The following is a 57,671-nucleotide window of genomic DNA, read 5'->3' as shown; positions in this document are numbered from 1 at the left end:
TGCAAACATATTCCTTATGAAAATCAAAATGTTGTACGAAATATCTCTTTTGTTGTAAAATGTATAACTCCACATTTTAAATGTTGATTAATCAATACAAAACAGAGGTCAGGAAACAGATAAGTGTAAATTTATCCGTTTAAAAAACTATTTTTGAATATGAATAACAGAAACCGCGGAAAAAATACCGGAGATGATGGGCTGTTCGGTTCACAAAAACAGGTTGATAAGCTAAAAATGGCAGCTCAGGACATGCGGTATTTATTAAGCCGCGATTATCCCGAAAAAGCCTCTTCCGAACTCGTTGGAAACAGATACAGACTGAAAACAAGACAGATTCAGGCATTACGGGGTGCGGCCGCTTCAGCTCAGCAGATCGGGAATAGAAAGCTCAAACAGGCAGAGGTTTCTGAGCTAAAAGACAAAGTTGTTTATCTGGACGGCTTTAATGTATTAATATTGCTGGAAAGCCTGCTCTCAGGAGCATATATTTTTGAGGGAGCAGACGGATGTTTCCGCGATCTTTCAGGTGTTCATGGAACGTATAAAAGAGTCAATCAAACCCAAAGGGTAATAGAACTGGCAGCTTTGTTTTTTCAGAAAGCAGAAATCCGTAAGCTGGTCTGGATCTTTGATCAACCGGTTTCCAATAGCGGGCGGATCAAGCAGATGGTTCTGGATTATGCAGAAGAAAACCAACTCAACTGGGAAGCTGAGCTGGCGTACAATCCCGATAAATTTTTAGCGGAAAGCTCAGAAATTGCAGTGTCTTCAGATGCATGGATTTTAGATCACTGCCAACAATGGTTTAATCTCATTGAGTATCTGATTACAGAAGAAAAACTGGATGTTCATCTCATTAAAATGGTTTAAAAAATGAATTGGTTTACCCCTTATATTCCATTAATTTCAATGTCCTGGAAAGAAAGATACCAGGCTGTTCTTGCCGGAGAGCACCTGCAGACTATGGAAAGCAACATCCGGAAATATCAGCAAGACAGAGTGGAGTGGGATCTTCCCTATTTTAATGAAGAAATCAAAACCGACAGAAAAGAAAGTTTTGAAATGTTTATCAATATATTTCAAAGCAATATTCCGGATGAGGTTAAAGCATCACAGTTGGAAATAATTCCATTTGAACACTGGCTGAATATTCTCGGACAGCGCCTTACTTCTGCCAGCATCCGGGATGAAAATGCTGTTCCGCCTTTGAATGCTGTACTGCTCGAAGCGTGCCGGAAACCTTTTAACAGCGAAATGACTATTGCACAGAGGGCCTGCGAAAAGCATATCGGAAGAATGGATGATCAGTTCTGGGGTGAGATCAAAGGAAATAATCAGCAGAAGCAGGAAAAAGTCATGGAAAAGATCACTTATATTCTGGACAACAGAACCTGGTGGAATGTTTTCTTTCATTATAAACACGGACTTGTTTTTGAAGTCAGGGAAAAAGAAGGTCACGGAATCCGTTGGAGCCATGGAGGCAAGAAACTGATTGGCTTTCTGGAAAAATTTATCAACGAATAAAATATAATTTCGTCACTGCGTAAAAAGATTGCGCACTGTACAAATAATTTTGCAGATATAAACTGAAGCTATGGAGCTCTCTGATCAAAAATTTTCGCAAAACGAATGGGAAATATGTCTCAAGGTTCTACATGCCTTGAAAGATGAACCATTTCTCAACCCCGACAATCAGACATTTTCAGGATTGATCACGAAAATTCATAAAAATGCTAAAAAACAGATCCGTCATGAAAACTATTCCATGATGAAATCTCATGATCTTACAGTGAGTTCTGATTCTGTATTGATGCAAAAGGCATTAACAGGGAACTCTGCTTTTTATGACGACGAAAAAGATGAGACGAAACTTACTCCGCTTCAGATTCCAAAAAACTGCTACTGCTGTAACCAGAGCTATCAATATGCCCATTCTTTCTACACAAGACTGTGCCCGAAATGTGCCGCAGAAAACTATGAAAAACGGTTTGAAACGGCAGACCTCACAGGAAGAAACGTTATCTTGACAGGAGGAAGAGTAAAAGTAGGGTGGGCAACAGCATTAAAACTGCTAAGAAATGGGGCCAATTTGGTTTTGACAACCCGTTTTCCGGCATTGGCGCTGGAAATGATGCAGCAGGAAGCAGATTACGAAGACTGGAAAGAAAGACTTTGGGTATATGGATTGGATCTGAGAAATCTGAAGGCCATACAGGATTTTATAGATTTTTATAAAACCCGTTTTGATACGCTGGATATACTGATCAATAATGCTGCTCAAACTATAAAATATCCCGATGAATACTATCTTCCGATCATCAGTCGTGAAAGAGAAATGCTGGTTGAATTTAAAAATATTCAGAATCTTTTTCCCAACCAGACTGAAATTTCGAGTGAAATCGCAAAACTTGAATATGCGCAAAATGATGAAACTCCGGTGGCACTTACCCGTTTTGGACAGCCTGTTGACAACAGAGAGAAGACAAGCTGGAATTCTACACTGGAAGAAGTTTCCATGTATGAACTGGTAGAGGTGAATCTGATCAATCACATTGCTCCTTATTTTCTGATCAAAGAATTAAAACCTTTAATGAAGAACTCAGCATTTCAGGCGAAATTTATCATCAATGTGACGTCTTCGGAAGGTATTTTCAGCTATAGTAATAAAACGGTATTTCATCCGCATACGAATATGACAAAAGCCGCACTGAATATGATGACACTTACCTCAGCAAGAGCATTCGAAAACGATCAGATTTATATGAGTGCTGTAGACGTGGGGTGGATCTCCACAGGAGCTAAAGAGAGTCTGAGAAAGAAACAGTTTGAGCAGGGATATATTCCACCGCTGGATTCTGTGGATGGAGCAGCGAGAATTCTGCATCCGATCGCTGAGGGCATAAAAGGAAATTATTACAGCGGAGTTCTGCTGAAAAATTATAAAATAAACACCTGGTAAAAACAAGAGGAATGTTAGCTCAATGGAAGAGCTTCGGCGAGATAGCCGGATGTTGCAGGTTTGAATCCTGTACGTTTCTTTTAAATGGAATGAAAGAAATAGTTTAACCCGGAAAAAACCAGCTTCTGAGAAGCGAATTATCGGTTCGAATCCGATTTTCTTTCTGTTTTTTTACCATCAAAAAATAAAAGCCATGTTGAAAAAGATATTTGATTTTTTTAGAGAAAACGGTCCCACTGAAGAAATAACAGGTGTTCCTGTCACACAGGAAAGTACACTTCATTTTGTAGGAAACATGAATATTCCCGAATCATCTGACATTAAGCCGTACCTAAGAAAAAGTTCAGAGGCAAGAGAAAAAATCAACAACTTAGAAGAACACACCAAAACCTATAAAGAATACTGTCTGGAAAAGACAAGCAACCAGCATACCCTGAAAGCCCCCGGATATAAGATCATTGAAAAAGATGGAAGTACAGAAACTTTCAGAATCTATGGCGATGGTTTTATTTTTCACGGTGAACATAAAATCCTTCGCATAGAAAGTGACTATTTTGTGAAATACATCCAGCAGGAATACAATCCCATAACCCAACTGACAGAAAATGCATACGACTGATCCCATAACAAGATATAAAGTATTCTCCGCGGAAGACCTTCCGGAGACGGCTTTTGATGACCATGTGACCGTAGAAATATATGGCAGAAACATCACATGGGATATAGAAGAACTGAACGGAACGCTGCTTCTGCGTGGGCAAGGATGTCACTTTCCAAACCTGAAAACAGTCAAAGGATCTTTGTCTGTAGATGCGGCAGACTGTTCTCTTCCCAATCTTAAGACGGTAGAAGAAAACTTCACCCTTCATTGTTTTGCCCAAATCTGGGAGCTGGAAACAGTAAAAGGTCATTTCAAATGCATCATTGATTTTGATTTTAAAAATCTGGCAACGATAGGAGGAAATATTTCCCTTAAAAAAGCCAATGTCATCGCAAGAGGTAAAAAACTGGTGCAGTCCAGAATTGTTATCCCGATCAATCATCAGTATGAAGTGGAATTTCTTCCTAAAGAAGGTATTTTCAATATTGATATTTTCGGTAACGATATTATTATTCCACACTATGAAATCCGTGGAAAAATCACTGTTTATGGTAAAAATGTATCCTTTCCCTACCTTGAATTTCTTCAGGGACAGATCAATATGGAATGCCGTGACAACACCGGGCATTATTTTACGCACGATTTTCCGGAACTTAAAAAAATAGTCGGGCACCTTAGATTTCAAAAGACAAAAGCTTCTTTTCCGGTACTTCAGGAAATCACGGGAAATATTCTATTGGAACAGGGTTGCTATGCAGATTTTCCATTGCTGGAGACTTCAGGCAGTATTTCTGTTAACCGTAATTCAAGCGTAAGATTTCCATTATTGAAGAATGTGAATGGAAATATTCAGAATCAGGGGGAAACCTGTCATTTTATATCTTTGGAAAAAGTAAAAGGAACGTATAAAACCCACCAGACGATTGCACCTAAAATTCAGGAAGTCGGGGATCTGGAGATGCATACTTCTTTGGAATTTGACCATCTTAAGAGAATCAACGGAACGCTGATCAATGCATTTAAAGTTAATTTTAAATCCCTGGAGTACATTAATTTTTTCGGTGATGAAAGACAGAACGGTTCCCGTCTTCCTGCCTTGAAGCAGATCAATTTCTATTTGTACCAGAAAGACGATCATTTTGAGTATCTGGCTAAAAATATTTATTTTAAGATCAATGACAGAATGTATCTTTCCAAGGATAAGCTGATCCTTTCCGGAGCGTCTTTCAAATATGCGGTGCATCAGCAGAATTACACCATCCGGAAACTGGTTTCCATCCTGAAGTTGCGTCACAGCAGTTTTCAGAACTTTATGACGAGAGAATATGAACGCCAGTGGGCGAGATTTGAAACTCCTTTTTTTACCAAAATTCTGGAAAAAATAGAAAAACTCTGGAATAGGGTGGAAACCATACAGTTTGAAGAATTCTTCGAATCCACGGACAGAAATCTGCGTCTCTTCTGTTTTAATTATATTGGAGTAGGAAATCTGATGAATCGTCTGGAAGCAGAAAAGATCAATGAAGAAGAAGTGGAACTGAATTACAATGAATACGATCAAAACGGAAATAAAACCCAGATCAGGAGAATCAACCGTTATGAAGTGTATAAAATTGAAAATAGAAAATTAGGAATTTATACTTGGCGTGAAACAGACCAGTATTCCTACGCTGTAAAATGCTGGTGCCCTTCCACAGAAAAGGAACACTGGCTTTGGATAGAGCAGGAGTATAAAGGAAATGCACTCACCGCCGTTGCATCTACGTTCAGAATACATGAAAACATTATTCCATATATCAAATGTCTGAAAAGACAGGGCGATCTTCTGATCTGTGAACTGGAAAGGGAAGTTACACCACGAGGTTTCCCCAGAGCACTGACCGCATCAGAATATTTCAGATTGCTGGAAGTGGAAGCATAAATAAAGAAACAGTAGTTTAACTGGAAAAACATTCCCTTCACCGGAAGGTTGCAGGTTCGGGCCCTGTCTGTTTCTATTTTAAAAAATAAAACAATGAAAAACAGAGTAAACTCTTAAATTTCAAATAAACGGAGGCAATAGTTTAATGGAAAAACGCACATTGCCAATATGATACGCGGGTTCGAATCCTGCTTGCCTCCCTTTTTTAACAAATAAAAACAAATAAAAACAAATGAATACATACATTGATATTGGCATTAACCTGACCAATAAACAGTTCTATAATGAACACGAAGAAATTATCAACCGCGCCCTGGATAATGGGGTAGAACAAATGATCCTCACCGGAACAAGCGTACGCGGAAGTAAAGAATCCGCTGATATTGCAGAAGAATATCCCGATATTCTATTTTCTACAGCAGGAATTCACCCGCATGACGCGAAATCTTTTAATACGGAAAGTATCAGGGAACTTCGGAATCTTTTAAAATCAGATCATGTGATTTCTGTAGGAGAATGCGGATTGGATTTTGACCGGGATTTTTCTCCCAGACCTATGCAGGAAAAATGCTACAGAGCCCAGCTCGAGCTTGCCGCTGAGGTTAATAAGCCCCTTTTCCTTCATGAAAGATCGGCTTTTAAAAGGTTTAACGAGATTACAGACGAATATCTTTCAGGATTGCCGGAGGCAGTAGTTCATTGTTTTACAGGAACACTGGCTGAAGCGAAAATCTATCTTGATAAAGGTTTTTATTTAGGATTTACAGGCGCGATAAGTGATGAGAAAAGATTTAAACAGCTGGAAGACGTGATTAAATATACCCCGCTGGACCGGATGATGATTGAAACAGATGCGCCGTTTATGCTTCCGAAAAATATGCCGAGAATGCAAAACCGCCGCAACGAACCTTCTTTCCTTCCTTATGTGGCGCAGACTGTTGCCCACTTGAAAAAAATCAGCATTTCTGAAGTCGCAGATGAAACCACCGAAACTGCAAGGAATTTTTTCAAACTATAAAAAAGAGCTCTACTGATGAAGTAAAGCTCTTTTTTTATGGTGAAATTGCCAAGCTGCAACTTAGCTTTTTTTCTTCTAAAGACTTTTCAACGCAGATTCCAAAGCCAGTTCCATCATTGGTTTAAGGGCTTTTTCTCTTTCGTCAGCAGAAATTTTTTCGTGGGTAGGAATAATATCAGTTACTGTAAGGATCGTCGCTGCATTTTTTCCTAAATGCTGAGCATTAGCGAATAATCCAAAAGCTTCCATCTCTACAGCCGGACAGTTATATTTAGTGGCAATAGCAGGAATATTCTGGTCTTTTCTATAGAAAATATCACTGCTGTGTACATTGATAGATTTGGCAGCTAAAGAAAGTTCCTGAGCTGTTTCATTGATCGTTCCAAAGATATTTCCCTGGTGAGGAAGAATATCATTTTCAATTTCCCATGCATATTTTGCATACGTACTTTCGCTGGCTGCATTTTCAATATTTAAAATATCAAAAAGCTTAAGATCTGTCGTATAAGCTCCGCATGTTCCGATTCTGATGATCGTATCTACTTCATACTCTGTAAATAATTCAAAAGAATAGATCCCGATGCTCGGAAATCCCATTCCGCTGGCTCCTACAGTGATCTCTTTACCTTTGTAAAGACCTGTATAATAAAAGATTCCTCTTGTTTTGCTTACCAGTTTAGCATTTTCCAAATAATTTTCAGCAATATATTGTGCACGAAGCGGATCCCCCGGCTGCAATACTACTTTAGCAATTTCTCCTTTTTTTGCACTGATGTGAATACTCATAATGTTATTTTGAAGGGACAAAGATAGCAACTTTTAGATTGAAATATCTAAATATTTGTCCCTCAATAGACTAACTTTTCTAAGCACAGATTCCCCTCCGCCGGAGAGGTGGCAGATCAAAGATCTGACGCGGTAGTCAAAAAAGAAATTTTAATCACGCACTCAATTCACGATAAACTAAAAGGAGGCATTACAGGTCGCTTTACCATTAATTGAACCAACATATTTGTGAATTATTTATCCCAAATATTATTTAACTGTCAATCGTTTATATAAAAATTGTATTCTCTGCGAAATAGTTTTATTTTTGTTAGATGACGGAAAATAGATTCCCATTTCTAGACACTATCTTTCTACTGCGAAACAGCGGATCCATGACGGTGTTTTCAAATATTCAGGAGATTTCTAAAAAAGAAGAGCAGGAAGCCGGAGATTATTTCGAAACGGAATTCGAAAAAGAAAGGCTGGAATTTTTATCTGCCGACATCAAATGCAGTAAAGAAGCAGCTGTCTGGGGAGCAAAAGTTCTGTACCACAGTGCCCAGCTCTATCTTATCCGCGAAAATACAGCCAAAGATCTGGATAAGCTGATCCCGAAACTGAAAGGACCATCTGATGTTTCCACCATCTTATCTGCGGATTTATCCCTGAGGTTTCTGCCACAGATTACCTCTGTTTTACAGACTGCAGATCCTTATGATCCCTTAGTGAAAACTCTGGAAGATATTCTCACACAGTTTCATTATTCAGGAATAGGATATCCTCTTAATCTGGAGAAAGTCGACTGGGAAAAAGAACTTCAGGACAAAACGTACCGGAAATTATATCTGGAAAGAATCGTTGAAAAGAAAGCCTATACGCTGGCAGAAATTCCCTATATTAATAAATTGCTGATAGCAGATTTTGGACTTCATAAAGATCGTTACTGGCAGGATTTGAAAACAGTTGCTCATGGAGATTAATACTGCAGTCGTATTAGGAGGAATCGTTGCTTCCTACTTTTTTGTTTTCTGTATTTTGGCATATTATGCCAATACTTTGATGTTTAAAACGAAAGTGAATGAGATTTGGATGTTCATGTCCTTTTCAAAACCCTTGTATGCCTATACCATAAAAAATGATCTCAGAATTAAGTTTGGCTATATTCCCCTTTCCAGCCTTGTGAAAACAGATTCAGGAGGGGATGTGGGGCTTAATGATGATGAACTGAAGAAATATGATAGACGGACTATGAAAAATGCCTTTATTTTTCATGGAATGATGGGAACTATGCTCACCGTTTTAATTGTTGCTGTCAGTTGGATTTCAGGGTATGATCCTCTTGTGATTTTTAAAGATTTCGGAACCCATATCTGGCAGCTGTTTTCGGGAAAGAATGACTTTTCTGGGTTTGTTAATTTTATTCACAGCCAATACACCGCATACGGGAAGCATTTTTTTATTTTTTTAAGTGTGGGAATATATTTTATTTTTATCTCACTGGTTATGATGATTTCCTCACTGTATTCCTTCCTTTCAGCGCTTATGGGCCTTGTGATAATAGTTGGATACTTTGTTGTAGGCTTTAAATTTCTGGAACTTCCATTTACTTTTTATATTGATCTTATTCTTTCACTGGTTGTAATTGGATTTATATACTTTTTACTGTTAAGATTTTTCATTAAATAAATACTAATGACTCAAAATATCATAAAACTCAATACTGTTCTCAACTACGTAAAAGATACTTTCGTAGGGAAAAACGATGTCGTCGATCTGCTGGGAATATGCCTTCTGGCTAAAGAAAATGCCTTTTTGTACGGACCTCCGGGAACCGCAAAATCTGCGATTGTAAGAACGCTTTCAAAAACAGTGAAAGACGGCAAAAATTTTGAATATCTGCTGACCCGTTTCACAGAACCCAATGAGATTTTCGGACCGTTCGATATTAGAAAATTAAAAGAAGGTGAACTTCTGACCAATACAGACGGGATGATGCCGGAAGCATCACTTGTTTTTCTGGATGAGATTTTCAATGCGAATTCAGCCATTCTGAATTCACTGCTGACGGCACTTAATGAGAAAATCTTTAAAAGAGGAAAAGAAACAAAACATTTACCGGCTCTGATGTTTGTAGGAGCAAGTAATGTTCTTCCTGAAGATGAATCGCTGAATGCATTATTTGACCGTTTTCTGGTGAGAATTAATGTGGATTACGTAAATCCTGAGCTGCTTCAGCAGGTACTTATTGCCGGAAGAAAACTCGAGAATGAAACAGAAACAGATATTCCCGAAATCCTTGCGGACGAAATAAGAGAACTTCAGAACCTGTGTAAAGCAGTAGACCTTAGACCTATTTATGAAGTCTATTTAAATACCATCATCAGCTTACGAAATACAGGAATTGCTATTTCTGACCGTAGAGCGGTAAAACTTCAGAATCTGATCGCAGCCAGCGCTTTGATCTGCGGTAGAAATGAAGCGGTTCTTTCCGACCTTTGGGTATTGAAACATATCTGGGACACTGAAGAACAGATCGAAATTCTGGAAGGGATTATCAACAGAACCATTGAAAAAGATGATAACCCGAAGTCCCATCCACAGGCGATGCAGAACAAAACTCCCAATCCGGAGGAAGTTATGAAAGATGTAAAAATCCTTATCGAAAAATGGAACAGCGGAATGCTGAGTTTTGAGGAACAGAATGTGATCAAAGATAAATTAAGATACCTGCAAACCCGTTGCGACTGGATTAGAAACCCGGAACAAAAGCAGTATATCCAGCAAGAAATAGAAAGTCTATGGCAGAAGATCCTTCAAACTGTATAAAAGAATTCTGGGCAGAACTTCCCCGGGCCGATGAAGATTTTCTGGGGGCTGTCAGGGACTGGAAAAATGTACAGATTGCAATAGACGACGAGACGGTTTGGCTGAAAGGCTTCACCGAAGAGCAGGCTGTCTCCGCAGAGATCCAGCAGCTTCCTAATTTTATGCTGTACGAATTGCGTGAAGGACTTCTATTCAAAAAGGAAGCACTGGTACCGAGCAAAAAAATGAGAACAGCTTTGCTGTGGTCGCCGATAGATAAAGCATTGCGTCTTACTTTCCCTGCTTCCAACAATAATTATTTTGGGATCACCGAAAAAGTGGAAGTCAGATTAAAACAGGGAGATGAAGAACATCCAGCTGTAGCATTATTAAGCTCAATAACAGAAATTAAAGACAGTATTCCTGCCCAGCCGAATTTCAAACTGGATAAGATAGAATGGACGGTGATAGGTGATAAAGCATTGTTTCTGGGAACACCGCTGCTGAGTCTGCCAGGGAAAACATACTGGACCAGAGACGGTCACCTTTTGCCCGCAGGGTTTGATTTTGAATTTAAAAATTTGAGTTCCCTCTTGCAGCAGCAATATAATAAAGACCTCGAAAAATGGATGTTATGGAATGAAAACGGAACATATCTTTCCATTAAGAAAGAAGATTTCCGAAAAATGTCTGTAAGCTCATTCCGTCTTACTGAAAAAACAAAAGAATGGATTTAAACGAATATTTCCAGTCATACGAAAACTACTTTTGGGAGTGGGAAACCGACGAGGATATCGCCGGGGATTCCGGTTACCATGACAACAATCTGATCTCTATACCTGGGGTTGGGGCAATAGCTTACAGACCTTATGTGATGGAGATTCTGAAAGAACTTCAGCCGCAGGGATGGCCTCCTTTTGGTGCATTGCTGATGGTGTTGTATGCAATGCAGGAAGGATACACCGATTTTGTAACCCCTCTGAAGCATACCGCCGGTTTTCACAGTATTGGAAATTTTGATTTTACGGCAGACAGGAGTATTGAATTTCTCGAAAAACTGAAATCACTCAACAAGGTATATAAACAGGGACAAAACAGAATCGTATTATTGCAGACACTTTTTCAGGATGGACACAACAGAATGGCTCCCGGTAAGGCAGAAATGATTCTGACCATCTATTATAAAAGGCCGCAAATGCTTGCAGCCAGTGCTGAAAAAAAATATGCAGGTCCATCCGCAATCAACCGAGACCTGAGTGCACTCGATCTGCTCAACGACAAATTTCCTACCATACAGTCTATAGTTGATGCCATGCGCGATCACATCGATGAGCCTGAACTGGATGATGAAGTTGTAGCAGAAGAAACAAATATAGAAACGGATAAAGACTTTATCCAGCAGCTGATCGAAGAGCCAAAAACCTTTCAGGTAGGAAGCCTGATCAAAAGAATATGGAGCGGACTGAGAATTCCCATGAAGCATTTGTCTCCCGGCGAACAGCCCATAGGCGGAATTTCAGATATGGCCAATAAAGGGGACCTTCACAGAATGCTGCTTTCAGAATTTGCCAACGAAGATGATGTTTTCATGAACCGTGTGGCCAATAATGAGGTGCTGTATATCCAAAGAGAGATTCCGCCTGAAGAAAATATTTTTGAAAGGATCATTTTAATAGATACTTCCCTCAGAAACTGGGGAACTCCTAAAGTGATGGCTTTTGCCTCAGCCATTGCTATCATCAGGCACCCGAAGGCGCATTCGAAATGTAAAGTTTTTGCCTTGGGGCAGGCCGGTTTGCCAATTTCACTTGATACCCCTGAAAAGGTTATTGAAAATCTTAATCAGGTGAGTCCTGTTCTGGAAGTTTCGGAGGCTTTAGGAAAATTTTTTAATCAGGAACATCCTGAAAAAGACCTTGAAGTTTTCTTCATTACCCATCAGGAAAACCTTGTGGATGAAAAAATCAGAAAAGTGATTCACGAAAACCGGGACAGACTGAAATTTCTGATCACTACGACATCAGATGGTGAACTGAATTTCTATAAACATCATAAAGGTGCCCGGAAACATATCCAGAAAATAAAACTTCCGCTTCAGGAATTGTGGGCCAATCCACCACAGCGAAAACTGAAAGCAAATACAGTTAATGGTAAGAAAACGGACCTTCCACAGAATTATCCGATTCTTTTTCCTACGCCTTCCAATACAATTGCCCAATTTTTATATGAAGGTGAATTTTATATTTTAAGCTCAAAAAAACAATTGCTCAAAACCTATCTTTCGGATAATTACTACGACCGTAATTCCTATGATTACTATAAAACGTATCACGGGTGTGAAGTATTAATGGAAGATATATCTGTAAAACCGCGAGGACAGTTTGCGCTGGCCAAAAATAAAAAGCAGGAGTTCATTTTATGTCAATATCAGCCCGATAAAAAACTGATCTCAAAACTGAATCTGAATACAAAAGAATATTCCGAGCTGAATGTTACCGGACTGAATATTCCCAACGCCTTTCACTTAGCTTATTTCGGAAGGAGTTTCTACTTGCATCAACCATTGAATTCCTCTCTCTATAAGATCAATTTAGAAGGGAATGTATCTGTAGAATCCGTTTTCAATGATGACCGTGAAATAGACAAAAATATTGCAAAAGCTGAAACCGAAGTTGCCAAGCTCAACCGCAGTGGAATGAAAATCATCAGCAACTTCAACAGGATTGGGATCAATGAAAATAATAATCTGGTTATTTCCGGAAATGAATTGTCCAGAGTATATGAAAACTCACTGAACCTCTATAAAAACAGATTTACAGTTAAAATCCTTGCGGAGCAAAACAAAAATAAATTTACATTTCAGGACGGAAGTGAGGTCATCACAGATCCCCGGGGAATGCTTACTTTTAAAAGCAGTAATACAGGCATTCCTACCTTTTATATTCCTTCCACAGAATATGGTTTTCTTGCTTTATCCAGTAGTACGGAGTATGGAGGTTCAGAATATTATCTTCCGAAACAGACCTTACTCAAAGTGAAGACCCTGGACGAAATGTATTCCCAGTATTTAACAGCGTTTATTGATCAGATCTTGGATTATGGAGCTTAGAATAAAACCCTTTCCGAAAAACAGTTACCCTAAAAAAGGACTTTTGATTAAAGGCCCTTCGCCCCGCGTATGGCTTCAGGAAATGGAACTCCTGAGAATAGATCTTCATAAAGTAAAATCTTATGCTGTTCCGGCAGATCATCCCAATGTTCTGTATGGATGTCTTCTTGTATTTTATGATGAGGCTCCTCAGGAAATTGGAAAGAATGCCTATTTCCAGTGCGTAGATGATCAGCTTTTTATTCCTGAGAACACGGTATTTTATCCCAGAGTCAATCCTGAAGACTGGCATTCTGCAGGGGCCCGTTTTTTAATAATGCATCCGGAATTCGGATTGGTAAAACTGTCAGAAGAAATAGACTGGCTTTCTCTGATTCAGGAACCGGACCTGGCAACAGGAATTATCAGAAAACCATCCAATGGTGTAAAAACGCTTCAGTATATAGAAAGCTTTACCGTTGAGATGGATGATGAAAAAGTTCTTGCCAACCTTCAGCAGCCCAAAAATGAAGAGGAATGGATGAAAAACCTGCCTTTTGATCTTAAAAAAGTCATGGCCGGGAATAAAAAAGAGATTGAGAAGTATTTACAATATATAGAAAAATATCCTGACAGAGCAGTAGAACTGGGCGTACCATTGGATATTATGGGAACTTCCCGTGGTGACGGTTTTGGAAACTTTACGTTTGGAAACAGCTGGCTGGATACCCTGTTCGGAGGCTCCGGAGATAAAAAAGAAACCGCAGGAACCCGAAATTTTCGTAGAATATTCTGGGCTGTTGTTGTGATTGCGATATTGTTCAGAATTTTTATGCCTTCAGATAAAGACAGAACGCAGAAAGAAGATTTTCTTATTTCCTCCGGCAAAATTATGAACGGTGCTCAAAAATCCACGGCAGATATGATCGCCTATCAATCCGGAGTGACCGATATTGATATGAAAATCGATTCTATTTACGGGAAGACCAGAAAAAAGCTCTCCAGTGAATATACGGCAGCAGGTGCCGCCATGTCAAAAGATCAAAACGAAAGGGAACAGTATAAAAAATCGGGGGGCAGAAATCTTGGAGAGGTCGGAAATGACATCGAAAAACTCAATACCCGTGAACAGGCCAGCAGAGATTCCCTTAAAGTTGTCTATTCAAAAAAGATAACGAAGCACCTTGTTCAGCAGGAAGCCGTCATGAAGCGCAGGATTTCAGATTCCCTGAAACAATACAGCAAAGGGGAGCCGGTTAATGGCGAAGTGGTAAAATTTGTTTTAAAGAAAAAACAGGTACTCATGGCAGATTCTCTCGGAAGATTATATGGAACACTTGATATGATGGAACTTCCACCGTCTCCCAATAAAGATTCAAAAATTGGTAAAATTGAGGCGGGCGACAACAGCTCACAGGAAAAGACATCCGTCTCAGATATTCTGTATCTCGTCATTTTTATGTTCGGAGCTGTAGGAATATACTCCTTCATATTCAAAAGAAAATCATTAAATCTTGGCGGAGACAGCGTGCCATTTTGGGTGAAAATCATCCTGTCTGCCGTTCTTGTGTCTATGCTGGTCTATTTATTTTATCCGTTGATAAAAATGTTTGGCTACAACTGGTTTGTATGGGGACTTGTGATCTGTGTCATTCTTCTCCTTTACCGCCTTTTCAGTGAAGATAAAACCATTTTAAACCCTGAAGACGATGAATAAACAGAAATTTACAGACAAATTCCTGATTGCATTTATGATCCTGGCGGTGTTTAAGATCATTGGAATTGCAGCACAGCTCTTTCACGAAAGTTTTTGGAGTGTCGTAGGAACACTTGCCATCTTTCTGGTCGTTGCCTTTATTATCATGATGGTAATTACAGCCTTAAAAGATAAAGAACAGAACAGGAAAAATTCAGGAAAAAGAGGTTCCGGAGGGGGCAATTTCTATCTGGAAGCATCACTGTTTGACCGGATAAGAAGTAAATATGAAGAACTTGCCGAAAAGTATATAGCTGAAAAAGATTATAAAAAAGCAGCGAAAGTCTATATGAACCTTCTTCAGGATAATTTCCGTGGTGCCAAAACACTGGAACAGGGAGGCTTCTACAATGAAGCAGCAGCAGTTTATCTTAAAAAACTAAACAATAAGTCAGAGGCAGCTTCCTGCTATGAAAAGGCAAAACAGTATAAAAAAGCAATTGATCTTTACAAAGAAATGCAGCACAAAGAAAAAGTAGGGGACCTTTACCGGGAACTTAACGATATCAAAAATGCCCACACCTATTATCAAATGGTTGCTGATGATTACACAGTCAATAACCAGATGGTAAAAGCTTCTCTGATCTACAGCAAAAAAATGGAACAGCCTGAGGAAGCTCAGAAAATTCTTTTGAAAGGCTGGGAAGAGGATAAAGATGCCTTCAACTGTCTGAATAATTATTTCGCCAATGTTTTTGATGTTAGAAAACTGGAAACGGAAATTCAGAAGCTTTATCAGAAAACACCATCCTACAAGAAAGTGATCTACCTTGAAGCCATGAAGCATGAATTTAAAAAAGATCAGCAATTACAAACTGTAACCCGTAGTATTGCCTATGAAATTATTGCAGAAAAAGTAGGTACCCGTTCTGAAATTATTAATGAACTTAAATATTTTAATCCTGATGACAGTGTGATCTTGAAGGATATTTCGAGGTTTAAGACGGGGAGAAATAAGATGTTGAGGAATTGAGAAATTTAAAGATTTAAAAATTCAAGTATTAATACATTAGAAGAAAATTCTTAGACAGGCAAATACAAGGTGGCTGGTGAACTCGAAGCCACCGCCTTTTTTACCATCCGGTTTCCTTATAATTCTTTAATAGCTTTCCATAAAGATTTAAATCTCCGTTGTTGATCTGCACAATAGGGTGAAAGATCCTCATGGCACCATCCACAGGATCAAGCGGTGGTATCCTGGTCTTTTCAAACAGTTTCTCTCTTTTACTTTCTGTCGCTCCCGTAGAAATCCAGCCGACATCTACTGCATTCATGAATATATTATCCTTGACAAAATCCGGTGCTGAGGTTTTGGTAAGCATATTGAGAGCCGCCTTTGTCATATTCGTGTGCGGATGAAATTCATTTTTACTCTTGTAGCTGAACTGTCCCTCGGTAGAGGTGACATTGATAATATGTCTTCTTTCTGTCTGACTTTTTTTCATCAGAGGTTTTAACGCCGAAATCAGCAGATAGGGAGAAATATGATTAATAAGATTCACTTCCAGAAGCTCTTCGGTCCCGATTTCATCCATCACAGAATTCCAGCTGTTTTTATCCCTGAGGTCTTTTGGCTGCCCGAATCTGTTGGCAGGAATTATATCAAAATTTTCATGAGATAATGTTAAAAGCTCACTATTATCGTTATTTATTGGTGTTTCATTACCTATTAAATTTCTGTTTTCAGAATAGGATAATAATAGAAGCTGTTCTTTGACCAGTAGAGGCTGATAATAATCAGAAGGATACTTAATGGTTTGAGCTGCATTATTCACCAGAATTTCAATACTTTCAAAGTTCTGATAACAGTATTCTGTAAATTCATGCACCGATCTGATGTTTCTGAGATCAAGACCATACAGAAAAAGCCGGTCTTTCCACTGTTCATAGTCTTTTTCTTTCCGAAACTGCTCAAATCCAAGAGCAGGAAACCTTGACGTGGCAATGACTTTCGCACCACTTCTCAAAAACTGTAAAGCCGAAGCATAGCCTATTTTCACTCTTCCGCCGGTAATGATAACTGTTTGTCCGTTGAGATCATGGGCAAGACTTCTGTTTTTATAATTCTCATCCGCGCAAGTTGGACAAAGTTTATGATAGAAAAAATGAATGTCGTGATAAGGCTGGTGACAGCAATAACAAAGCTGAGGTTTTTGAATGGTTGAAAATGATGTTTCCTCTTCTGTATGAGAATATAGAGTCCGGTTTTCTAAAGCCTGTTGTACGACAGCCGACTTTTTAAGAATTTCAAGATCTGAATCCTCATCATTTTTAGACGAAGTGAGATACTCATCCAGATTCTTTTGGATATTCTTCCTGGCCTTTTTCCGGATAGATGAAATCAGTGTTTTGAAACGCTGGTTGTCTGGATTATTCAGAGGGTCAGCCTGAAGAGCTTCCAGAACTTTTAAGCAAGCTTCCCATTCTTCGGTACTGAATGGATATGGGTTCATAATACAGTTTTGTGGGGGAGAAGGGTTCGAACCTCCATTTTCACGTTATCAGTGTAGTGTTTTTCCAGTTAAACTATCCCCCTGCTCAGTGAACAAAAGTATTATTTTCATTAATGAAAAACAATTTTTCCTATCTTTGCGCCATAAAATTATGACACTACAAAGAGCACATATCAATGTAAATCTATGCGATAGCCCTTCAATAAAAGGATTATTCGGATACGAATGGATGATATGGAATGAGGCGAAATGTGCTTGCTTTGAAAATTATTTACAATAAACCCGTAAGAATTTAAACAAAATACCACAGAAACGCCTCGATAACTCGAGGCGTTTCTTGTGTTTTAGGCCATAAATTATTTAGAATGAAAAAAAATAACCATAAAAACAAAAAATTTATAATTAACAATGTCAATTTAATACGATAAATAAGAGTGATAAGTAACCCGATGAGAGACAGTCATTTAGGTATTTAGGAGATCTGCAGGATATTGCGGACGGTTATTCTTTATGCTAAAAATATCATATAACTTATTGATTGTCAAGTGTTTAATTGAAAAATAAATTTGCAGATTAAAAAATTTCATACTTACTTTGCAACCGAAAATTGAAAGCAACAGGTTTTCAGGATTCAAAAACTTTTTAAATAACAAGAATATAATGAAACAATTACATAACATATCTAATCAGTATTCAGGAATAGACGGACAGGATCCGAAAGGATATGCATGTATTCTGGATAATGAATTTATACATAAAAGGTGCTTATATACGTAGGTCTCAGTGATCTGACACGTCAAAATATATACAGCACCTCCCGAAAAGAGGTGCTTTTTTTATGGTTTCTTTAGCTTATTTGGTAAAGCGTCGGTCTGTGGAACCGGAGAACAGGGTTCGATCCCCGGAGATACCCCAAATAAATGTAAATAGTCAATGTTGAATTGTGAATTTAAAATTGATCAGCAAAACAAATTGGCAATTCACCGTAAAAAACAATCTCATAGCTCAACAGGTTAGAGCACCGGTCTTTTAAACCGGGGGTTGAAGGTTCAATTCCTTCTGGGATTACAAAACAGTTCTGTGGCTCAATGGGATAGAGCATTGGTTTTCTAAACCGAAGGTTAGGGGTTCGATCCCTCTCAGAATTACAAAAAGGTCTATTGAGGTAAAGGCTAACCTGCCCGACTGTCTCTTGGGCACTGCGGGTTCGATTCCCGCATAGACCGCAAGGTTCACGGAAAATTTTAATCCCGGCTGTCTCCCGGTAAAGAAATTGGAAAGCGAACCTGAAAAACTGGAAAGATAACGGTGGTTGTTTACCCGTCTTGGACGCGGGAGGTCGCAAGTTCGAATCTTGCTTTCCAGACCATTTGCTCTATTCGTCTAACGGTTAGGACGCCTGCCTTTCGAGCAGAAAACAAGGGTTCGATTCCCTTATGGAGTACAAAAGTGAACAGTCAATTTTGCTTTGCAAGCGAATGATGGATTGTAAAAAAAATGATAGCAAAGCGATGGGCAATTCACTAAATAAAAAAATGATTTCGTAGCTCAATTGGTTAGAGTGTCGGTCTGATACACCGAAGGTTGAAGGTTCAAGTCCTTCCGGAATTACAATAGATGGTAGAGATTAGAAGTTAGAAGTTAGAAGTTAGAAGTTAGAAGTTAGAAGTTAGAAGAGATCGTACAACAGATAACTATAATCAAACATCATTAATCAATTATTGATTTTGTAGCTCAATGGCAGAGCGCCGGTCTGTTAAACCGGAAGTTGAAAGTTCGAGTCTTTCCAAAATCGCAGATAACTAAATGTTAATTGTTTCAAAAGAGAAGAAAAAAGGTGTGTCAAGAGCAGAAGATCTTTACGCCAAATATAAACAAATACCGACAGCCTTTTTCTTTTCAAATTAGAAATTAGAAGTGTGTGTAAATTCACTATTCACTTATCATTTAGAATCACACCTGATGGTTCGCCGAAGTGGAAGAGTCGGGGCGGTCTGCAAAACCGTTGCGTAAGCTGAGTGGGTTTGAATCCCATAGCCATCTCAAATAACTAAAATGAGATTAGTTCCGGAGAAAAAGTAAAAGTTTGTCGAGCGCAGAAGTTCTTATATCAAACAAAAAATTAAGACAGGCTTTGTTTTTCTTCAAATAGAGGTTAGAAGTTTAGAGATTAGAAATTAGAAGTGAGTGGTCGTTACAGGATTACGGATCAATTATCACTCATCACTTATCATTTATAAAATTTAGTTAGTTCAGAAGAAAAAATAAAAGTTTGTCGAGCGCAGAAGTTCTTATATCAAACAAAAAATTAAGACAGGCTTTGTTTTTCTTCAAATAGAGGTTAGAAATTAGAGATTAGAAGCTGGAAATTAGAGGTGGCACAGAGTTGTAATCTCGGATCACGGATTACCTCAATCCTCATTAGTTTCTTATTATTAATCATTAAATCGGAAGCACGCCGGAGTTGGAGAGCCGGGGCAGACTGTAAATCTGTTGCTTTATTGCTGAGTAGGTTCGAATCCTACTGCTTCCACAAAAACCACTGATAATGTAATGGCAGCATGCAGGAAAAGTACTCTTGTTGTTCAGGTTCGATTCCTGGTCAGTCGGTTTAAAAAGCTCCATTCGTCTAACGGTTAGGACGCCTGCCTTTCGAGCAGAAAACAAGGGTTCGATTCCCTTATGGAGTACAAATGTGAATGGTCAAAAAATCAATGATGAATACATAATACCATGAAAGTTCAGATTGAGAAATTAAAATTGATCCGATCATTCACAATAAAACAGGAAAGAGAAAGGTTTGTCCAGCGCAGAAGATCTTAAAAACACAAACTGGCAGGCATAGTTTTATATAAGGATAAGCCTTCTCCAACCTTTAATAATAAGTAATGAACAGTTGACATACAGATCCATTGTATTCGATTATAAATTACTTATGAAATGCAGCGGGAGTGGCGGAACTGGCAGACGCACTTGATTTAGGCTCAAGATATTGGGGGTTCGAATCCCTTTTCCCGTACACTTGCCTCTCTATTCCAATTGGCAGAGAAAACGGCTTTAAACCCCGTAAAGTCCCAGTTCAAATCTGGGGAGAGGTACCAGGAATCAGTGGTGCAGAAGGTCTGCACATTTGTCTGAAAAGCAAAAGGGAACCGTTCAATTCGGTTTTGATCCACAAAAAAAAATGATTCATAGTGTAATCGGTCAGCACACAAGACTTTGACTCTTGTTGTTCAGGTTCAAGTCCTGATGAATCAACAAAAAATACTCTGATATTGTAATGGTAGCAGCTCAGTCTCCAAAACTGATGGTATCGGTTCGAGTCCGGTTCGGAGTGCAAAATAGAAATTAGAGGTTAGAAGCTGGAAATTAGAAACCAGACTGATCATAAAATCATTAATCAATTATCATTGATCAACTATAAATAAACATATGTAGAACTTAAAACAGGTAAAAAAATGGAAACGCAACAAGAAGTATGGCAGAATATGAAAGGAAATTTTTTCCAGAAACCTATCACACAGCTGGTAGAAGAAGCCATCATCCGCGAACAGGCTAACGGTCACCGCCTGAAAGTATGTGTGGGTTCAGATTCCCACGTGTATGGTGAAGCGATCAGTTATGCTACAGCAGTAGTATTTGTCCGCGAAGGAAAAGGAGCGTTTACCTTTATCAGAAAAGAAAGAGAAATACAGAAGATCAGTATCAAAGAACGAATGCTGAACGAGGTCAACAGATCCGTAGAAATTGCTTATGCTATCTGTGCCGTTCTGGATGCCTATGGTGTGGAAATGGAGGTACACGCAGACATTAATACCGACCCGGATTTCAAGTCAAACACAGCATTGAAAGATGCCATGGGATATATTCTAGGAATGGGCTATGTGTTTAAAGCAAAACCTTATGCATTCGCAAGTTCCAACTGTGCTGATATGATGGTTTAATGAATAAAAAATGTATTCACAGGCTTTCGGGCTTAAAAAAATAACAGGATGGAAATCACCAAAAGATTATTGTTTCTGGATGATATAAGATACCCGGTTGAAGCGTATCATTATACCAAACAGGATATTTTCCTCAGAAAAGACTGGCATATTGTTCGCAATTACGAGCAGTTTGTCAACCGAATTGTGGAAAAAGGACTTCCGGAAATGATTTCTTTTGATCATGACCTGGCAGATATACATTATCTGAAACCGAATTCTGACGAGTACAAGGAAAAAACAGGCTATGACTGTGCCAAATGGCTTATAGAATATTGTATGGATAACTTTTTGGACGTACCAAAATTCTACTGTCATTCAATGAATCCGGTAGGAAAGAAGAATATTCTAAGCCTTTTGGAAAACTATAAAAATCTGTAATAGATAGAAGGAATGAATTTGTTCAGTGGATAACAGAGCCTATTGATCCTGCGAAATTTATTAAATAGGATAAAAAAAAATGCAATGCGCAAAAAGATTGCGTTATTACTTTTTTACTTTGCATGATCATAATATCAAGATTACTGTAAAGAAAAATATTCGAAGCTTAAAAAATAAAAAACTGTAATGGATATTTTTAGATTAATTCACGATATAAAAATGCATTTGAAACTCAGGTTTGATGAGGTGGACAGATGGTTTGAAAAAGATAAAGAAATACTGAACCATCAGCCTGCAAACGGAGGGTGGACTGTTCAACAGGTTTTAGAGCATATTTATCTTACCAACTTTTATTTGCTCATTCTTATTGAAAAAGGCTCGAAAAAGGCAATGCGGAATTATCTGAATCTTGATCTGAACTCAGAAATAAAAAACTACAGTTTCGATAAAGAAAAATTTGAAGAAGTAGGAGAGCATGGTGCTTTTGAATGGATAAGACCTGAACATATGGAGCCGAAAGGGGAGTTGAATTCAACTGAAATCAGAAATTTAATTATCCTGCAGTATCATCAGTGTTTAGAGTACCTGGAATTGATGAAAAATGGGGAAGGTCTCCTCTGTAAGACGACAATGACAGTGAGTGAACTGGGTAAAATCAATGTGTATGAATACATTTATTTCCTTTCACTACACAGCAGGCGGCACCTTACTCAGATGAAGAATAATGAATCAGAAACTATTAAAAACTAAAAAAAATGATTTTCAAAACATATAACTCTATAGAAAATGCTTACCAGGCCCGCGTGATCGATCAGATCAGGTTGCAGGGTTTTGGGGATGAGGTTTTCATCGTGCAGGAAAAGGTTCACGGGGCTAATTTCTCTTTCTTTACCGACGGGAAGGAAATTAAAATCGGGAAGAGAACTGCTTTCATTGAAAAAGATGAAAAATTTTACAACGCCCACCATATTTTGGAACGTTACAGAAAAAATGTAATTGCTTTATTTGAAAAAGTGAAAACCATTCACCCGGAATTGCAAACCGTAGTCATTTACGGTGAGTTGTTCGGTGGCGGCTACAAACACAAAGAAGTAACTGCTGTAAACGATGCTGTGAAAGTACAGAGTGGCATTCAGTATGCTCCTCACAACGAATTTTATGGCTTCGACATCAAGTTGAACGGAACTACTTATTTGGATACAGATACGGGGAATCAGATTTTTGAGGAAACCGGATTTTTCTATGCTAAGATTTTATTCCAGGGCAGTTTGGAAGAAGCTTTGAAGTTTCCCAATGTATTTGATTCTAAAATTCCGGGTTGGTTAGGCCTACCTGAAATTGAAAACAATATGTGTGAGGGAACCATTGTCAAGACTTTGAAAACCAGATATTTTGGAAACGGAGCAAGAGTAATTCTTAAGAATAAGAATGAAAAATGGGTTGAAAAATCTAAAATGGTTAAAAAAGAACATAAACAGGTTCAGAAACCGGCAGATTTTTCAGAAAATGCTCAGAATATCTGGGAAGAAATCCAAAGATATGCTACGGTCAACAGGTTGCATAATGTGGTGAGCAAAGTTGGAGAATTTGAACCTAAAATGATAGGCAGAATTATAGGTCTTTTTGCCCAGGATATTTTGGAGGACTTCGGAAAGGATTTTCCGGATGCTTTCAGTACCGTGGAAAAAGACGAACAGAAAAGAATCAATAAAAAGTTGAATACTTTAGTTATTGATTTTATAAAAGAAGAGTTCATGACTCTTAAAGTTTAGTTTCGGTACATTTTACCGAAACTTTTTTATGTTTAAAAACTAATAAAATGATACAGGCAGAGATAAAAAGTCTTTTGAGAGAAGACATCAGTATATTAATAAAAACAGCCAATTCAGGAAAGCACTATTTGTGTGACTGTGGTGAAGCCAGTTTGCTTACGGTGAAAGAAGCACAGGCTGTTTCCGCACTGTTCATCAGTCATACCCATATAGACCACTTTTCAAATTTCGATGGAATTTTCAGACATCAGATTGGAAGCGGAGAAAAAGTAGTGATTGCCGGACCGAAAAATATTCATCATCAGGTTGAGGCACGGCTAAAATCTTACACCTGGAACCTCATTAATGAAAAGGCTATTGAGTATGAGATCAGGGAAATTATGTCTCCTGAAGAAATTAACGTTTATGTCATTCGCCCGCCCCACTGGAATCTGGAACTGGTGAAAACTCAAAGTTTTCTTTTTGAAGATGAACAGATCAAAGTAGATTTTGCCATTCTTGATCATAAAACAGATTCCATTGCTTACCTGTTTCAGGAAAAAGATTCAGTGACCTTTCATGAAGAGGCTTCCGGCTTCAAAAAAGGAAAATGGATCAGCGAGTTGAAAACGGCATTTGAGAATAATGAGATCAACAGGGAAATTGAAATTGAAGGAACAGAATATAAAGCTTCTGATCTGTTTCATTTACTGACCAGAAATGAGGGGTACAAGCTGGGTGTGATCATGGATCATGCGGTGGGTAAAGAGAACTATGAAAAGATAAAAACGGTTTTCAAAGAAGCAGATCTGGTATACATTGAAAGCTTTTATAAAGATTCTGATCAGGAATTTGCCAGACTTAATTATCACAGTTTTGCATCGGCATCAGGAACGGTTATGAAAGATTGTCAGGTGAAAGAAGCTGTTCCTATTCACTTCTCAAGAAGATACACGGAAAGCGATGTCAGTGAAATTGAGACTGCTTTTTTTAAAGCATTTCGTGGAAATTAATTAAAAAATTAAACCATAAAAGCGAGGTTTTTTTATAAGCTTTTGTGGTAAAGAATTAAACAAACAAATTATTAAAAAAATGAAACCTAATATATTTTTTACAGCAGACCATCATTTCGGTCATGCCAATATTATAAAATTTTCAGAGAGACCATTTGAATCTCTGGACCATATGAATGAAGAACTGATCAAAAGGTGGAATGAAAGAATCGGTACCAATGATACCGTCTACCACCTGGGTGATGTGAGCTTAGGAAAACCCGATTTTACCAAAGAAATTCTTGACAGATTGAATGGCAATATCCATTTAATCAAAGGAAATCACGAAAGTGCAGCGCTTACCTATCCCAAACGATTTGAATCCGTAAAGGATTATCATGAGTTAAAAATTGATGAGCCTGAAAACAGCAATGGCAAACAGAAGATTATTCTTTTCCATTACGCCATGCGTACCTGGAACGGCTCACACCATGGGATCTGGCAATTATACGGCCACTCACACGGAACTTTGCCTGATGATGAAATGGCTTTAAGTTTCGACGTTGGAGTAGACTGCCACGATTTTTATCCGATTTCTTACGAAGAAGTCAAGGAAATTATGAAGCGGAAGAAGTGGTCGCCGCCGTTTGGAGCTGGAGAAAGTAGAGAGTAATGAATAATGAATAATGAATAATGAATAATGAGTGGAGGGTTATAGTAAGTATACCGGACCTCATACTTTTTACTTTATACATTCTACATTTTACAAAAAAAACCATGAATACAACTAACGAAATATTAGTTATCGATTTAGAAGCTACCTGCTGGGAGAACGAAAGGATTCCCATAGGGCAGAATGTCGATATAATAGAAATAGGGATCTGCAAACTGGATTTACAGTCAAAAGTCATTTCCCAAAAACAGAGCATATATGTTATTCCGGAAAGATCAGAAATCAATGAATTCTGTACAAAACTCACCGGAATTACTCCCAAACTGATCGAAGAAAAAGGAATCTATTTTGAAGAAGCCTGTGAAAAGATCATAGATGAATATCATTCTGAAAATCTTGCATGGGCAGGCTTCGGAAACTTCGACAAGGAACAGATCTTTGAACAGTGTGACTGGCTTGGAATAGAAATTCCTTTTGGTGGAGAATATCTGAATGTGATGGAAGAATTCAGAGACCATTTCAGCCTTCACAAAATGATAGGCCTGAAAAGAGCCCTGGAGTATCTGAAGATGGATTTTGAAGGAAACCATCACAGTGGAGCAGATGATGCTTATAATGCTGCCAAAATTTTACGGAAGATTTTGGAGTAAAATTAAGAGGGAACTGATCAATGTACAGTTTCCCTCTTTTAAAACATTACAATTTAAACAAATGAAAACAACAGAAAATATATTAATTATAGATCTTGAAGCTACCTGCTGGGACGACAGACCGCCCAGAGGCCAGGAAAGCGAGATTATTGAGATCGGCGTTTGCATCATGAATGCATCAACCGGCAAGATCTCAAAAAATGAAGGCATTTTAGTAAAACCGCAGTACTCAAAGGTCAGTCCTTTCTGTACAGAACTCACTTCCATTACACAGAATATGCTGGATAATGAAGGAATTATGCTGGAAGATGCACTGGATATCCTGAGAGCAGAATATGATTCTGAAGACCTTACATGGGCAAGCTATGGAAACTACGACCTCAATATGCTGAAAAATCAGGCCAGAAGATTCAACGTGGATTATCCCCTGAGTGATGACCATATCAATGTGAAAACATGGTTTGGTGAGCTGCATCCTACCATAAGAAAAAGTGTGGGAATGAGCAGAGCCTTAGGTGAACTGAATCTTAAGCTGGAAGGTACACACCACAGAGGGGTAGATGATGCTAAGAATATTGCAAAAATACTTCATTGGTGCCTGAAGCAGAATTAATATGCAATTTGAAATGTACCTGTAATAATCTCGTACAATAATACCGGCTCCCTTGAAAAAGGGAGTTTTTTTATGTTCTAAATCGTCTCTTAATTTTCAAAAAGATGGATATCATTTTTCCGGAATAGAATCACCCGTTCCACAAATACTCAGAACAAAAATCGTGATTTTCTTACTATTTAGGAGGTGCTTAAACAAGCCCATGATTCTTCACTGATTATTTTTTTCAAAAAATATTTAATACGCATGATGATTGCGCAGTTAGACTTTTACTTTGCATTATCAAAACGAAACAATACTGAAATCTTGAAAAACAGATTTTAGTTACAATATCAGGGAGGTCATGTTGGGTGTTTCTGTATAACACCATTGCAGAAGAATTTGTTAAAAAACATAGTTTTCATTCTGTTCAGCCTGGCTTGAAGGTTTGAGGAGTTTACCAAAAAACTTCTGTCATTTGCTATTGTACGAAGGTTCGAATCCTTCTGTTTCCCCATGGGAAATATAACTCAACAGGATAGAGTAAATAGTATTTTTTGCGAGGGTTCGAGTCCCTCTCTCATAAGATTGAGATAGCTCAGTTGGATAGAGCACTACACTTCACATGTAGTTTAAAATAGACTGAAAATCTATTTTTTATAAAGTTTTCAATGTTTTTCTTTAAAAACATTTTGGAATGGGAAAATTGAGGTTTTTCAGTTGTTGGATCAACATTTTGAAAAAGCCAGTAAGAAAGATTATTTCTCAAAATGAAATTCAGCTGATGAATCATCAGTAATTGGACTGAATTTTCCAGGAAGGACGGTTTTCTGCGTGAGCGATGGTAACGGATATCCTTTTTTTGTAAGCAAAAAAAGATAGAAGTGAACGTAGCGACCCGGCTTGCTGCTCTGAGCGAAGGCAAGGGACACGCCCAAGATCTTACTACCTGGAAAATAAGTTGAAGAACGATATTCTGAAATGAATATAATTTTTTGAAACCTCTTTTCTTCCGCCATTTTTTGGAAGAGAAAATCTCAGTTTTTCCTTTTTTTTAATGAATATAATAACACTTAAAAATAAAATAGAATGATAAAAAATGTACAAATTAAAGCGTATCAAATAGGTTTGGTTTTCAAGAACCGAAACTTAACTGACATTCTAACAGAAGGTAATCATTATGTTTTTGGAAATAAATCGGTAGAGATCCATGAAATGAAATCCCGGTTTGAAGCAGGTGACGATTTACCTGTTTTGCTGAAAAATGATCACCTAAAAAACCTTTTGGAAGTTATAGACGTAAAAGAAGGAGAAATCATTTTAATGTTTGAAAACGGCAACTTTAAAGATGTGCTGACCGTTGGACAGTACGCATTCTGGAAAGGGATTATCAACAGAGAATTCCAAAAAACAGACGTAACAAAAGTGGAGATCACGGAAGATATTTCTAAAACAATCCTTGAAAATATGAAGTTGAAAAGTTTTGTAAGAAAGTTTGTGTTACCCCATCACTATAAAGGATTATTACTAATTGACGGAAAATTAAGCAAGGTTTTGGAAGCGGGTACGTACTTCTTCTGGAACAACGAAACTTCTGTTGAGATTAAAATCATCGATCCCAATTACGAAGTTAAATCCCAGTTTGGAGCTCATGAAAATGTAAATGCTTTATTGAAAAATGAAGACCTAAAAAATCTCCTGGAAATTGTAGACGTAAAAGATGGAGAGATCATTTTGATGTATGCCAACGGAACTTTCAAAGAAGTTCTGCAGGTTGGACAATATGCATACTGGAAAGATATGATCAGCAGAGAATTCCAAACAGTAGATTTAACGAAAGTTGAAATCACTGAGGATATTTCAAATACCATCCTGGAAAATGCATGGTTGAGACATTTTGTAAGAAAATTTACCGTAATGAATCAATCTAAAGGAGTATTGTTAATTGACGGTAAATGGGTTAATACTCTGGAAGCAGGAACGTACTACTTCTGGAACAACGAAATTTCTGTTGAAGTTAAAACAGCTGATACCCGTATGCAGCAAATGGAAATTGCAGGACAGGAACTTTTAACGAAAGACAAAGCAATGCTCCGTATCAATTTCTATGTAAGTTTTCAGGTGGAAAACATTGAGAAGGCATTAATGGAAAATAAAGAATATGATAAGCAGTTATATATTCTGATGCAGTTGGCATTGCGTGAATTTGTTGGAGCTTTAACATTGGATGAATTGCTGCTGAAAAAGGATTCTGTAGGAAAAGAAATCCTTGAAAACCTTGGTGTAAAAGCAGAAAGTTTAGGGATTAAAGCTTGCGACGCGGGCATCCGTGATGTGATCTTAACCGGAGAAATGAAGGAAATTCTGAATCAGGTTTTGATCGCTGAAAAAAAAGCTCAGGCCAACAGCATTATGCGACGTGAAGAAACGGCTTCTACAAGAAGTTTGCTGAACACCGCAAAACTGATGGAAGAAAATGAGGTTTTATGGAAGTTGAAAGAAATGGAATATATGGAAAAAATCGCAGAAAAGATTGGTGATATTACCATTTCAGGAAACAGCAATATCGTTTCCCAACTGAAAGAAATCTTCACAAAATAAAAACTGATAACCCAATGGGCAGGCTTGCATAAAAAGCGGTCTGCCCTTTTTATATCTGAATGATGAAAAACTTAGCTTTAGGTATTGAACTGATTAGGTTTTGGCTAAAGCCTCATTAATAAATGTTTTCATTCAATGGGCTAAAGCTTATTTCTATTGAATATATTGTTCTCCAGTACAAATTCAGAGAATTGAACAATACTGTGCATAAAAATAACTAACGTAATCTTTTGTATTTGGGGTATTACAAGTCATCTAAAATGCTCATCAAAATAAAATCATTTCAAGTAGAAAATTCTATAATAACGGGCTTTAGTCCGTTTATAATAAGAAATTCATCACGATGGCTTTATCCAAAACTTATAGAAAATTGTTCTTTTCACTACATTCCAAAATTTTTGCTCAGGTAGGTTTTTCCTGATTTATAAATATATGTTCTCACAGTTGAAGTTCCATAGATTTTATAAGCAATTTTGAAAACAAGCAGGGTATCAGATTATGAACTATTTAAAGGAAAAATAAAACATCCTTTTTAGCTTAAAAAGAAAAGTCTGAATGATAAGGTCTGGATATTCAATTTCATCCATGAGCTAAATGCAAATTTCATTTAACTTTTATTTTGAAATGCCTGCTTAACTGCTGTTAAAAGCATAATTTTTTGTTAAAAATATCACTTTAAAGGGATAATTACGTGTCTGTCAGGCTCTTTTTTGTTATTTTAGTCCCCAAGATTGGAATTATGCTTATTGAAGATGAATTGAAAACGATTTATTTAAATTATAGAATCAAGGAAATTATTCCTTTTCTCATAAAGCTGACCCCAAAAGAAAAGAAAGAAACTGCAGCCATTTTAAAGAAATTTTTAAATAAAGGCTGGGGTCACAACCACATTTCCATGCTTACCGCTCTGGCCTGCAGCAGGACTCCGGATGAATACGGAAAGCTGGCTCCGGGATATTATGCAGTACCGGTGAATCTAGTCGATGAATTATTCGATTCTCATGTTCCTCAATGGATTGGGGACAGCTACTCATTCTTAAGAAATATAGGCTACCTTAAAGTACTGGAATGGGAACAGAAAGGGTACCTGAAACTGAATGATGAAACAGGTGCACTTCTTCTGTCTGAATCTCTGGTGTCAGACCATTCTGCAGAAGATATTCTTTTCACATATCCTCAGACATTGACTGCTCATATCTGGCTCCTTTTTGAGTATAGCTCTGATATTACTTACCACTACAAAGAAAAAAGCTGGAAGACTTTATTGAAAGATCTGGCAGATCAAAAAAAGCTGGACCGTTCAAGACTTTTAAAATCAAGTCTGGATGCAGTCCATCTTAATTTTTCTAAAGAACATAATACTTGGTTCCTGGATTTTTTTGCCAATCTTGAACCCACCGGTAATGAAATTTTAGTGCTTCAGGATGAACTTTTTTCAGTTTTTCATTCTTCACAGCATTCACTTTTTGTTCCGGTACTTAAAATTTTAAGCGCAGTAATTACGGAAGCTGGTTTTAAAACAGCTGATTTTCTTAGTGCAGCTGCTGCTTTACCCAACCTTCAAATTAAAAATACTCTGAACCAATTGCTTCAGACCATTGAAAAAATAGCGAAGGAGTATAAAGAATACAGAGAAGACATCTGTTTTTTCCTGCTTCCTGTTTTCCTCAATAAAGAAGCTTCTATACAGAGTAAGACAGCAAAGATTATTGTAAAATATGGTGATCCGGATTCTGAAAATTATAAGACTGAACTGGATTCTTACAGGGAGAACCTTCTTTCGGATACTGGAATCTTACTTGAAAAATTCTTATCCAGCCATGAAAATGATGAAGAAACAGAATCTTACCCCATTGTAAAAAACTCCGTCTGGCATCAGTCTCAGCCAGTTTCTTCCATTGAGACCCTCAATGATTTCATATTCTTTGCACCACAGGTTTTCAGTAAAAATAATCCAGGGGATTTCGATCTCTTTTTAGATGCTTTGATGAGGTTCAATACGCAGATTGATGAAGAATGCCTTATGCAGCTGGAGCCTGCTTTTAAAGCTGCGGTTAAAGTAAAGGAAAGTGTTGGAATGCATCATTTGTATGCCACGTTTTTTGTCGCCTATGGTTTGATAAAGCATAAAAAAGGAACTCCCATACTCAATCAGGCCAAGAAAGATTTTCCTGATCTTGAAAACTGGGTCGGGAAACGGACTCCTTTGATCTTTAGAGCGTATCATCAAATGCTTTTGGGTATATTCGAACTTCTGAAAAAGGGAAAAAAGCTTCCTTTGCTTTCGGTTTCTGATCATTCACCATGCTGGATAGATATCCGGACATTAATAGATAAATTAAAAATATATCAGGAGCACAAAGAACTTCCCGTTCCTTTCGATCTTGAAAGAGGAATCCTGAGACTGCGAAAACACCAATTGACAGATTCTCAGAAATATGCGCAAAATGAACTTTCCAAAGATTATTTCAAATTGCTGAACCCTGTTTTCGACCCTGAATACTTCAAAAACAGATATGAAAAGCCTTATCTGGATGGCAGTTTTGGCAGAAAAATGGGAGTCAGAAAAATATATAGAGGAAGCAGTATGGAGGAAACTCCTGAGCTGATCATACCCATTGAAAATAAAGAAATTTCCACGGAAGCGCCTCTCCTGGAGCATTTATTCAATTCATACCACGGAGTCTATGACCGTGATCTGATCCGCATTTTATACACAGCTCCTTATTTTTCAGGATCTGTTTTTGCGAAAAAATGTAACGAAACATTATCCAATGCTATTTATCAATATGACAGCAGAATCAATACCGAATTTTTGGATGCCTGGATGAAATTAGAGCTTCCGTTCCAGAAAGTACATTATTTATTCCTGTCAGCCGCGATGTTTAGTAAGGATAAAACCTTCTCTGGTACGGCTTTTGAAGCGATTATTCTTAAGATAGTTTCAGACGATTTTGACATTGATACATTAGGAATAATGATCGGTGAAAAGATCAGCTTCGGACTTGTTCCGGTGAAAAGACTGACGGATGCGCTTGTAGGCATTATGAACCTGAGTTCCAGTCATAACCGGGCTTTTGAAAAACTATTGATATCCATTCTCACAGCGATAGATCATCCCGTTTTTAATCTTAAAAAGATTTTGGAGATTTATTACGAACTGTTGCATCTTAATCAGTCCGAAACTGATTATGCTGTGGCCGGGAGGTTAAAAGAATGGGAAAACGTAAATAACCTGAAAATAATTATCATCAAATTAAAAACAAATGAAAGAAAGACTTTATGAGATCCTTAATGAGGAAAAAGCACATGAGATTATTCCGTTTCTGAAGCAGCTTACCGCGGAAGAAAGAAAATCCCTGGTCCCTACAATAAAAAAACTGGACAGGGAGATCAGTAAGATTGTAATGACGAAAAACTCCTACCATACTGCCGGTTCTGCAGATCAGCATTCGATTATTGATATCGCATCATTTGTCTGCATGGATCAGAAGCATTACGGAAAAAACTACTGGAGTCTTTTCAGAGACAAAGAAAAAACAGGTAAAATACTGGAATGGGGCTGCCCACCCTGGTTTTCAGATTTTATCAACGATTCTATAGATGCTGAATTCACAGCCTTTGATTATCAGGATATCCTCGGATGGGCAGAGAAAGGTTATGTACAGCCACGACCGGAGCTGCTTGGATATCACCTGAGCCTTCAGCCCCATCATCTGGATAAATTTCCGGAGACTCTGGAAACGCATTTCTGGTATTTGTGTGAGTTTCCTTCGAAATCACTTCCTTTTACAAGAGAGTGGCTTCCGCTGGTACAAAAGCTTATTGCCGAGAATAAAATTGAAAGAAAGAGATTTCTTAAAGAATGCCTTCTGGCAGCCAACAGAAATTTCAATAAAAATGTGACGGGCTGGTTTATGGATGCATTCAATATCCTGAAACCTTCCGATGAAGAACTTATCCTGCTTCAGGATGAGTTAATGGCTGGATTGGCTTCAGTACAGTCAAAGGCGGTCAATACTATGCTCGTCCACCTGAAGAAAATAGTTCCTGCCGCAGAATTTAAATCGAGTGAATTTTCCCACTTCCTTCCCAACCTTTTGAGTTCGGAGGTGAAGACTGTCGTGGCATCCAGTCTGTCTGTTACAGAAAAAATATTTCAGAAAAAGAGAGCAGATACAGAAAACCTGGGAATGGCTTTAAGTGCAGCTTTTGTTAGCAAAGATGAAAGCATACAGACTAAGGCCGCAAAAATTATTCACAGATATATACCTGTATCGGAAGACATGAAAGAGGCATTGTCCCATTATGCAGATAATATTCTGGCTAATGTAAGACCCGGACTGGCTCAATATATAGACGACAGACAGTTGGAACTGGATGTTGTAGACCCGGAAAAATTAGAACTGATCAGTGAAGAAAGCAAAGTTCAAGAGCCTGAAAACTTTGAAGATCTTATGTTTTTTCTTCCTCAGGCCATTGAAAATCCAGGAACCTACTATTACGATTTGGCCTTGGCTGGGCTTGTTCGTTTTGCAGATTCAGCAGATTCGGGATCTGTAAAACTTTTCGAACCTGTATTTCAGAAAGCTTGTAAAACCATTGCTAAATGGGAAGTACACCATTTTAATGTATTGCTGTGCAATATGATCATTAATTATGGACTTTCTTTATTGGAAAGATTTCCGGTCCAGCTTAAGAACCTGGAAAAAATTTACAAAAGAACCTGCGAAGACGAGGCTACCAGGGAAGCATATTCCACGTATAATAAAAAGCTGGGACCTATCAGAGAAATCTATGCCGGAGGATTGGCTATGGAACCTTATAAGCAAATAGCGGTACATGTTTTTGATAAAATGATATCAGGAGACAAAGCACCATTGCTTTCTACGATAACCCATGAGCCATGCTGGATAAGCCCTGAAGCCCTGGTAGAAAGATTTGAATTCTATCAGAATGAAAATGTAAAACCTCATGATCTGGATGTGCAGCTGGCACTGCAGCGCTGTTCTATGGAAAGAACATCAGACAGTTTATCCTTAGTTGATGAAAAACTAAAAGGAGAATACAAAGAACTCCTTCTTTTCTTTTTTAATAAAAATTCAACACCGAAAGGGAAATTTGAACACCCATCATGGTGGATGACAGCCGGAATTACGCGTTCTCCGGAAAAAGTTTTTGAAGAATTCAAAGAATTCGGATATGATGATATTCCTAAAGAATTCCTTACCGGAAACTATGACTGGAAAACCATTGACAGTAAAAAGAATTCCTATTATCCGGTAGAACTTAATATCAGGGTTCCAAAATATCACCTGAAAAAAAGACCGTATCAGCTTTTCCTTGAATACTTTATTGCAGAGCAGAAACACTTTTCAGAAACACCTTCTTTTATGTGGAGTTTTCCTAATACACTGGGGAATGTTTTTGCGAAGATCATTAAGGACTGTCTGTTTTACTCGGGAATTGCAGAGGTGTATGAAAGAGGGCTTGTCCTGAACACTGCACAGGCACTTCATCAGATGAAAAAGCCTTTGGATGCAATGGGATATCTCTTTTTAGGAACTATTTTCCTTGACGGGGACAAAGTGATCCGGGGAACTGCAGCTGAGATCTGGTTGGAACATGTTTCCCATAAAGTGATGGATAATGAACGGTTGGGGCGTGTGATCGGCTTGCACGAAAAACTGGAATGGGCACCTGTAAAAAGATTTACAGATCTCGTACAGCATCAGATGCTCAATGTAAGCAAAGATCATAACCTGGCGCTGGAACAGCTTCTGACACATATTTTGCTGCAGATGGAAACTCCTGTTACCAATCTAAAAAAAATATTGGATATTTACCACGAGGTTTTAGCTTTGAATCAATCAGAAGCTGATAAAAACTTAAAAGAAAAACTAAATACCTGGAAAGACAATTCCAGTCTGAAAAAAATCTGCAATCTTCTTCTAAAAAAATAGATATGGAAGATACGCTTGTTTACAATTATCAGAGACCTTCGTCTTTGATAAAAAAAGATGCATCTGAAGAATTATTCCTGTCCAAATACAGCGAAATTCAGAAGACTACAGACGCTCCCTGCTTTTTCTGGGGAGATGTCAGCCAACCATTTATATTGGCAAGGTGCCTGATCACACTTTCCAATATTGTGAAATCCAGCTTTAATCTATCGCCGTTTCAGATGGCATTGCTTAAAGATCCTATTGTTACTGCCGGAAACAGCAGACTCCGTTTTGAAGGGTTTTCACATTGTGCCGGTGTTTACGCGAGGGTAGATGTATTGCCGGACGGACTTCACGGTGAGTTTTTGGAAAACGGAACTACGAATGTGGATTTTAACCAGCCGATGATTACTGCGCTCGGAAGCATCCGCCCCAATGAAAAAATAATGCTTTCTGTGGGGGAAAAAGAAGTAGGGCTTTATAAAGAGGGCAAAGAAATCGTGGAAAGAAAAGTTCCACTCCCTGTAAAATGGATCAAAGGACTCAGCACAGTTCAGATTTATTTCTCCCAATCAGAAAAGCTTCATACCTTCAATAAGATCCAGACCCAACAGCTGTTCAGAGGAATTCCAAAAGGTCCGGTAAAGTCAGATTATTATCTGATCATCAGAGGCAATAAACCCATGTTTTCTCCTGTGAAATCAGCAGATGCAGTCTGTATCGGTGGATTGAACAGGCTCCGCCTGCTGGAACCGCTTCTCCCTTATATCGATCAGATGCAGGTATTTCCGCATTCAGATATGCAGTCTACAACATGGCAGCTGTATATGGGGAATATAAGATTTAGTTTTTCCTTGTCAAGAGAAAGCTGGAGAGGGTTTTCAGGAGAAGGAGCTGTATTAGACAGCCTGATTGATGATATTTCTGATGAGTGGATTGATGCGCTGGATAAATATGCATATGCCAACCAGTCTTTTAACCCTTCAGCATTTGCTTTAGATGAAAATATAAACCTTAAAACAACCGATAATCTTACAGGCAGACTGGCAGCTATGGGACTTTTAGGGTATGATCTGGATGACAATGGATTCTTCTACCGCAGACTGCCGTTTAAACTCAACCGCATTATCGGACTTAATCCACGAATGAAAAATGCAGAAAAACTGATTACAGAAGGAAAAGTTGAGATTTTAAACAAAAAAACAGCGAGAACTGAAGCCCGGGTAGAAGGTACAGGTGTGCATCATACAGTAATTATTGAAAGTGATAAAGAAAGATGTACCTGCGAATGGTTTAGCAAATATCAGGGAGAAAGAGGACCCTGTAAACATGTTTTAGCAGTTAAAAAACTGGTGAGCCATAAAGACTGACATTTCAAGAATAGAGTTGATACAATGCAGCCTGCCAGATCTCTGGCAGGCTGCAGCAGTTATAATTTAAAATGATAATATTATTTTTGACGCATTAAAGCAGCAATAACAATAGCCGCTAAAAAGGGAGCAATGGAGAATGTACCATAAAGCACTATAGATGCCTGATGGGCGCCTTCTATGCCGCCTGGCGATATAATCCCGCCGATATTGGCTGCAAGACCGGCTAAGGCTGTTCCAAAGGCTGTCGCCATAAGCTGTACTGTAGTAACTGAAGCTGAAGCCAGTTCTTCCTGTCCTGAAGGGGACAAAGCAAAAACCCGTGTCAGTAAATGAGGCCATCCCATCCCAATACCTGCCCCTGATACAAATAGAAAAGTACAGGTTAGAATCAGATGAAGATCAGATGTATCAAATCCGGATACTAAAGAAATAGCTGTAAGCCCTGCCAATCCTATAAACATCAGAATACAGCCTGCCAGAATAATCTTTCCGGCCATCACTTCCTTTACACCTGAAAATGCGATCGACGCCAATGTCCAGCCTATAGCAATCAGAACGGTGAGATATCCCGATTCTATCGGAGAAAATCCCTGAATGGTCTGCGCAAAATAAGGGACAAAGATTTCAATAGAAGTGGCTATGCTTAGCAATGCCATCACCACATAAGTTTTGCTTAATGGGGTAGAAAAATGATAAGAACCTGTGGGAAGAAGTCTTAATCCTGAATTTTTATTCTCGCTTACCACTAAAACATATATAAACAAAACTGCAAACAGGATGCCTCCTATATTTAAAATAGTGCTTTCTGCAATACTTCCTGCTGAAACTGAGAATGCGGCAAGGACAAGCATAAGAAGTTTCAGATAAGGGATTGGTGGTGTTGTTTGTTTATTCTGTTTTGAAGGAAGGATAACGGAAGCAGTTATCAGGATAAGCAGACAAAAGATGAGAAGTACCCCGAATGCCATTCTCCAATGCCCGTTTTCCGCAAATATGCCACCTACAAAAGGTCCTGAAAAAGCAGCAATACCCCACATTCCTGATACGAGTGCCATAGCTCTGGGCCAGAGGTCTTTAATGAAAACAATCCGGATCATCGCATAAGACAAAGCAAATAATAATCCACCACCCAGTCCCTGAATAAAACGGCCGGACAGCAATATATACATTGAACCTGCCGCTGTACATACTACCGTACCTAGTGCAAATAACAGAATGGCAATCTGATAGGATCGTTTAGGTCCCAGTTTTGCCAGCCTGTTAGCTGAGATTACAGAACCGATAACTGATGCAACTACAAAAAATGTAGTATTCCAGGCGTAATATTCCAGTCCTCCAATCTCTTTTATAACAGAAGGCATGACCGTGGTGGCAAGGTATACATTGGTAGCATGAAGCATGACTCCAAGTGCCAGGGTTATTGCTTTTATACCGTTTCCATTGGAAAATAAATCCTGCCAGGATACCTTGTTCAGAGTTGATACATGATGATCTGTACTTTCCATTTTGATAAATAATTGATAAGTACAAAATTCGGAAGTAATCAATGCTGTATCAATTCCTAAAACTCGGTATTTCTTTCACATTTTACGGAATGTTCCGATACTGGTTGGGGGAATATCCGGTATTATTTTTAAAGAAACGGGTAAAATAGGAAGGGCTCTCAAACCCTAATGCATAAGCACACTCTTTTATGGAACACGAAGTATGCTTCAATAGATATCTGCTTTCCAGAAGAAGTCTTTCATGAATCACCTGGAGAGCGGTATGTCCGGTTTCTTCTTTGATGACCTCTGTCAGATGTTTTGCACTGATGCCTAAGATGAAGGAATAATCTCCGACACTTTTCCATTCTTTGAAATGTGTGCCGACCAGTTTTTTGAACTCATAAGTGATCTGATACCCTCTGTTCATATTTTTTTCAAATCCCAGAAGACAGAATTCACAGGCTCTGTTATATTCATATAATATTTCAAGAGCAACCAGTCGGACCAGATCCAGGTGATAGGCAGATTTTGTAATCAGTTCTCTTTCTATAAGTCTGAACTTTTCAAATACCCGGTAAAAGGAATCTTCAAGTGGATAAACAGGCGGATAATTCGGATTAAGCTCCAGAAGACCATCTGTAATTTCTTTCTTAATAAAAATTTTACTTAGAAATGACTGATGAAAACACAGTGACAGGATCTCCAGGCTGTCGGCATTTTCACAGGAAAATACAGTATCAGGAGAAAGTATAGAGATCATCTTGGGCTGAAGCTCAAAACTGTGATATCCGATCTTAACAGAAACATTTCCCTTAAGGCAGAGAATGACCGTATAATAGTCATTTTTTTGAGGACTGCTGAACAGCAGCTGGTGGGTACTGTTGCTAAAGATGATCTCAGAATTCATGATTGCTTTTTACTGAAGACGAAGCCATTCTTTATAAGAAATAACACCCAATTCCGGTTTTCCTTCACCTTCAAGGATAGAAATAAACTCAAGCTGATTGCCGTCGGGATCATTGAAATAAATGGCCAGTGCAGGCATCCATGCAAATACCATAGGCTCATCAAGCCCGTCTTTCAGAAAGTTATAAGGTTTCAGGTTTTTACTTTTCAGAAAGTCTGCAGAATAATTTAAAATATCCTCCTTACTACTTGAAAATGCAAAATGTCTTGGCTGCAGATTTTCTTTCTGTTCCCACAATCCCAACATAAATTCTTTGCCTTCACCGATCCACAAAAATGCAATAGGACGGGTATCATCCATATGGGCCAGTTTCAAACCCAATACCTCGGTATAAAAACGGATGGATTTTTCTAAACTGCTTACCTGAACGTGGGTTTCATATAATCCTTTAATCATAGCCTGAATTTTAATGTACACAAAGCTAGACAAAGCCTTTGGGAAAAGCAGAGAATGCTGATTTCTTTATTGGAAATGAATGATAGATAAAAGATAAAAGATAAAAGATAAAAGATAAAAGATAAAAGATAAAAGATATTTTCATTAAAATTCAATAGGGACTGGCTTTAGCCCGCTTACAGAATATAAACGAATCCATTGGCTTTAGCCAAAACCTAAATTGTAAGACAGGCCAAGTTTCCAAAAAATATAAGATAAAAATAAGATACGCAAAAAGATTGCGTAATACTGTTTTTACTTTGCATCAGAAATCAGAGATGATCAGAAGATTCTCCAATAAATGTTTAACAAAAAAAACAGTAACTCATGAAATTTAATTTTTTAAAGAAAGAAAAGAGTACAGTAATGAATTATGAGGGTGCAAAGACTTTTACCATGACACCTGCAGAAGAATTGTATAGTGCTGTTGTTACAACAGGATTATCTAAAACAACTTATGAAAAAGACAATGACAGACTGAACAGAATTCAGGCTCTGATCAGAAAAAACGATCCGGAATTCGTGGCTAAGCTGGCGGTATATGCTAGAAAAGACATGTACCTGCGTTCCATTCCTTTGGTTCTGACTGCTGAACTGGCGAAACAGACCTCCGGTACAGACTTAGTCAGCAAAACCGTTGATGGCGTTATCCAGAGAGCAGATGAGATCACTGAACTTTTGGCTTACTACCAGACTGCCAATGAAAGAACGGAAACCAAAAAACTGAACAGACTTTCAAAACAAATCCAAAAAGGTCTTGCAAAGTCTTTCAATAAATTTGATGAATACCAGTTCGCAAAATACAACCGTAAAGCAGAAGTAACCCTTAAAGATGCTTTGTTTCTGGTTCATCCTAAAGCAAAGGATGAAAACCAACAGGCTGTTTTTAACAAAATTGTGGGGGATACTTTGGAGACTCCGTATACCTGGGAAGTGGAACTTTCAGTTTTGGGCCAGACAAGATTTGAGGACGAAAAAGAAAAAAAGAAAGCTTTTAAAAATAAGTGGGAAGAATTGATCTTCAGCAATAAGCTCGGATATATGGCGACCATGAGAAATCTGAGAAATATTTTAGAATCTGGTGTTTCTTCCGATGCAATGTATAAAGTCTGCAATTATCTGTCCAACGAAAAAGCGGTCATCAATTCAAAACAGCTTCCGTTCAGATTTTTAGCGGCCTACAGAGAATTAAAAGCGATTGATTCCCCTTATCTTTCATCTGTTTTGGAAGCATTGGAACATGCAGTCATGGTGAGTGCTAAGAATATTAAAGGTTTCGGTTTCGATACGTCGGTAGTCATTGCGGCAGATGTTTCGGGTTCAATGCAGCAACCTGTTTCTCCTAAAAGCAAAGTATTGCTTTATGATATTGGATTGTTGATGTCTATGATTCTGCAGTCACAGTGTAAAAATGTGATCACAGGTATGTTTGGTGACAGATGGATGAGAATTCCCATGCCTAAAAGCGGTATTTTGAGAAATGTAAACGAATTGTATAAGCGTGAAGGCGAAGTAGGATATTCTACCAATGGTTATCTTGTGATTGAAGACCTGATCGACAGAAAGGAAAAAGCAGATAAAGTGATGCTGTTTACTGATACACAATTGTGGAACAGCAAAGGAACAGGACATTCTTTTGAAGATTCATGGAAGCGTTACAAGAAGATCGCTCCGGAAGCCAGACTGTATATTTTTGATCTTGCGGGTTACGGAAAGCAACCCCTTGATATCAGAAAAAATGAGGTATACCTTATTGCAGGCTGGTCTGATAAAATTTTCGATGTATTGAATGCTTTGGAAAACAGAAAGTCCGCCATTCAGGTAATTAAAAAAGTAGTATTGTAAAAGGCACTGCTTTTATAAATGATGAATGGTGAATGATGATCCATTTTCGACAAAACGAGGGAATAGATTTTGAAAACTATTATTATCCTGTTTTTAAAAGCTTTGTAGAGTTTGTTATAACAAGAGGACAAAACTTGTATATCAGTATTTAAAAAAATATAAATAAAAATAAACTGCGTAAAAAGATTACGCACTTCCATAATAACTTTGCATTGTTATTAATCATGTGCCGTAAGGGAAGAATTCCTTCGACTTCCAATTGAAACAAAGTCTTTCCATAAGATGCCCGGTGAAAACAGACCAATGCCGTACAATGAGAATTGCATCGTCAAACTTCCAATTTGAATACATTCAAAACTCTTATGACTTATTGCTTGGTTTTTATAAAATGAAAATTATAAAGTAGCTAAAATAAATAACCATGAAAACTTATAAACCCTGTCTAAAGGAAGCTGTGTATTGAGGTTAATTCTCAATATACATGAAAAAATACAAAACATTAAAACAAACCTTTGGAATCAATGAATACGGACTCATTGATTTTCCAAAGAAAATTTCCGGAATCCAGATTTCAAGAGTAATATACGGAAATGAAATGGGTTGTTCGTACTGCTTTCCGCACGGCTTTGATACGGTGAATTCTCATCAGGAAAAATATCAGAGAAACTGGAAGAAATACAGAAAAAACCGATGGAAAAACACAAAGCAGGTGCCGTAAAACAGAATTGCTTCGTTGGGGGACAGCAATACAGGTTCGAATCCTGTTCTGGAAACAGATGGCGTAATGGTATCGCTCTGTCATAAGTTTCTGTTTGCCAAATGCCCTGCTTAAAAAAAAATCAAGTGTCGTTTAAGGATCATACTTCGGGACCTAGAAACATGGGGTCGCAGGTTCGATTCCTGCCTTTTCCCTCGAAAAGGAGAGGTAGCTCAGCAGGTAGAGCGCATGCACGGACGGTTCTTTTTACCATTACCTTGATTTCAATAAAAGAGTGCCGTTAGGTAAAACGTACTTCGGTTAATCTTATGATATTGGTTCGACTCCAGAATAAACCTCATGGTTTATAAAGCAGTTTTCCCGCCTTTAGCCTCTTTTTAATTAAAAAAACTAATATAATGCATATACCGGAAGATTTAACTGATTTTTTATATTGGATCAAAGACCGTACAGAAACCATTTGGTCTGTTGAGGATGAAAATTACTGTCCAAAAGGATTTTACGGAGCCAAATGGCACGGACTTACTGATGATCAGATTGATGATGTTGAAATAAAATATAATGTTAAGTTCACCTCAGATCACCGGACATTTTTAAGGATTCTTCATGCTGTTGATAAGAAAGAAATTGTAGAATATGAAGATGAGGGTAAGCTTGTGACGGAAGAATGTACTTTCTTTTACAATTGGTTGGATGATGAAGATGAAATATTAAAAACAATGAACGAGCCATATGAGGGGATGTGGCAGGATACAGATGATATAAACAGGGTTTGGTTAAAATCATGGGGAGTAAAACCAAAATACCTGGAAAAAAGGAAAGAAATTTTTGATGAATGGTTTTCAAAGCTTCAGAAACTCTTGCCTGTTAGAGGCACAAGGTTTGTGGTAGATAATAATGGATTAATATGGAGTCCTGTTGTTTCTGTAAGCGGATCTGATGTTGTGGTTATAGGATGGGATTTCAGAACTTATCTACTGTATGAATTAAGAAACCATCTTGATATTTATATGGATGTTTTTGATGAAGAGGATCAGAGATTTTATCCAGAGTTTATTGATGAAGTAAGGAATATATTCGACGAAAACTATAAATGTGATGATACAAAAGATATTCCGTATCTTAAAGAGATGAGTATGTACTGGTCCTCCGGATGGAGAAGTTTTGGATTGGACTATTATCCTGAAGATGCTAAAGTACATCCCATCGTCAAAACATATATTGCTGAAGAAGAAAAATAAAATATATATTGCATAAACATTGTTAACTCATCAAAATATCAGAATCATTTAGAGTTAAATGTGATAAAAAAACAAAGCAGATAAGTGCCGTAGAAAAGGGTTCCTTCGTACTATAACGGTCCTAAGGTAGCGTAATTCGGGCGACCGAACTGGCGAAGCCGGATTGAAACCCGGCATGGCAAAAGTTTTCCCATGGAAAATGTAAGTCTCACGCAGATGTAGAATTGCCGGTTCACTGCCCATATGGGTAAGAACGACGCTCTAAAAGAGCAAACTCTTTCCGCCCATTGCCTTATCTGTTTTAAAAAATAAACAAGTGCCGTAGAACAGTGTTACTTCGCTCATCACGACGGGGTCACGGGTTCGAGTCCCGTCTCTTCCACAAAAAAACACAGTAGAATAAATAGGAAGGGTAGCTCAGTTGGTTAGAGCACGATTATACACGTTCAGTTGTTGCCTTGTTTACAATATAAAAAGATATACAGAAAGTTTCCGTTATGACAACTTCTGGAAGAGGAATTACAAATTATTCTTTCTCAGGTTTTGAAGGATGATGTTTCCTGTCTGAACGTATGATGGGTATTACTTATGGCTTGATCAGAGAAAACTTCGGGAATATCTGTTTGATCATCAGATTAAGGTTCCTGTATAGTTTTGGATACTCTTTTTCATTGCCCCAAATTCCAAACTGTGCTTTTTGCCGGATATATGTGGTAATGTACACCTGTGGTATATTTTTGATACGGAGAAGCAATGAATTGCAGATCTCCTCATTATTTATTTCTTCGTCAAAACGAATATAAATATGAAGAGAATCTTCCGTTTTCAGTATTTCCCTAAAGCCATTTACCGTATCACAGAAAAAATCAACATCCTCTGATGTTTTAAAACCACTGATGTCCAGTATATACAAATAGGCTACTGGCTGAATCTTAATAATATCCAGCATCCTTTGGTAGCGCTTCTCAAAAGTTTTTCTCAGTTTAGAATCATTTATTACCGCTTTAGCATGAGTAAATTCAGCATCGGGATATTTTTGAGCATATGTATTACCCTCTTCATTTTTCCGGAAATCGTGAAGGAAGTATTTAAAGCGTTCTTTTATATTATCGCTGACAATCTTAAGACCCATGATAGGTTTAAGACGGATCCAGTCATAAGGAAGACTTTGGATACGGATATTCAGAACTTCTAAAGAATGTGCTGCATGACAGTCTTTTCCGATAGGAATGATGTATTTTTCGGCTTTATAATTTCTTTTAATCTCAATAAAGTATTTATACCTGGTTTTAGGTATATAGATTATAGGAATTCTCATCTGGTTTTTTTTTTAACAAGGATAGGTGTGTAGTCCTATTTTTTTAAGATTTTACCAAATATAGAGATAAGTTTTATAACCCATATATTGAAAATATTTCAAGAGTTTATGGGATGTTATGGCCTTATTTTATGCTTTTTGAATTATATGTTAATTTCCTTACGTGATTACTGGAATTCATTGTAAATATTGAATTACTAAAACGGAAATATTTTTTTTGTTTTTTTTACTATTTACAGGCTTTTCTCCTTATTCGGTACCATTATTTATTCTATAATCAGAATTATCAATTATTATGTTTAATAAAAAACCGATGATTTAATCATCGGTTTTTAATACTTTTTCAATTTCTTCCTCGAAAGATTTTTTCCAGTTCATGATCGTTGTTCTGCTGATCTTATATTTTCTGGACATATAACTGGTAGAAAAACCATGTTTATTTTGATACTGCAGGAGCTTGAGCATTGTTTTCTTATCATATGTTTTAAGCTTCTGGTTATTCACCTGGCTTTCTTTAGACTGTTCAAAAATTCGGTCATTAAAATTGAGAATGTCCTCAGTAGTATCCAGCTTTCCCAGCAGTTCTTTGATTTTGGGATCTTTAAGCTTCTCCGGATGTTCCAGCCTCAGCATATCGTAGTAAATCTTTTTATAATTAGGACGCATAATGAGTTCTGTTTATCCGTTTGTATTATCATTATTTTTCTGAAGCCACCGGTGAAGGGTACTTTTGGGAATAGAATATTCTTTGATCACCTCACCGTAGGTCATCTCACCCGAAAGAATTCTTTTCATGATAAAATCTTTAATTTCCTGGGTATAAATATTTTTTCTGAAATACGGGATTTTATCAGATTTTTTCTGGGTTTTATTCACTGCAGATGGCGGTGCATATAAAATAAGGTGCGAGCTGTAGAGCCTGAAAAAATCATATTCCAGCAGTTTACTCCATCTCAACAGTAGATCTGAGTCTATAGACTTACTGTTGTATACATTTTCAATAAATTGATCATCTTTATTGAGAAAATTGCAGATCCTTTCCATGGGTACCTCATTTTCATCAACCATCTCCTTAATAAACTTTCCTATATGAATTTCCTTATATAACATGTATTGAGTAATATTTTTATTAAATTCATGAATTAACAAAATAGAGTATATATTTCATTCTTTAAGGAATGATAGAGACTGTACAAAAATAAAAGGACGCTAAGAAAATCTTAACGACAGCAAAAAGGGGAATATTAAGCTCAGTGCTGTACCTGGTATTTGTACAGCCGGCAGCACATGGGGATGGTCTGCCGATAATTCAGTTTTCAGGGTTTGTATATCTCAAGAATACTTTTACATCTCCATTTCCTTCCTTAATATTCTTTTTCAATTGATTTGAGTGAGACCTCTTTCATGCTTCAGACTTCTTTCTGTAAGAATAATATATAGCCTATTAAAGCTCTTTCATGCAGTTTTATTCGTAATATTTTTTAACTTTTGACCTTAGTGTAAACAGATTATTGCCATAATAGTCTTTAGAGTAATAGTAAATAATCTGTTTGTTCGTTTTCAAATTTAAATAAAAATTAGAACCTAATTCTCAAAAATGCATTAAAAATGTCATTGAAGATAAAATTTAATTAAAATTAACAAATTAAATAAACAGAGTTGTGAATTATTTTTTGTCTATCACATTTTACTTAAAAAAGACAAAAAAAAGTCATTGTATACCGGCTGTCAAGTATATACCTTTGCACTTCAATGAAAAATACCATAAGCTTATTCGACTTTTCGAAAAAAATAAATTACAGGAACGAACTTTTGGCTGGTTTTACTGTGGCAATGACGATGATTCCTGAATCCCTTTCCTTTGCTATTCTGGCAGGGCTGTCTCCGCTTACCGGACTTTATGCAGCTTTTATGATGGGATTGATCACTGCTGTTTTAGGTGGACGTTCCGGGATGGTTTCGGGAGGAGCAGGAGCCACTGTTGTTGTACTGATTGCTTTGATCAAATCACATGGAATAGAATATCTTTTTGCCGCCGTGGTACTTGCCGGAGTTTTCCAGATGATGGTCGGTGTTTTTAAGTTGGGGAAATTTGTAAGGCTTATCCCGCAGCCCGTAATGTATGGCTTTCTGAATGGTCTGGCGATTATTATTTTTATGGCCCAGGTCGAGCAGTTTAAAATAACAGACAGTGCAGGAGTTTCCAGCTGGCTTCAGGGAATGCCTCTATACATTATGGGAGGACTGACAGCTCTTACAATTATTATTGTTTACTTTTTCCCAAAGATAACAAAGGCTGTTCCCGCATCGCTGGTGGCGATTATCATTGTTTTTGCAATAGTTTTAGGCTTTCATATTCCGACAAAAACGGTCGCTGATATTGCACACATCAGCGGAAGCCTTCCCAATTTCCATATTCCACAGATTCCTTTTACTTTGGAAACACTGCAGATTATTTTTCCATATGCTTTGGTTATGGCTGGTGTCGGTTTGATCGAATCTCTTTTAACCTTATCCATGGTTGATGAGATCACCAATTCAAAAGGAAATGCCAACAGAGAATCAGTGGCTCAGGGAATAGCGAATATGGCCAATGGCTTTTTTGGAGGAATGGGAGGATGTGCCATGGTTGCACAAACACTGGTGAACCTCAATGCAGGTTCCAGAGCAAGACTTTCAGGAATTATTGCGTCGCTGATGATTCTTATCATTATTTTATTTGGAGCTCCTTTTATCGAAAAAATACCAATGGCCGCATTGGTTGGAGTGATGATGGTAGTTGCCATAAGTACTTTCCAGTGGGTGTCCATCCGGATTGCCAACAAAATGCCGAAGTCTGATATATTTATCGGAGTTACAGTAGCCCTTATCACCGTAATCCTCCACAATCTCGCACTGGCGGTGCTGGTGGGTGTTGTGATTGCTGCCCTTGTTTTTGCCTGGGATAATGCAAAAAGAATTCGTGCACGCAAATCAACCGATGAAAATGGCGTTAAACATTATGAAATATATGGGCCTTTATTTTTCGGATCTGTAACAGCATTCATGGATAAATTCGATTTGATGGAGGATCCGGATGAAGTGGTTGTCGATTTCAAAGAAAGCCGTATCGTAGATATGAGTGCCATTGATGCTTTGGATAAACTTTCAAAACGTTACAGCCAGCACAACAAAAAACTCTACCTGCGCCATCTTAGTGAAGACTGCCGGAAAATGCTGAAAAATGCAGAAGCAGTCATTGAAGTGAATATTCAGGAAGATCCCACGTATAAGGTAATGCCCGAGAGATAAGGGATTTGAAATTAAAAAATTGAAAAATCTGCGCCACTTGCTGTCAATGAAAAATCACAGTCAATTACTGGGGAAAGGAAGATGGAAGTGGTTGAAAAAAGAAATCGATGAAGGTGAAATTCACAATTAACCATTTACATTTCACCGTTACAATAACCAAACAAGGACTGTAAAATTACTTTACAGCCCTCGTTTTTTAGGTTACTAATGTATTGGCAATGAAATCAGGCACCATAGCATAGTGTGATAATTTCATGCTGATTGAAGCTCTTCCGCTCGTTAAAGTCCTCAGATCGGAAATATATCCGAAAGTAGAGGCTAAGGGAACTTCTGCTGCGAAAATCTTTCTTCCTGATTTTTCGTCGATGGAGGAAATTATTCCCCTTCTTCGGTTAATGTCAGCTGTGACAGCACCTGTGTATTCTTCAATACTTTGAATCTCAACTTGCATGACCGGTTCCAGTAGTTTTGGGCTGCAGGATAAAGCTGCTGCCCTGAATCCGTCTCTCGCTGCATTTTCAAAATCAAACGCTGAAGAATCCTGAGCATGGAAAGAACCGTCAAGAAGTCTGATCTTCATACTTTCCAGAGGATAACCTTTCAGTGGCCCATTTTCCATCGCATCTTTAAAACCTTTTTCAACCGAAGGAATAAATTCACCCGGAATAACACCACCTTTAATCAGGTTAATGAATTCAATACCAGGCACATTGTTTTCTCTGGGACCGATCTCAAAAGTGATATCGGCAAACTGTCCGCTACCTCCATTCTGCTTGGAAAGCTTTTCCCTGTGAGTCCTGGTTTCTGTCAGAATCTCACGGTAAGAAACTTTAGGTTTCCCCTGATTGACTTCGATACCGTGATTCAGACGGATCTTTTCCAGAGTGACTTCCAGGTGAAGTTCTCCCAGCCCGCTCAATAATGTTTCTCCGGTCTGTCGGTCTCTTTCAACGACTAACGATGGATCCTCTTCCTGAATTTTAGCCAAAACCAAACCGAAAGATTTCTCGTCACTGTTCGTCTTAGGCTCAATCGAAACCCGGATAACAGGAGCAGGAATTGTAATCGCTTCCAGAAGTACAGGTTTCTCAACAGCAGATAAAGAATCTCCTGTTTTGGAGTCTTTTATCCCGGTCAAAGCCACAATGTCACCCGCTTTTGCTTCCTCTATCGCTAACGTCTTGTCCGACTGCATCTGTAGAATCCTCGATATCCTGAAACTTTCACCTGTTCTTACATTAAGAACCGTATCACCGGATTTTATCTTACCGGAATACAGACGAAGCATCGCAAGTCTGCCCATATGTTTGTCGATCACGACTTTAAAGACAAGTCCGGAGAAAGACTCAGTTTCGTCTCTTATAAGTTCCACAGATTCTTCTGTCTCAGGATCTTTACCCTGTATGGCCGGTAAATGATCAGGAGCCGGAAAATAAGTTACGACCGCATCCAAAAGAGGCTGGACCCCTTTGTTCTTAAAGGCAGAACCACAGAGAACAGGAACAGCGGCCCCAGATCTGCAGACCTTTCGTAAGGCCTCAGTGATCATCTCTTCCGTAATACTATTTTCAGGATCTAAGAAAATTTCAAAGAAAGTCTCATCATATTCGGCGAGAGTTTCCATTAATTTCATTCTGTATTCCTCAGCATCAGCTTTTTGGTCGTCCGGAATTTCTTTTTCAATAATGGTTTCACCAGTCTCATCCGTCCAGTATAAAGCTTTTTGCCTGATTAAATCGATCACACCTTCAAATTGGGCTTCGGCCCCAATCGGGATTTGAAGAGCCATGGGAACTGCATGAAGTTTCGTTTCAATTTCCTTCAGAACTGCGAAGAAATCTGCTCCGATCCTGTCCATTTTATTGATGAAGCATATCTTTGAAATTCCGTGTTTTTCAGCCTGGAACCAAACATTCTCAGTTTGAGGCTGAACACCCGAAGAGGCACAGAAAACGGCTACGACACTATCCAGAACTCTTAAGGAACGCTCGACTTCTACTGCGAAATCAATGTGTCCGGGAGTATCAATGATATTGATGTTGTAGGCTGTTCCATCCTTTTTCCATTGTGTAGAAACTGCAGCCGATGAAATGGTAATCCCTCTGTTTTTTTCCTGGATATCTTTATCCATGGTGGTATTTCCGTCATCTACATTTCCTATTTTATGAATGAGACCTGTATAATAAAGAAGCCTTTCGGATAAAGTTGTTTTTCCTGCATCTACATGTGCTATAATTCCTATATTTCTCGTGTTATATTTCATTTTGCTGAATTTAAATTGTTGATTTTTAGAATACTGAATTGTATTCTGCTTGATTTGAGGTTTGAAAATAAGGCAGCAAAAAAGACCCATCTGAATAGATAGGCCTTTAATATATTTTGAGTAATAAAAAGATCTAAGGAACTATTCAGATAAATATTGAGTGCTGCCAGAGTACACAGCTCTCACAGGGTTACTTAAAGTTATTATATTTATCATTGTTGTTGACATTGTTGATTTTTAATCGATTGCGAAATTAAATAATTTTTTTAATTATTAAAAGTTTTTTAGAAAAAAATTTTACGCTCTCAATTTAAACAAATTGTTAAGCCTTGCCATAATTGAGGGGTAAAACCGGTGAAAATTCATAAAAATTTCTTAAAACAGAGAAGTACCTAATGCTTTTATGAGAAAAATTTTATCTTTGGAAATAATAGCAAACTAAACACTTGTTGATGATTAAACTTTTAAATCTTTTTCAAGAAAGCTAAATAAAACTTTTAACTTAAAACTATTGAAAACAGATATCGACATTCATAACCACTGTCATTTTTCTTTTGACTTGTGGCTTACACTAATCAAATCTCACCCTGAATTTAAAACAAAAAGAGTTGAGCTGTTCACCTCGTTTTTTGATATTGACAAATCTATTGATGAAGTTGCGAAAACTGTAAAATATTACGATGATTTGTGCAATACGATCAATGAAGTTACGGGGGGGAATATAGATACGTATGAAATATATTTACTCATCCTGGGCTCATTGGATGTGGATGTAAAACAAATAGATAAAGAAAAGCTGGACGGGTTTTACCTTAAAAGTGAAGACCTGTTTTTAGAATATAAACCGCTTATTATTTTCGAAAATGTAAAAGACTTTTTTGATCAGATTAAAAATCAGGGAAAAACAGTCAATATTTTGAGTAATACAGGATTTATCAAGGGCAGAACAATGAGAAAATTTCTGATTGGGGAAGAGCTGGATCAGTATATCGATTTCCATATTTATTCGGATGAGATAAATATCTCAAAACCAAATCCCCTTATTTTTCAGGAAGTAAAAAATAACCTTAAAGACCAGGATCTTCCAATGCACCGTATCCTGCATATTGGAGATAATCCCGTGGCGGATTATAAGGGTGCCAAAGATTTCGGTTTCAGTGCACACCTACTTAAACACTAAATTGATATGAATAAGAGATACAGCTTACACCCCATTCATTCAGCGGATGAATTCAGTTTTTCACCCGCAGAATACAGCTATTTCAAATATGGCGATAAGTCGTATGCGGAAAAGTTTGCCAAAGAATTATTCAACGGATTTATAGCTGAACATGCAGAACTTTTAAATACAGAAAAAGAAATCGTTGTTCTTCCAAGTCCGTATATGGCTATTCCGACGGCTTCCAATTTTTTATGTTTTTTCTTTAAAAAGCATCTGGATTTGTATCTTTTTCAGAAGGGAAGAAGATCCAGTATTTTATCGAAGATCAACCGTAATCACACCTATATCACGGATTATGGCAATCTTAATTTTGAAGACCGGAAAAATCTTATTGCCAATGATACTTATTATATTGATAAAGATTTTTTACGCGGAAAACTTTGTATTTTTATAGACGATATAAAAATCACGGGAAGTCATGAGTATACGGTAAACAGGATTTTGAACGAATTTAATGTGGAAGCGGATTTTATGTTCCTCTATTATGCGGAACTGATGAACTTCGACCTTGATCCGAAGATTGAAAACTATTTTAATTATTATGCGGTAAAAAACATCAAACACATCGCAGAAGTAATGATAAAGCCAAGTTTTGAATTCAATACAAGGATCGTGAAATATATTTTAGGCCTGGATTCAAGTAATTTTGACTATCTTACGTCTAAAGTAAAAAAGGAGCAGATGGATCTGCTTCTGGAGCTGGCAATCAGCAATAATTATCATTTAATAAAAGAATACGAAAATAACATCAATACTTTAACACAAACGGAATTATATTATGGCTATTAACTTACAAAAAGGACAGAGAGAAAACATTAACGCACCTAAATTCACCGTAGGTTTAGGATGGGATATCAATAATACTTCTACAGGAACAGGTTTTGACCTTGATGCATCTTTATTTTTGCTGGGTGAGGACAAAAAACTAGTATCAGACAGTCACTTTATTTTCTATAATAATCTGGAGTCTCCGGATAAATCAGTAATTCACACAGGGGATAACCTTACAGGTGAAGGATCAGGAGATGATGAGCAGATCAAAATCGATCTTACGAAGATTGATTCAGCAATTCAGGAAATTACAGTAGTAGTAACGATCCACGATGCAGATGCAAGAAAGCAGAACTTCGGACAGGTAAGAAATTCTTTCATCAGAATTTTCAATACAGATACCAATGAAGAGATTCTGAAATATGAATTAGACGAAGATTTCTCTATTGAAACTGCTGTAGAATTCGGAAGAATATACAACAAAAACGGAGAATGGAAATTTGAAGCTGTTGGGGCAGGACAGAGAGACGGCCTTGACAAGTTCGTATCAATTTATCAAAAATAATTATGGATAATCAGGATAATCAGCCAATAGATCCAATGGGATCTATTGAGCCTCTTAAAACCTTTGAACCGGCTCCGATGGCTCCACCGAGTCAGCCTGTACAAAATACAGCACCCGCAGTTCTTGTGGATAAGGAAGGAAATGTAAATCTGACTCAGTTACAGGTAGAAGAGCGTAAGAAATATGAGGTTCTTGCCAATTCCATCGATGAGACCAATCCTGGTTCTATCGTGAATTACGGAGCAGAGCTTCAGAAAACTCTATCTAACCAGAGTGACAGCTTTTTAGGAAACGTAAGAAGATCCAACTCAGGAGAAGTTGGGGTACTTATCAATGATTTGCTGGTAGAACTTAACTATGTAGATGTTGAGGAGCTTCAGCAAAATAAAGTAAAAAGCTTCCTAAGTAAGATCCCGTTCATGAAAAAGGTCATGACACAGGTGGAAAATATGTTTGCGAAATATGATAAGATCATCAATAATATTGAACAAATCGCTTACAAAGTCAATGCAGGAATCATTACTTCTACCAAGGACAATGCTGTTCTTCAAACCATCTTTGAAAGCAATGTGAATTCCATTAAAGCAATTGAAGAATTGGTGATCGCCGGAAATGTAAGAATGGAAAGAGCTGCAGGAGAATTGGCACAAATGGAAGCTGATCCACAAAGATACCAGGATTATCAGATTGCTGATAAAAGAGATTTCATTGCGAGATTAGACCGAAGAATGGCTGACCTTAAAGTGGTACGTATCATCATGATGCAGTCGCTTCCGCAGATCAGACTGGTACAGAATAACAACGTTTCTATTGCTGAAAAAGCACAGACGATTCTTACCACAACACTTCCGGTTTGGAAAAATCAGCTTTCACTGGCAGTGGCCATGTACAGACAGCAGCAAAATATTGAGATCCAGCAGAAAGTATCTTCTACGACTGAAGCAATTCTGAAGAAAAACGCAGAACGTCTGGGACAGAATTCAGTGAATGTTGCGAGAGCAAACGAACAGACGATCGTGTCGGTAGAAACATTGAGAGAAACGACTTCAATGCTTATCAATACATTGAATGAAGTGAAGCAGATCCAAAAGCAGGGTGCTGAAGGAAGAAGAAAACTTGATCAGGATCTTCAGACACTGGAGCATGAATTAAAAGCAAACGTCAGAGGTTAATTAACAGGATACCAAGGTGGGGGATGATGCAGCAACCATAATGTCTCAGAGTAAAAGAAGATTAACAAAGCTTAAACTTCTGGCTAATTTTTTTGAACATATTGATATAATATCCATTTACATCAAGACCGATATTATACATAATTTATTTCAGGAAAATACCGCTCTGGACTATAATAAGCTGGAACTTTTTCACCTGCAGTATACCGACAGCCTCATTGAACTTCTAACCAAAATAAAAAGGCAGAAGGAAAATGATATGTTGGCTGTGATTAATGAAATTGACGTTAATAATAAATATATTGAAGGTTTTGAGGAAAGGCGTGTAGATAGTTTTCAGACCGACCGGAAGATGTACAGTGGTGTATTTTCCCAGCATCTGAAAATGCTTTATAAAGACCTTACCGAAGATATTTTTACAGCAGACTGGAATAATGTTCTGTATTTCCATAAAAAATACGGACAGGAATTCTACAGGACGAATGCAGATGAACAACAGCTTAAACCCCAGCCTTTTCCGGCCTATCAGTATAGAGATTATGCGATAGAAAGGAAGCTTTTGGGAAGATTGAATATCCAGAGTTTTAAAGTGCGGTTTGTCTGTGGTTATCTGATAGGGACCAATGAATATGAACTCTTCAAGATATTTCAGTCTGATGATCATTTTATTTTCGGAATTGATGATAAAAAACTCTATCTCTTTGATGGTGATCTTGAAAAATTAGATGTTTCTGAGAACCAATCGAACCAGAGTACCATTATCAATCAGCTGAAAAGAAAAAATGAAATGCTGGAAAATTCTATCAATGAAAGAAAGCGAACGATCCCAGCTGAAGTTGAAAATGTGTTGAAAGACTATCTCAAAAACTTAGAAAATATAGATATTATGAGTAAAATATTCGATTTTGATGAAGAAACGAATATCCTGCGCGCAATGCTCAATTTAAATTTGAATAACAATTAATACGGAATTTGATAAGTAAATAGGCTGATGAGCACATTTGCTAAATATAAATAACAACAATAAACATAAAAAGATGGCTATTAACTTACAAAAAGGTCAAAGAATAAACCTTAAAAAGGAAAACGGAGCTGAGCTTACCCAAGCCTGTGTGGGAATCAACTGGGGAGCAATCGAGAAAAAAGGGCTTTTCGGAACCAAAAAGGAAGCAGTAGACTTAGATGGAAGCTGTATTTTATTTGATTCAAACAAAACGCTTACAGAAGTGATTTATTTCGGAAACCTGAAATCAAGAAACGGTTCTGTAAAACATAGTGGTGATGACCTTACCGGAGATGTAAACGGAGATGATGGATTAGACAATGAAGTGATCACTGTAGATTTCAGCCAGCTGGAGCCGAATGTAGAGCACGTTGCATTGGTACTGAACAGCTATCAGGGACAGGATTTCGGAACGATCCCTTTTGCTTCTATCCGTATTTACGAAGGAACTCCTACCAATGTAAGAGAGGTTTTCGCTAAATATGATATTGCCAATGATGCTTCTTTCAAAGGACACGTTGCTATGGTAATGGGTGTTTTCTACAAAAGAAACGGCGAGTGGAAGTTCAATGCAATTGGGGATCCTACTTCAGACAGAAAGCTGGAACAGACAATTCAGACTGTTCAGGCCAACTATTTATAACGAATAGATAATCAATAAGAATGGGCTTTGGTTTATTCGAAAAAAATGAATAATTTTATGGGCTTTGGCTAAAAACTTATTGATCTATTGATATCAAAATAAAAACATTAAAAATTAGCAATATTTGTGCATACTGTACATCTATTGCTTTTATCATATAATAACATAAACTGAAGTGGAACATCAAAGTATTTTAGAATTGCACCCGGGCTTGGTGTGGGGATTTGCGGTAACAGTCGTTATCATGCTTCTCCTGGATTTAGGAGTATTCAACAAAAAAAGCCATGAAGTATCGTCCAAAGAAGCTACCATCTGGTCTATCGTATGGATTTCATTATCCATGATATTCTCAGGAGTAGTGTACTGGGTTTTCAATACAGATGGAAGTCCTGAGAGCCACGCAGTGGCCGTAGAGAAATTTACACAGTATCAGGCCGCCTATTGGATTGAAAAGGCCCTTTCTGTGGATAACTTATTCGTATTTATCCTTGTTTTCGGGTTCTTTAAAGTTCCGAAATACCTTCATCACAAAGTTCTCTTCTGGGGAATTATTGGGGCACTGATTTTCAGAGCGATCTTTATCTTCGCGGGAGTAGGACTTATCAACCTTACTTACCTTCCTGAAATGAATATTTTTGGAAAAGCAGTACAAATCAATGTAGTAATGGCTCTCTTCGGTCTGTTCCTTGTGTATGCCGGGATCAAATCCTGGGGTGACGGAGGCGACGATGATGATGAAGACTACAGCAATACGGCTGGTGCAAGATTGATTAAAAGTTTCTGGAAAGTATCCGATAATTATGATGGTGATAAGTTCTTCACAATCCAAAACGGAATCAAAATGGCAACACCGCTTTTAGTAGTGGTAGGGGTTATTGAATTTACTGACGTTCTTTTCGCAGTAGACTCTATTCCTGCGATCTTTGCTATTTCAAATGACCCTTTCATCCTGTATACATCCAATATTTTCGCGATCTTAGGATTGAGATCATTATATTTCCTGTTGGCGAACTTTATCCATATGTTCAGCAAGCTTCCTTACGGGCTGGCTATTATCCTGTCATTTATCGGGGTGAAAATGCTGATTGCACCATGGATTCATATTCCGTCTCCGGTTTCATTGGGAATCGTAGGAGGGGTATTGGTACTTTCTGTTCTTATATCCATTATGTTCCCTGAAAAAGAAGATGATGCAAAAGAAAAATCAGAAAAATAAGAATATCAAAAACATATAATAAGGAAAGGCTTTACAATCTGTAAAGCCTTTTTTATTTCTAAAAATTCACTGGATAAATATAAAGCTCAGGAACATATTTTATTGAAAATTATTCACAATAGACTATTGACGAATTCATCATCCATGCAACAGCTTATTGATCTTTCTCCTCGTCTGCATTGAAACTTTATAGGCCTCATCACGCAGTTTCTGAATCTTTCCGACAGGCTGGAAAAAAATCTTGCTTTCAAACGGATTGAATGATAATAATTCATTGGTGCAATCGCGTGGATTCAGGAGCTGACCTTGGTTTATTTTTACTTCTCCGATTTTAATATAGGGTGAATTTTTCCACTCCACATTCAGTCTGTTGATCGGCTGGTCTTTCAGATCATAACAAAACTGAATCAGAACATCTGCAGCATAGTCATGGTCACTGAAATAACTTGTAAGAGCCTCTTTCATCTTTAATTTTTTGCCGAAGTTTTTATCTGTAGATTTTGGAACCAGTTTGATCTTGATCATGTAATCACCAAGACGGTAAGCTCCGACAGAATGATAATCAAAAGACAGGATGAAATCATTTCTTTTACTCAGCAGTTTAATCGTATTTCTGACAAATGATATCGTAAAAACTGAAGGAATTATTTTCACAGCCTGCGTTGCCAATGAAAAGAAACTGCTCCATTTTTTTATATAAAACCGGTTCACAGCAGTAAACAGTTTCAGAAAGTGAGATACTGAATTCGTTGGAAATAAAGGGAAATTAACCAAAGGGAAATTAGCAATCAATCCGCCTTTTTCGTCTTTTATCTTTACGGCAAATCCGTAAGCAGGAACATCTTTCTCTGTATTTTTAATTTTTAGGTTCGCGTTAGAAAGCCTTATCGTAAGGTCAAATTTTTCACTGTCAAAAAACGGAAGGAGCTCTTCAGGAATATTTTTATCGATAAAAAATGTGCCGTCAGCTGCAGCATATGTTTTGGCATGGGCATTTCTGGTGGCATAATTGACATCGCTTATGGAAGAGGACTGTTCAACGAAGTCTGCAATCGTTTTTTTATTGATTTCCAGAAGTTCTTTTTCCTCTTCAGTGAGCTCATCAAATTTCTTATTATATTTTAGTGGTTGTGGCATTTAGTTTTTAAATTCAATTATAACGCCAAGTTTCTGAATCTGCGTTAACACAATATTAAAATTA

General features: G+C 37.7%; 47 protein-coding genes and 19 tRNA genes. 54 read left to right on the top strand and 12 right to left on the bottom strand.

All coding sequences use genetic code 11. The annotated features are described in order from the left end of the window. The first annotated feature begins 159 nt into the window (after positions 1 to 159). From IW16_RS08810 to IW16_RS08770, 8 genes are all read left to right on the top strand, one after another. Complete coding sequence (locus tag IW16_RS08810) at positions 160 to 873, top strand: DUF434 domain-containing protein (protein WP_034742294.1); 714 nt, start codon at positions 160 to 162, stop codon at positions 871 to 873. Between the two features lie 3 nt (positions 874 to 876). Then, positions 877 to 1,527: a hypothetical protein gene (locus IW16_RS08805; protein WP_034742291.1), complete on the top strand. Its 651-nt coding sequence runs from the start codon at positions 877 to 879 to the stop codon at positions 1,525 to 1,527. 70 nt (positions 1,528 to 1,597) lie between these two features. Beyond that, positions 1,598 to 2,962, top strand: a complete 1,365-nt coding sequence (locus IW16_RS08800) for an SDR family NAD(P)-dependent oxidoreductase (protein WP_034742288.1) — start codon at positions 1,598 to 1,600, stop codon at positions 2,960 to 2,962. An 8-nt stretch (positions 2,963 to 2,970) separates the two neighbouring features. Next, positions 2,971 to 3,041: transfer RNA gene (locus IW16_RS08795), tRNA-Ser, on the top strand. A 114-nt stretch (positions 3,042 to 3,155) separates the two neighbouring features. Beyond that, on the top strand, positions 3,156 to 3,581 hold the full coding sequence (locus IW16_RS26075; RefSeq protein ID WP_083536115.1) for a hypothetical protein: 426 nt from the start codon (positions 3,156 to 3,158) through the stop codon (positions 3,579 to 3,581). After that, positions 3,568 to 5,484 (top strand): hypothetical protein, encoded by a 1,917-nt coding sequence (locus tag IW16_RS08785; protein WP_034742285.1) that lies wholly within the window; start codon positions 3,568 to 3,570, stop codon positions 5,482 to 5,484. Before IW16_RS26075 ends, IW16_RS08785 begins: the two co-directional genes overlap by 14 nt. 131 nt (positions 5,485 to 5,615) lie before the next feature. Next, positions 5,616 to 5,684 (top strand) — tRNA-Gly (locus tag IW16_RS08775). 32 nt (positions 5,685 to 5,716) lie between these two features. Beyond that, on the top strand, positions 5,717 to 6,502 hold the full coding sequence (locus IW16_RS08770; protein ID WP_034742282.1) for a TatD family hydrolase: 786 nt from the start codon (positions 5,717 to 5,719) through the stop codon (positions 6,500 to 6,502). 75 nt (positions 6,503 to 6,577) lie between these two features. On the opposite strand, the gene deoD is transcribed toward IW16_RS08770, so the two are convergent. Beyond that, on the bottom strand, positions 6,578 to 7,288 hold the full coding sequence (gene deoD, locus IW16_RS08765) for a purine-nucleoside phosphorylase (RefSeq protein ID WP_034742279.1): 711 nt from the start codon (positions 7,286 to 7,288) through the stop codon (positions 6,578 to 6,580). Positions 7,289 to 7,602: 314 nt separating this feature from the next. Between deoD and IW16_RS08760 the strand changes: the two genes are divergently transcribed. From IW16_RS08760 to IW16_RS08730, 7 genes are read left to right on the top strand one after another with little or no spacing between them, the layout of a single operon-like run. After that, positions 7,603 to 8,250, top strand: a complete 648-nt coding sequence (locus IW16_RS08760) for a hypothetical protein (RefSeq protein ID WP_034742275.1) — start codon at positions 7,603 to 7,605, stop codon at positions 8,248 to 8,250. Beyond that, complete coding sequence (locus IW16_RS08755) at positions 8,240 to 8,956, top strand: hypothetical protein (RefSeq protein WP_034742272.1); 717 nt, start codon at positions 8,240 to 8,242, stop codon at positions 8,954 to 8,956. Before IW16_RS08760 ends, IW16_RS08755 begins: the two co-directional genes overlap by 11 nt. A 6-nt stretch (positions 8,957 to 8,962) precedes the next feature. Continuing rightward, complete coding sequence (locus tag IW16_RS08750) at positions 8,963 to 10,096, top strand: AAA family ATPase (protein ID WP_034742269.1); 1,134 nt, start codon at positions 8,963 to 8,965, stop codon at positions 10,094 to 10,096. Next, positions 10,069 to 10,812 carry a hypothetical protein gene (locus IW16_RS08745; RefSeq protein ID WP_034742266.1) on the top strand — a complete coding sequence of 248 codons (744 nt, stop codon included), beginning with the start codon at positions 10,069 to 10,071 and terminating at the stop codon, positions 10,810 to 10,812. The genes IW16_RS08750 and IW16_RS08745 overlap by 28 nt, the downstream gene beginning before the upstream one ends. Continuing rightward, positions 10,803 to 13,184: a hypothetical protein gene (locus IW16_RS08740; RefSeq protein WP_034742264.1), complete on the top strand. Its 2,382-nt coding sequence runs from the start codon at positions 10,803 to 10,805 to the stop codon at positions 13,182 to 13,184. The genes IW16_RS08745 and IW16_RS08740 overlap by 10 nt, the downstream gene beginning before the upstream one ends. Then, positions 13,174 to 14,880, top strand: a complete 1,707-nt coding sequence (locus tag IW16_RS08735) for a hypothetical protein (protein ID WP_034742260.1) — start codon at positions 13,174 to 13,176, stop codon at positions 14,878 to 14,880. Before IW16_RS08740 ends, IW16_RS08735 begins: the two co-directional genes overlap by 11 nt. Continuing rightward, positions 14,873 to 15,892, top strand: coding sequence for a tetratricopeptide repeat protein (locus IW16_RS08730; protein ID WP_034742257.1), 1,020 nt, complete (start codon positions 14,873 to 14,875; stop codon positions 15,890 to 15,892). The genes IW16_RS08735 and IW16_RS08730 overlap by 8 nt, the downstream gene beginning before the upstream one ends. A 100-nt stretch (positions 15,893 to 15,992) precedes the next feature. Here the strand turns inward: IW16_RS08730 and IW16_RS08725 are convergent, their stop codons facing one another. Together IW16_RS08725 and IW16_RS08720 are read right to left on the bottom strand one after the other, a co-directional pair. Beyond that, positions 15,993 to 17,372 carry an SDR family oxidoreductase gene (locus tag IW16_RS08725; RefSeq protein ID WP_034742798.1) on the bottom strand — a complete coding sequence of 460 codons (1,380 nt, stop codon included), beginning with the start codon at positions 17,370 to 17,372 and terminating at the stop codon, positions 15,993 to 15,995. A gap of 12 nt (positions 17,373 to 17,384) precedes the next feature. After that, a tRNA-Ile gene (locus tag IW16_RS08720) sits at positions 17,385 to 17,454 on the bottom strand. A 758-nt stretch (positions 17,455 to 18,212) separates the two neighbouring features. Between IW16_RS08720 and IW16_RS08710 the strand changes: the two genes are divergently transcribed. The 24 genes from IW16_RS08710 to IW16_RS08610 all read left to right on the top strand — a co-directional run bounded on the left by IW16_RS08710 (position 18,213) and on the right by IW16_RS08610 (position 26,415). Beyond that, positions 18,213 to 18,285 (top strand) — tRNA-His (locus IW16_RS08710). Between the two features lie 81 nt (positions 18,286 to 18,366). Further along, positions 18,367 to 18,440, top strand: a tRNA-Lys gene (locus tag IW16_RS08705). A gap of 6 nt (positions 18,441 to 18,446) precedes the next feature. Beyond that, positions 18,447 to 18,520, top strand: a tRNA-Arg gene (locus IW16_RS08700). A gap of 6 nt (positions 18,521 to 18,526) precedes the next feature. Beyond that, positions 18,527 to 18,598, top strand: a tRNA-Asp gene (locus IW16_RS26600). Positions 18,599 to 18,666: 68 nt separating this feature from the next. Further along, positions 18,667 to 18,741, top strand: a tRNA-Pro gene (locus IW16_RS08695). Between the two features lie 3 nt (positions 18,742 to 18,744). Then, positions 18,745 to 18,816 (top strand) — tRNA-Glu (locus IW16_RS08690). A gap of 93 nt (positions 18,817 to 18,909) precedes the next feature. Continuing rightward, a tRNA-Ile gene (locus IW16_RS08685) sits at positions 18,910 to 18,983 on the top strand. Positions 18,984 to 19,095: 112 nt separating this feature from the next. Next, positions 19,096 to 19,167, top strand: a tRNA-Asn gene (locus IW16_RS08680). A 166-nt stretch (positions 19,168 to 19,333) separates the two neighbouring features. Continuing rightward, a tRNA-Cys gene (locus IW16_RS26595) sits at positions 19,334 to 19,415 on the top strand. A gap of 406 nt (positions 19,416 to 19,821) precedes the next feature. Beyond that, positions 19,822 to 19,905 (top strand) — tRNA-Tyr (locus tag IW16_RS26590). Positions 19,906 to 19,990: 85 nt separating this feature from the next. Beyond that, a tRNA-Glu gene (locus IW16_RS08675) sits at positions 19,991 to 20,062 on the top strand. Between the two features lie 255 nt (positions 20,063 to 20,317). Next, a tRNA-Leu gene (locus IW16_RS08670) sits at positions 20,318 to 20,391 on the top strand. A gap of 5 nt (positions 20,392 to 20,396) precedes the next feature. Continuing rightward, positions 20,397 to 20,473, top strand: a tRNA-Leu gene (locus IW16_RS08665). A gap of 1 nt (position 20,474) precedes the next feature. Beyond that, positions 20,475 to 20,547 (top strand) — tRNA-Phe (locus IW16_RS08660). 10 nt (positions 20,548 to 20,557) lie between these two features. Beyond that, positions 20,558 to 20,630, top strand: a tRNA-Gln gene (locus IW16_RS08655). A gap of 8 nt (positions 20,631 to 20,638) precedes the next feature. Continuing rightward, a tRNA-Trp gene (locus IW16_RS08650) sits at positions 20,639 to 20,709 on the top strand. Positions 20,710 to 20,830: 121 nt separating this feature from the next. Further along, the gene (locus IW16_RS08645) at positions 20,831 to 21,316 is read left to right on the top strand and encodes a ribonuclease H-like YkuK family protein (protein ID WP_034742251.1); all 486 of its coding nucleotides are present in this window, start codon (positions 20,831 to 20,833) and stop codon (positions 21,314 to 21,316) included. Between the two features lie 48 nt (positions 21,317 to 21,364). Then, positions 21,365 to 21,736 carry a cyclic-phosphate processing receiver domain-containing protein gene (locus IW16_RS08640; RefSeq protein WP_034742248.1) on the top strand — a complete coding sequence of 124 codons (372 nt, stop codon included), beginning with the start codon at positions 21,365 to 21,367 and terminating at the stop codon, positions 21,734 to 21,736. A 186-nt stretch (positions 21,737 to 21,922) separates the two neighbouring features. Then, positions 21,923 to 22,486, top strand: coding sequence for a DinB family protein (locus tag IW16_RS08635; RefSeq protein WP_084694518.1), 564 nt, complete (start codon positions 21,923 to 21,925; stop codon positions 22,484 to 22,486). A gap of 5 nt (positions 22,487 to 22,491) precedes the next feature. Further along, positions 22,492 to 23,508: an RNA ligase family protein gene (locus tag IW16_RS08630; protein ID WP_034742243.1), complete on the top strand. Its 1,017-nt coding sequence runs from the start codon at positions 22,492 to 22,494 to the stop codon at positions 23,506 to 23,508. A gap of 47 nt (positions 23,509 to 23,555) precedes the next feature. Next, positions 23,556 to 24,500, top strand: coding sequence for an MBL fold metallo-hydrolase (locus IW16_RS08625; protein ID WP_034742240.1), 945 nt, complete (start codon positions 23,556 to 23,558; stop codon positions 24,498 to 24,500). Between the two features lie 79 nt (positions 24,501 to 24,579). After that, positions 24,580 to 25,152 carry a metallophosphoesterase family protein gene (locus IW16_RS08620; RefSeq protein ID WP_034742237.1) on the top strand — a complete coding sequence of 191 codons (573 nt, stop codon included), beginning with the start codon at positions 24,580 to 24,582 and terminating at the stop codon, positions 25,150 to 25,152. Positions 25,153 to 25,256: 104 nt separating this feature from the next. After that, positions 25,257 to 25,802, top strand: a complete 546-nt coding sequence (locus IW16_RS08615) for a 3'-5' exonuclease (protein ID WP_034742234.1) — start codon at positions 25,257 to 25,259, stop codon at positions 25,800 to 25,802. A 61-nt stretch (positions 25,803 to 25,863) separates the two neighbouring features. After that, the gene (locus IW16_RS08610) at positions 25,864 to 26,415 is read left to right on the top strand and encodes a 3'-5' exonuclease (protein WP_034742797.1); all 552 of its coding nucleotides are present in this window, start codon (positions 25,864 to 25,866) and stop codon (positions 26,413 to 26,415) included. Positions 26,416 to 27,152: 737 nt separating this feature from the next. Here IW16_RS08610 and IW16_RS08605 read toward each other — a convergent pair. Then, positions 27,153 to 27,413, bottom strand: a complete 261-nt coding sequence (locus tag IW16_RS08605; RefSeq protein WP_034742231.1) for a hypothetical protein — start codon at positions 27,411 to 27,413, stop codon at positions 27,153 to 27,155. Between the two features lie 70 nt (positions 27,414 to 27,483). Between IW16_RS08605 and IW16_RS08600 the strand changes: the two genes are divergently transcribed. From IW16_RS08600 to IW16_RS08585, 4 genes are all read left to right on the top strand, one after another. Next, positions 27,484 to 28,995 carry a slipin family protein gene (locus IW16_RS08600; RefSeq protein ID WP_228376919.1) on the top strand — a complete coding sequence of 504 codons (1,512 nt, stop codon included), beginning with the start codon at positions 27,484 to 27,486 and terminating at the stop codon, positions 28,993 to 28,995. A gap of 739 nt (positions 28,996 to 29,734) precedes the next feature. Continuing rightward, on the top strand, positions 29,735 to 32,281 hold the full coding sequence (locus IW16_RS08595) for a DUF6493 family protein (RefSeq protein WP_034742228.1): 2,547 nt from the start codon (positions 29,735 to 29,737) through the stop codon (positions 32,279 to 32,281). After that, positions 32,262 to 34,958, top strand: coding sequence for a DUF6493 family protein (locus IW16_RS08590; protein ID WP_034742225.1), 2,697 nt, complete (start codon positions 32,262 to 32,264; stop codon positions 34,956 to 34,958). The genes IW16_RS08595 and IW16_RS08590 overlap by 20 nt, the downstream gene beginning before the upstream one ends. 2 nt (positions 34,959 to 34,960) lie before the next feature. Continuing rightward, entirely contained in the window at positions 34,961 to 36,310 is a 1,350-nt protein-coding gene (locus IW16_RS08585) for an SWIM zinc finger family protein (RefSeq protein WP_034742222.1), read from the top strand. An 80-nt stretch (positions 36,311 to 36,390) separates the two neighbouring features. On the opposite strand, the gene IW16_RS08580 is transcribed toward IW16_RS08585, so the two are convergent. From IW16_RS08580 to IW16_RS08570, 3 genes are all read right to left on the bottom strand, one after another. Beyond that, entirely contained in the window at positions 36,391 to 37,818 is a 1,428-nt protein-coding gene (locus IW16_RS08580; protein WP_034742219.1) for an MFS transporter, read from the bottom strand. A gap of 82 nt (positions 37,819 to 37,900) precedes the next feature. Continuing rightward, entirely contained in the window at positions 37,901 to 38,707 is an 807-nt protein-coding gene (locus IW16_RS08575; protein ID WP_051890023.1) for an AraC family transcriptional regulator, read from the bottom strand. Positions 38,708 to 38,716: 9 nt separating this feature from the next. Further along, positions 38,717 to 39,163 carry a VOC family protein gene (locus IW16_RS08570; protein WP_034742216.1) on the bottom strand — a complete coding sequence of 149 codons (447 nt, stop codon included), beginning with the start codon at positions 39,161 to 39,163 and terminating at the stop codon, positions 38,717 to 38,719. Positions 39,164 to 39,529: 366 nt separating this feature from the next. Between IW16_RS08570 and IW16_RS08565 the strand changes: the two genes are divergently transcribed. From IW16_RS08565 to IW16_RS08555, 3 genes are all read left to right on the top strand, one after another. After that, positions 39,530 to 41,047 carry a TROVE domain-containing protein gene (locus tag IW16_RS08565; RefSeq protein WP_034742213.1) on the top strand — a complete coding sequence of 506 codons (1,518 nt, stop codon included), beginning with the start codon at positions 39,530 to 39,532 and terminating at the stop codon, positions 41,045 to 41,047. Positions 41,048 to 41,528: 481 nt separating this feature from the next. Beyond that, entirely contained in the window at positions 41,529 to 41,765 is a 237-nt protein-coding gene (locus IW16_RS08560; protein WP_034742210.1) for a hypothetical protein, read from the top strand. A 398-nt stretch (positions 41,766 to 42,163) separates the two neighbouring features. Beyond that, entirely contained in the window at positions 42,164 to 43,006 is an 843-nt protein-coding gene (locus IW16_RS08555) for a hypothetical protein (protein WP_034742207.1), read from the top strand. Positions 43,007 to 43,592: 586 nt separating this feature from the next. On the opposite strand, the gene IW16_RS08550 is transcribed toward IW16_RS08555, so the two are convergent. The 3 genes from IW16_RS08550 to IW16_RS08540 all read right to left on the bottom strand — a co-directional run bounded on the left by IW16_RS08550 (position 43,593) and on the right by IW16_RS08540 (position 45,434). Further along, positions 43,593 to 44,324 (bottom strand): DUF1796 family putative cysteine peptidase, encoded by a 732-nt coding sequence (locus IW16_RS08550; protein WP_034742204.1) that lies wholly within the window; start codon positions 44,322 to 44,324, stop codon positions 43,593 to 43,595. Between the two features lie 318 nt (positions 44,325 to 44,642). Beyond that, a complete protein-coding gene (locus IW16_RS08545; protein ID WP_034742201.1) occupies positions 44,643 to 44,990 on the bottom strand; it encodes a helix-turn-helix domain-containing protein in 348 nt (115 codons plus the stop codon). A gap of 12 nt (positions 44,991 to 45,002) precedes the next feature. Beyond that, positions 45,003 to 45,434, bottom strand: a complete 432-nt coding sequence (locus tag IW16_RS08540; protein WP_034742199.1) for a transposase — start codon at positions 45,432 to 45,434, stop codon at positions 45,003 to 45,005. A gap of 642 nt (positions 45,435 to 46,076) precedes the next feature. Between IW16_RS08540 and IW16_RS08535 the strand changes: the two genes are divergently transcribed. Further along, positions 46,077 to 47,615 (top strand): SulP family inorganic anion transporter, encoded by a 1,539-nt coding sequence (locus IW16_RS08535; protein ID WP_034742196.1) that lies wholly within the window; start codon positions 46,077 to 46,079, stop codon positions 47,613 to 47,615. A gap of 196 nt (positions 47,616 to 47,811) precedes the next feature. Here IW16_RS08535 and fusA read toward each other — a convergent pair whose 3' ends face one another. Beyond that, positions 47,812 to 49,878, bottom strand: coding sequence for an elongation factor G (gene fusA, locus IW16_RS08530; RefSeq protein ID WP_034742788.1), 2,067 nt, complete (start codon positions 49,876 to 49,878; stop codon positions 47,812 to 47,814). 511 nt (positions 49,879 to 50,389) lie between these two features. Here fusA and IW16_RS08525 point away from each other — a divergent pair. The 7 genes from IW16_RS08525 (at position 50,390) to IW16_RS08495 (ending at position 56,470) form a co-directional block, all read left to right on the top strand. Next, a complete protein-coding gene (locus tag IW16_RS08525) occupies positions 50,390 to 51,058 on the top strand; it encodes an HAD family hydrolase (RefSeq protein WP_034742193.1) in 669 nt (222 codons plus the stop codon). A 6-nt stretch (positions 51,059 to 51,064) separates the two neighbouring features. Next, the gene (locus IW16_RS08520) at positions 51,065 to 51,889 is read left to right on the top strand and encodes a phosphoribosyltransferase family protein (protein ID WP_034742190.1); all 825 of its coding nucleotides are present in this window, start codon (positions 51,065 to 51,067) and stop codon (positions 51,887 to 51,889) included. After that, positions 51,879 to 52,436: a TerD family protein gene (locus IW16_RS08515; RefSeq protein ID WP_034742187.1), complete on the top strand. Its 558-nt coding sequence runs from the start codon at positions 51,879 to 51,881 to the stop codon at positions 52,434 to 52,436. Before IW16_RS08520 ends, IW16_RS08515 begins: the two co-directional genes overlap by 11 nt. A 2-nt stretch (positions 52,437 to 52,438) precedes the next feature. Further along, entirely contained in the window at positions 52,439 to 53,608 is a 1,170-nt protein-coding gene (locus IW16_RS08510) for a toxic anion resistance protein (RefSeq protein ID WP_175550364.1), read from the top strand. Positions 53,609 to 53,648: 40 nt separating this feature from the next. Beyond that, positions 53,649 to 54,572: a hypothetical protein gene (locus IW16_RS08505; RefSeq protein ID WP_034742782.1), complete on the top strand. Its 924-nt coding sequence runs from the start codon at positions 53,649 to 53,651 to the stop codon at positions 54,570 to 54,572. Positions 54,573 to 54,645: 73 nt separating this feature from the next. Next, complete coding sequence (locus tag IW16_RS08500) at positions 54,646 to 55,254, top strand: TerD family protein (RefSeq protein ID WP_034703446.1); 609 nt, start codon at positions 54,646 to 54,648, stop codon at positions 55,252 to 55,254. Positions 55,255 to 55,429: 175 nt separating this feature from the next. Then, positions 55,430 to 56,470, top strand: coding sequence for a TerC/Alx family metal homeostasis membrane protein (locus tag IW16_RS08495; protein ID WP_034742184.1), 1,041 nt, complete (start codon positions 55,430 to 55,432; stop codon positions 56,468 to 56,470). 138 nt (positions 56,471 to 56,608) lie between these two features. Here IW16_RS08495 and IW16_RS08490 read toward each other — a convergent pair whose 3' ends face one another. Continuing rightward, positions 56,609 to 57,607 (bottom strand): catalase family protein, encoded by a 999-nt coding sequence (locus IW16_RS08490; protein ID WP_034742181.1) that lies wholly within the window; start codon positions 57,605 to 57,607, stop codon positions 56,609 to 56,611. Positions 57,608 to 57,671 lie beyond the last annotated feature (64 nt).

The organism is Chryseobacterium vrystaatense, assembly GCF_000737765.1.
GTDB classification, from domain to species: domain Bacteria; phylum Bacteroidota; class Bacteroidia; order Flavobacteriales; family Weeksellaceae; genus Chryseobacterium; species Chryseobacterium vrystaatense.
This window is presented reverse-complemented; position numbering and strand designations above follow the sequence as displayed.

Excerpts from the sequence above, each read along its gene's own strand:
- IW16_RS08575 (WP_051890023.1), bottom strand. The coding sequence starts at position 38,707 with ATGAATTCTGAGATCATCTTTAGCAACAGTACCCACCAGCTGCTGTTC.
- IW16_RS08510 (WP_175550364.1), top strand. The coding sequence starts at position 52,439 with ATGGATAATCAGGATAATCAGCCAATAGATCCAATGGGATCTATTGAG.
- IW16_RS08550 (WP_034742204.1), bottom strand. The coding sequence starts at position 44,324 with ATGAGAATTCCTATAATCTATATACCTAAAACCAGGTATAAATACTTT.
- IW16_RS08560 (WP_034742210.1), top strand. The coding sequence starts at position 41,529 with ATGAAAAAATACAAAACATTAAAACAAACCTTTGGAATCAATGAATAC.
- IW16_RS08785 (WP_034742285.1), top strand. The coding sequence starts at position 3,568 with ATGCATACGACTGATCCCATAACAAGATATAAAGTATTCTCCGCGGAA.
- IW16_RS08760 (WP_034742275.1), top strand. The coding sequence starts at position 7,603 with ATGACGGAAAATAGATTCCCATTTCTAGACACTATCTTTCTACTGCGA.
- IW16_RS08600 (WP_228376919.1), top strand. The coding sequence starts at position 27,484 with ATGATAAAAAATGTACAAATTAAAGCGTATCAAATAGGTTTGGTTTTC.
- IW16_RS08630 (WP_034742243.1), top strand. The coding sequence starts at position 22,492 with ATGATTTTCAAAACATATAACTCTATAGAAAATGCTTACCAGGCCCGC.
- IW16_RS08590 (WP_034742225.1), top strand. The coding sequence starts at position 32,262 with ATGAAAGAAAGACTTTATGAGATCCTTAATGAGGAAAAAGCACATGAG.
- IW16_RS08725 (WP_034742798.1), bottom strand. The coding sequence starts at position 17,372 with ATGAACCCATATCCATTCAGTACCGAAGAATGGGAAGCTTGCTTAAAA.
- IW16_RS08585 (WP_034742222.1), top strand. The coding sequence starts at position 34,961 with ATGGAAGATACGCTTGTTTACAATTATCAGAGACCTTCGTCTTTGATA.
- IW16_RS08645 (WP_034742251.1), top strand. The coding sequence starts at position 20,831 with ATGGAAACGCAACAAGAAGTATGGCAGAATATGAAAGGAAATTTTTTC.
- IW16_RS08805 (WP_034742291.1), top strand. The coding sequence starts at position 877 with ATGAATTGGTTTACCCCTTATATTCCATTAATTTCAATGTCCTGGAAA.
- IW16_RS08555 (WP_034742207.1), top strand. The coding sequence starts at position 42,164 with ATGCATATACCGGAAGATTTAACTGATTTTTTATATTGGATCAAAGAC.
- IW16_RS08610 (WP_034742797.1), top strand. The coding sequence starts at position 25,864 with ATGAAAACAACAGAAAATATATTAATTATAGATCTTGAAGCTACCTGC.
- IW16_RS08750 (WP_034742269.1), top strand. The coding sequence starts at position 8,963 with ATGACTCAAAATATCATAAAACTCAATACTGTTCTCAACTACGTAAAA.
- IW16_RS08800 (WP_034742288.1), top strand. The coding sequence starts at position 1,598 with ATGGAGCTCTCTGATCAAAAATTTTCGCAAAACGAATGGGAAATATGT.
- IW16_RS08490 (WP_034742181.1), bottom strand. The coding sequence starts at position 57,607 with ATGCCACAACCACTAAAATATAATAAGAAATTTGATGAGCTCACTGAA.
- IW16_RS08755 (WP_034742272.1), top strand. The coding sequence starts at position 8,240 with ATGGAGATTAATACTGCAGTCGTATTAGGAGGAATCGTTGCTTCCTAC.
- IW16_RS08770 (WP_034742282.1), top strand. The coding sequence starts at position 5,717 with ATGAATACATACATTGATATTGGCATTAACCTGACCAATAAACAGTTC.
- IW16_RS08740 (WP_034742264.1), top strand. The coding sequence starts at position 10,803 with ATGGATTTAAACGAATATTTCCAGTCATACGAAAACTACTTTTGGGAG.
- IW16_RS08620 (WP_034742237.1), top strand. The coding sequence starts at position 24,580 with ATGAAACCTAATATATTTTTTACAGCAGACCATCATTTCGGTCATGCC.
- IW16_RS08520 (WP_034742190.1), top strand. The coding sequence starts at position 51,065 with ATGAATAAGAGATACAGCTTACACCCCATTCATTCAGCGGATGAATTC.
- IW16_RS08535 (WP_034742196.1), top strand. The coding sequence starts at position 46,077 with ATGAAAAATACCATAAGCTTATTCGACTTTTCGAAAAAAATAAATTAC.
- IW16_RS08635 (WP_084694518.1), top strand. The coding sequence starts at position 21,923 with ATGGATATTTTTAGATTAATTCACGATATAAAAATGCATTTGAAACTC.
- IW16_RS08540 (WP_034742199.1), bottom strand. The coding sequence starts at position 45,434 with ATGTTATATAAGGAAATTCATATAGGAAAGTTTATTAAGGAGATGGTT.
- fusA (WP_034742788.1), bottom strand. The coding sequence starts at position 49,878 with ATGAAATATAACACGAGAAATATAGGAATTATAGCACATGTAGATGCA.
- IW16_RS26075 (WP_083536115.1), top strand. The coding sequence starts at position 3,156 with ATGTTGAAAAAGATATTTGATTTTTTTAGAGAAAACGGTCCCACTGAA.
- IW16_RS08515 (WP_034742187.1), top strand. The coding sequence starts at position 51,879 with ATGGCTATTAACTTACAAAAAGGACAGAGAGAAAACATTAACGCACCT.
- IW16_RS08580 (WP_034742219.1), bottom strand. The coding sequence starts at position 37,818 with ATGGAAAGTACAGATCATCATGTATCAACTCTGAACAAGGTATCCTGG.
- IW16_RS08565 (WP_034742213.1), top strand. The coding sequence starts at position 39,530 with ATGAAATTTAATTTTTTAAAGAAAGAAAAGAGTACAGTAATGAATTAT.
- IW16_RS08640 (WP_034742248.1), top strand. The coding sequence starts at position 21,365 with ATGGAAATCACCAAAAGATTATTGTTTCTGGATGATATAAGATACCCG.
- deoD (WP_034742279.1), bottom strand. The coding sequence starts at position 7,288 with ATGAGTATTCACATCAGTGCAAAAAAAGGAGAAATTGCTAAAGTAGTA.
- IW16_RS08745 (WP_034742266.1), top strand. The coding sequence starts at position 10,069 with ATGGCAGAAGATCCTTCAAACTGTATAAAAGAATTCTGGGCAGAACTT.
- IW16_RS08595 (WP_034742228.1), top strand. The coding sequence starts at position 29,735 with ATGCTTATTGAAGATGAATTGAAAACGATTTATTTAAATTATAGAATC.
- IW16_RS08545 (WP_034742201.1), bottom strand. The coding sequence starts at position 44,990 with ATGCGTCCTAATTATAAAAAGATTTACTACGATATGCTGAGGCTGGAA.
- IW16_RS08735 (WP_034742260.1), top strand. The coding sequence starts at position 13,174 with ATGGAGCTTAGAATAAAACCCTTTCCGAAAAACAGTTACCCTAAAAAA.
- IW16_RS08505 (WP_034742782.1), top strand. The coding sequence starts at position 53,649 with ATGTCTCAGAGTAAAAGAAGATTAACAAAGCTTAAACTTCTGGCTAAT.
- IW16_RS08730 (WP_034742257.1), top strand. The coding sequence starts at position 14,873 with ATGAATAAACAGAAATTTACAGACAAATTCCTGATTGCATTTATGATC.
- IW16_RS08615 (WP_034742234.1), top strand. The coding sequence starts at position 25,257 with ATGAATACAACTAACGAAATATTAGTTATCGATTTAGAAGCTACCTGC.
- IW16_RS08605 (WP_034742231.1), bottom strand. The coding sequence starts at position 27,413 with ATGGCGGAAGAAAAGAGGTTTCAAAAAATTATATTCATTTCAGAATAT.
- IW16_RS08625 (WP_034742240.1), top strand. The coding sequence starts at position 23,556 with ATGATACAGGCAGAGATAAAAAGTCTTTTGAGAGAAGACATCAGTATA.
- IW16_RS08810 (WP_034742294.1), top strand. The coding sequence starts at position 160 with ATGAATAACAGAAACCGCGGAAAAAATACCGGAGATGATGGGCTGTTC.
- IW16_RS08500 (WP_034703446.1), top strand. The coding sequence starts at position 54,646 with ATGGCTATTAACTTACAAAAAGGTCAAAGAATAAACCTTAAAAAGGAA.
- IW16_RS08570 (WP_034742216.1), bottom strand. The coding sequence starts at position 39,163 with ATGATTAAAGGATTATATGAAACCCACGTTCAGGTAAGCAGTTTAGAA.